50 protein-coding genes and 2 pseudogenes (1 of these 52 running past the window's edge) are annotated in these 57,353 nt (G+C 64.5%); 29 read left to right on the top strand and 23 right to left on the bottom strand.

What is annotated here, in order from left to right; genetic code table 11:
• The 10 genes from E4O92_RS05685 to E4O92_RS05640 form a co-directional block, all read right to left on the bottom strand.
• A protein-coding gene (locus tag E4O92_RS05685) for a sulfite exporter TauE/SafE family protein (protein ID WP_135188784.1) crosses the window boundary here: on the bottom strand, positions 1-304 show its 5' portion. Its footprint begins 434 nt before the window's first position; 304 of the gene's 738 nt are visible here — the first part of the coding sequence; the start codon lies at positions 302-304; its stop codon lies beyond the left edge, outside the window.
• A gap of 288 nt (positions 305-592) precedes the next feature.
• Positions 593-1,468 (bottom strand): ABC transporter permease, encoded by an 876-nt coding sequence (locus E4O92_RS05680; protein ID WP_135188783.1) that lies wholly within the window; start codon positions 1,466-1,468, stop codon positions 593-595.
• Positions 1,461-2,258, bottom strand: coding sequence for an ABC transporter ATP-binding protein (locus E4O92_RS05675; RefSeq protein WP_135188791.1), 798 nt, complete (start codon positions 2,256-2,258; stop codon positions 1,461-1,463). Before E4O92_RS05675 ends, E4O92_RS05680 begins: the two co-directional genes overlap by 8 nt.
• Positions 2,259-2,321: 63 nt before the next feature.
• Positions 2,322-3,329 carry an ABC transporter substrate-binding protein gene (locus E4O92_RS05670; protein ID WP_135188782.1) on the bottom strand — a complete coding sequence of 336 codons (1,008 nt, stop codon included), beginning with the start codon at positions 3,327-3,329 and terminating at the stop codon, positions 2,322-2,324.
• Positions 3,330-3,694: 365 nt separating this feature from the next.
• Positions 3,695-5,434 carry an L-aspartate oxidase gene (locus tag E4O92_RS05665; RefSeq protein WP_135188781.1) on the bottom strand — a complete coding sequence of 580 codons (1,740 nt, stop codon included), beginning with the start codon at positions 5,432-5,434 and terminating at the stop codon, positions 3,695-3,697.
• Positions 5,431-6,042 (bottom strand): FumA C-terminus/TtdB family hydratase beta subunit, encoded by a 612-nt coding sequence (locus E4O92_RS05660; protein WP_135188780.1) that lies wholly within the window; start codon positions 6,040-6,042, stop codon positions 5,431-5,433. The genes E4O92_RS05665 and E4O92_RS05660 overlap by 4 nt, the downstream gene beginning before the upstream one ends.
• Positions 6,043-6,044: 2 nt before the next feature.
• Positions 6,045-6,920 carry a fumarate hydratase gene (locus E4O92_RS05655; RefSeq protein ID WP_135188779.1) on the bottom strand — a complete coding sequence of 292 codons (876 nt, stop codon included), beginning with the start codon at positions 6,918-6,920 and terminating at the stop codon, positions 6,045-6,047.
• A gap of 22 nt (positions 6,921-6,942) precedes the next feature.
• Positions 6,943-7,299 (bottom strand): succinate dehydrogenase, cytochrome b556 subunit, encoded by a 357-nt coding sequence (sdhC, locus tag E4O92_RS05650; RefSeq protein WP_135188778.1) that lies wholly within the window; start codon positions 7,297-7,299, stop codon positions 6,943-6,945.
• Positions 7,296-7,640: a succinate dehydrogenase gene (locus E4O92_RS05645; protein ID WP_135188777.1), complete on the bottom strand. Its 345-nt coding sequence runs from the start codon at positions 7,638-7,640 to the stop codon at positions 7,296-7,298. The genes sdhC and E4O92_RS05645 overlap by 4 nt, the downstream gene beginning before the upstream one ends.
• A complete protein-coding gene (locus E4O92_RS05640; RefSeq protein ID WP_135188776.1) occupies positions 7,637-8,350 on the bottom strand; it encodes a succinate dehydrogenase/fumarate reductase iron-sulfur subunit in 714 nt (237 codons plus the stop codon). Before E4O92_RS05640 ends, E4O92_RS05645 begins: the two co-directional genes overlap by 4 nt.
• 156 nt (positions 8,351-8,506) lie before the next feature.
• Here E4O92_RS05640 and E4O92_RS05635 point away from each other — a divergent pair, with 156 nt between their 5' ends.
• Positions 8,507-9,409, top strand: coding sequence for a LysR family transcriptional regulator (locus tag E4O92_RS05635; protein WP_135188775.1), 903 nt, complete (start codon positions 8,507-8,509; stop codon positions 9,407-9,409).
• A 161-nt stretch (positions 9,410-9,570) separates the two neighbouring features.
• On the opposite strand, the gene E4O92_RS05630 is transcribed toward E4O92_RS05635, so the two are convergent.
• Together E4O92_RS05630 and E4O92_RS05625 are read right to left on the bottom strand one after the other, a co-directional pair.
• Positions 9,571-10,740, bottom strand: coding sequence for a UxaA family hydrolase (locus E4O92_RS05630; RefSeq protein WP_135188774.1), 1,170 nt, complete (start codon positions 10,738-10,740; stop codon positions 9,571-9,573).
• A 36-nt stretch (positions 10,741-10,776) separates the two neighbouring features.
• On the bottom strand, positions 10,777-11,058 hold the full coding sequence (locus E4O92_RS05625; protein ID WP_135088285.1) for a UxaA family hydrolase: 282 nt from the start codon (positions 11,056-11,058) through the stop codon (positions 10,777-10,779).
• A gap of 190 nt (positions 11,059-11,248) precedes the next feature.
• Here E4O92_RS05625 and pyrC point away from each other — a divergent pair, with 190 nt between their 5' ends.
• From pyrC to E4O92_RS05600, 5 genes are all read left to right on the top strand, one after another.
• Positions 11,249-12,301, top strand: a complete 1,053-nt coding sequence (pyrC, locus tag E4O92_RS05620) for a dihydroorotase (protein WP_135188773.1) — start codon at positions 11,249-11,251, stop codon at positions 12,299-12,301.
• Between the two features lie 6 nt (positions 12,302-12,307).
• Positions 12,308-13,099, top strand: a complete 792-nt coding sequence (locus E4O92_RS05615) for a DUF3025 domain-containing protein (RefSeq protein ID WP_135188772.1) — start codon at positions 12,308-12,310, stop codon at positions 13,097-13,099.
• A gap of 11 nt (positions 13,100-13,110) precedes the next feature.
• Positions 13,111-14,109 carry a Gfo/Idh/MocA family protein gene (locus E4O92_RS05610; protein WP_135188771.1) on the top strand — a complete coding sequence of 333 codons (999 nt, stop codon included), beginning with the start codon at positions 13,111-13,113 and terminating at the stop codon, positions 14,107-14,109.
• Between the two features lie 109 nt (positions 14,110-14,218).
• A complete protein-coding gene (locus tag E4O92_RS05605; protein ID WP_206076818.1) occupies positions 14,219-14,584 on the top strand; it encodes a hypothetical protein in 366 nt (121 codons plus the stop codon).
• A 122-nt stretch (positions 14,585-14,706) separates the two neighbouring features.
• On the top strand, positions 14,707-14,973 hold the full coding sequence (locus E4O92_RS05600; protein ID WP_135188770.1) for a hypothetical protein: 267 nt from the start codon (positions 14,707-14,709) through the stop codon (positions 14,971-14,973).
• A 359-nt stretch (positions 14,974-15,332) separates the two neighbouring features.
• On the opposite strand, the gene recG is transcribed toward E4O92_RS05600, so the two are convergent.
• Entirely contained in the window at positions 15,333-17,393 is a 2,061-nt protein-coding gene (recG, locus tag E4O92_RS05595; protein ID WP_135188769.1) for an ATP-dependent DNA helicase RecG, read from the bottom strand.
• 97 nt (positions 17,394-17,490) lie between these two features.
• Here recG and queA point away from each other — a divergent pair, with 97 nt between their 5' ends.
• The 5 genes from queA to secF all read left to right on the top strand — a co-directional run bounded on the left by queA (position 17,491) and on the right by secF (position 23,254).
• Positions 17,491-18,525: a tRNA preQ1(34) S-adenosylmethionine ribosyltransferase-isomerase QueA gene (gene queA / locus E4O92_RS05590; protein ID WP_135188768.1), complete on the top strand. Its 1,035-nt coding sequence runs from the start codon at positions 17,491-17,493 to the stop codon at positions 18,523-18,525.
• 4 nt (positions 18,526-18,529) lie between these two features.
• Positions 18,530-19,669 carry a tRNA guanosine(34) transglycosylase Tgt gene (gene tgt, locus E4O92_RS05585; RefSeq protein WP_135188767.1) on the top strand — a complete coding sequence of 380 codons (1,140 nt, stop codon included), beginning with the start codon at positions 18,530-18,532 and terminating at the stop codon, positions 19,667-19,669.
• Between the two features lie 261 nt (positions 19,670-19,930).
• The gene (gene yajC / locus E4O92_RS05580) at positions 19,931-20,266 is read left to right on the top strand and encodes a preprotein translocase subunit YajC (RefSeq protein WP_135188766.1); all 336 of its coding nucleotides are present in this window, start codon (positions 19,931-19,933) and stop codon (positions 20,264-20,266) included.
• 51 nt (positions 20,267-20,317) lie between these two features.
• Positions 20,318-22,216 carry a protein translocase subunit SecD gene (gene secD / locus E4O92_RS05575; RefSeq protein WP_135188765.1) on the top strand — a complete coding sequence of 633 codons (1,899 nt, stop codon included), beginning with the start codon at positions 20,318-20,320 and terminating at the stop codon, positions 22,214-22,216.
• 18 nt (positions 22,217-22,234) lie between these two features.
• Positions 22,235-23,254 carry a protein translocase subunit SecF gene (gene secF, locus E4O92_RS05570; RefSeq protein WP_135188764.1) on the top strand — a complete coding sequence of 340 codons (1,020 nt, stop codon included), beginning with the start codon at positions 22,235-22,237 and terminating at the stop codon, positions 23,252-23,254.
• A 494-nt stretch (positions 23,255-23,748) separates the two neighbouring features.
• On the opposite strand, the gene E4O92_RS25435 is transcribed toward secF, so the two are convergent.
• The 4 genes and pseudogenes from E4O92_RS25435 to E4O92_RS25425 form a co-directional block, all read right to left on the bottom strand.
• Complete coding sequence (locus E4O92_RS25435; RefSeq protein ID WP_370659994.1) at positions 23,749-23,832, bottom strand: Fic family protein; 84 nt, start codon at positions 23,830-23,832, stop codon at positions 23,749-23,751.
• Positions 23,833-23,905: 73 nt separating this feature from the next.
• A pseudogene (gene rhuM / locus E4O92_RS25430) lies at positions 23,906-24,361 on the bottom strand (RhuM family protein); the annotation flags it as partial.
• The gene (locus tag E4O92_RS24730; RefSeq protein ID WP_167759699.1) at positions 24,252-24,560 is read right to left on the bottom strand and encodes a hypothetical protein; all 309 of its coding nucleotides are present in this window, start codon (positions 24,558-24,560) and stop codon (positions 24,252-24,254) included. The pseudogene rhuM and the gene E4O92_RS24730, both read right to left, overlap by 110 nt.
• A 6-nt stretch (positions 24,561-24,566) precedes the next feature.
• Positions 24,567-24,638 (bottom strand): annotated as a pseudogene (locus E4O92_RS25425) (zinc ribbon domain-containing protein); the annotation flags it as partial.
• A 391-nt stretch (positions 24,639-25,029) separates the two neighbouring features.
• On the opposite strand from E4O92_RS25425, the gene E4O92_RS05560 reads away from it, so the two are divergent.
• Positions 25,030-26,469 carry a hypothetical protein gene (locus E4O92_RS05560; protein WP_135188763.1) on the top strand — a complete coding sequence of 480 codons (1,440 nt, stop codon included), beginning with the start codon at positions 25,030-25,032 and terminating at the stop codon, positions 26,467-26,469.
• Between the two features lie 7 nt (positions 26,470-26,476).
• Positions 26,477-27,379, top strand: coding sequence for a hypothetical protein (locus E4O92_RS05555; protein WP_135188762.1), 903 nt, complete (start codon positions 26,477-26,479; stop codon positions 27,377-27,379).
• 182 nt (positions 27,380-27,561) lie between these two features.
• Here the strand turns inward: E4O92_RS05555 and E4O92_RS05550 are convergent, their stop codons facing one another.
• The 3 genes from E4O92_RS05550 to E4O92_RS05540 form a co-directional block, all read right to left on the bottom strand.
• Positions 27,562-28,395, bottom strand: coding sequence for an HDOD domain-containing protein (locus E4O92_RS05550; protein ID WP_135188761.1), 834 nt, complete (start codon positions 28,393-28,395; stop codon positions 27,562-27,564).
• Positions 28,396-28,458: 63 nt separating this feature from the next.
• Positions 28,459-28,740, bottom strand: coding sequence for a hypothetical protein (locus E4O92_RS05545; RefSeq protein WP_135188760.1), 282 nt, complete (start codon positions 28,738-28,740; stop codon positions 28,459-28,461).
• Entirely contained in the window at positions 28,737-29,216 is a 480-nt protein-coding gene (locus E4O92_RS05540; protein WP_135188759.1) for a MarR family winged helix-turn-helix transcriptional regulator, read from the bottom strand. The genes E4O92_RS05545 and E4O92_RS05540 overlap by 4 nt, the downstream gene beginning before the upstream one ends.
• A 110-nt stretch (positions 29,217-29,326) precedes the next feature.
• Here E4O92_RS05540 and E4O92_RS05535 point away from each other — a divergent pair, with 110 nt between their 5' ends.
• The 12 genes from E4O92_RS05535 to E4O92_RS05480 all read left to right on the top strand — a co-directional run bounded on the left by E4O92_RS05535 (position 29,327) and on the right by E4O92_RS05480 (position 46,255).
• Complete coding sequence (locus tag E4O92_RS05535; protein ID WP_135188758.1) at positions 29,327-30,241, top strand: DMT family transporter; 915 nt, start codon at positions 29,327-29,329, stop codon at positions 30,239-30,241.
• 21 nt (positions 30,242-30,262) lie between these two features.
• A complete protein-coding gene (locus tag E4O92_RS05530) occupies positions 30,263-31,204 on the top strand; it encodes a GlxA family transcriptional regulator (RefSeq protein ID WP_135188757.1) in 942 nt (313 codons plus the stop codon).
• A 29-nt stretch (positions 31,205-31,233) separates the two neighbouring features.
• Complete coding sequence (locus E4O92_RS05525) at positions 31,234-31,638, top strand: DUF1801 domain-containing protein (RefSeq protein ID WP_135188756.1); 405 nt, start codon at positions 31,234-31,236, stop codon at positions 31,636-31,638.
• A gap of 229 nt (positions 31,639-31,867) precedes the next feature.
• On the top strand, positions 31,868-33,112 hold the full coding sequence (locus tag E4O92_RS05520; RefSeq protein ID WP_135188755.1) for an acetylornithine/succinyldiaminopimelate transaminase: 1,245 nt from the start codon (positions 31,868-31,870) through the stop codon (positions 33,110-33,112).
• An 80-nt stretch (positions 33,113-33,192) separates the two neighbouring features.
• Complete coding sequence (locus tag E4O92_RS05515) at positions 33,193-34,224, top strand: arginine N-succinyltransferase (protein ID WP_135188754.1); 1,032 nt, start codon at positions 33,193-33,195, stop codon at positions 34,222-34,224.
• 9 nt (positions 34,225-34,233) lie between these two features.
• A complete protein-coding gene (astA, locus tag E4O92_RS05510) occupies positions 34,234-35,265 on the top strand; it encodes an arginine N-succinyltransferase (RefSeq protein ID WP_135188753.1) in 1,032 nt (343 codons plus the stop codon).
• On the top strand, positions 35,258-36,727 hold the full coding sequence (gene astD, locus E4O92_RS05505; RefSeq protein WP_135188752.1) for a succinylglutamate-semialdehyde dehydrogenase: 1,470 nt from the start codon (positions 35,258-35,260) through the stop codon (positions 36,725-36,727). Before astA ends, astD begins: the two co-directional genes overlap by 8 nt.
• A 1-nt stretch (position 36,728) precedes the next feature.
• Positions 36,729-38,072, top strand: a complete 1,344-nt coding sequence (astB, locus tag E4O92_RS05500) for an N-succinylarginine dihydrolase (protein ID WP_135188751.1) — start codon at positions 36,729-36,731, stop codon at positions 38,070-38,072.
• A 158-nt stretch (positions 38,073-38,230) separates the two neighbouring features.
• Complete coding sequence (locus E4O92_RS05495; RefSeq protein WP_135188750.1) at positions 38,231-42,931, top strand: NAD-glutamate dehydrogenase domain-containing protein; 4,701 nt, start codon at positions 38,231-38,233, stop codon at positions 42,929-42,931.
• Positions 42,932-42,936: 5 nt separating this feature from the next.
• On the top strand, positions 42,937-43,938 hold the full coding sequence (locus tag E4O92_RS05490; RefSeq protein WP_135188749.1) for a succinylglutamate desuccinylase: 1,002 nt from the start codon (positions 42,937-42,939) through the stop codon (positions 43,936-43,938).
• 69 nt (positions 43,939-44,007) lie between these two features.
• Positions 44,008-45,123 carry an NADH:flavin oxidoreductase/NADH oxidase gene (locus tag E4O92_RS05485; RefSeq protein WP_135188748.1) on the top strand — a complete coding sequence of 372 codons (1,116 nt, stop codon included), beginning with the start codon at positions 44,008-44,010 and terminating at the stop codon, positions 45,121-45,123.
• 271 nt (positions 45,124-45,394) lie between these two features.
• Positions 45,395-46,255 (top strand): head GIN domain-containing protein, encoded by an 861-nt coding sequence (locus E4O92_RS05480; protein ID WP_135188747.1) that lies wholly within the window; start codon positions 45,395-45,397, stop codon positions 46,253-46,255.
• A 48-nt stretch (positions 46,256-46,303) separates the two neighbouring features.
• Here the strand turns inward: E4O92_RS05480 and hmpA are convergent, their stop codons facing one another.
• Positions 46,304-47,497, bottom strand: coding sequence for an NO-inducible flavohemoprotein (hmpA, locus tag E4O92_RS05475; RefSeq protein ID WP_135188746.1), 1,194 nt, complete (start codon positions 47,495-47,497; stop codon positions 46,304-46,306).
• A 227-nt stretch (positions 47,498-47,724) separates the two neighbouring features.
• Between hmpA and E4O92_RS05470 the strand changes: the two genes are divergently transcribed.
• From E4O92_RS05470 to E4O92_RS05455, 4 genes are all read left to right on the top strand, one after another.
• Positions 47,725-49,212: an amino acid permease gene (locus E4O92_RS05470; RefSeq protein ID WP_135188745.1), complete on the top strand. Its 1,488-nt coding sequence runs from the start codon at positions 47,725-47,727 to the stop codon at positions 49,210-49,212.
• Between the two features lie 268 nt (positions 49,213-49,480).
• A complete protein-coding gene (locus E4O92_RS05465; protein WP_135188744.1) occupies positions 49,481-50,635 on the top strand; it encodes a GNAT family N-acetyltransferase in 1,155 nt (384 codons plus the stop codon).
• A 285-nt stretch (positions 50,636-50,920) separates the two neighbouring features.
• Positions 50,921-52,090, top strand: a complete 1,170-nt coding sequence (locus E4O92_RS05460) for a glycosyltransferase (RefSeq protein WP_135188743.1) — start codon at positions 50,921-50,923, stop codon at positions 52,088-52,090.
• Positions 52,080-52,850 (top strand): WecB/TagA/CpsF family glycosyltransferase, encoded by a 771-nt coding sequence (locus E4O92_RS05455; RefSeq protein WP_135188789.1) that lies wholly within the window; start codon positions 52,080-52,082, stop codon positions 52,848-52,850. Before E4O92_RS05460 ends, E4O92_RS05455 begins: the two co-directional genes overlap by 11 nt.
• 13 nt (positions 52,851-52,863) lie before the next feature.
• On the opposite strand, the gene E4O92_RS05450 is transcribed toward E4O92_RS05455, so the two are convergent.
• Both E4O92_RS05450 and E4O92_RS05445 read right to left on the bottom strand, forming a co-directional pair.
• On the bottom strand, positions 52,864-54,507 hold the full coding sequence (locus E4O92_RS05450) for a right-handed parallel beta-helix repeat-containing protein (protein WP_135188742.1): 1,644 nt from the start codon (positions 54,505-54,507) through the stop codon (positions 52,864-52,866).
• A gap of 358 nt (positions 54,508-54,865) precedes the next feature.
• Complete coding sequence (locus E4O92_RS05445) at positions 54,866-56,785, bottom strand: right-handed parallel beta-helix repeat-containing protein (RefSeq protein WP_167759700.1); 1,920 nt, start codon at positions 56,783-56,785, stop codon at positions 54,866-54,868.
• Between the last annotated feature and the right edge of the window lie 568 nt (positions 56,786-57,353).

Raw genomic sequence — 57,353 nt, 5'->3', positions numbered from 1 at the left:
GCAGCAGCAGGCGCTCCGGCGCCTTGACCAGCAGGACCACACCCAGCGCCATCCCGGCCAGCATGAACGGCACCAGCCGCAGCATTTCATGGCGGGCGATGACGCGCCGGTTCTTCAGGCCGAGCAGCAGGCCGGAGGTCAGGTCGAAGATAAGCATGAGCGGCACCGCCATCTTCAGCGGAATGACCAGCACCAGCATCGGCATGGCGGTGATCGAGGAGCCGAATCCGGTCAGGCCGAACACCGTGTACGCAAGGATGATGATTAACGCAAGCAGCGCCACCGTCTCCCACCCAAAAGCCATTGCACTACTCCTGTTTCGATTACAGATTGACGATTTGACCGGTTTCGATGGCGGCAAGCGTAGGCGCGTTGCGCGATCGGATTGCCTGCGCTGCTGGCTGCGGCGGGCAGGCGTATCAGGAAGTTGGAAGAACGCGTGGGCCGTCGGGCTTCAAGCCACCAGGCCGCAGCATGCGCCCAGCATAATAGCTCAACTATCAGGGCGCGCATCGCACGCTTGACGCCGCCGGTCGGCGGCAGATGACCTCCAACCCTTGCTTCGGGCCGGAGGTCGGGTTGCCGTTGCCGCTTAAGCCTGCATGCCCCACTTGCGCACGGTGTGGTTCTCCAGGGTGTGGAACACGAGGTTTTCGACGATCAAACCGATCAGGATCACCGCCAGGAGGCCGGCGAACACGTTGGGGATATCGAGCTCGTTCTTGTTCTCGTAGATGAACCAGCCAAGGCCGCCCGAACCGGAGCTCACGCCGAACACCAGTTCCGACGCGATCAGGGTACGCCATGCGAACGCCCAGCCGATCTTCAGGCCCGTGAGGATGCTCGGGAACGCGGCCGGGATCAGGATCCTGGTCACGTACGCGAAGCCGCCCAGGCCGTAGTTCTTGCCCACCATGCGCAGGGTGTTCGAGACCGCGCGGAAGCCCGAATGGGTGTTGAGCGCGACGGCCCACAGCACCGAGTGCACCAGCACGAAAATCAGGCTGCCGTTGCCAAGGCCGAACCAGATCAGCGCGATCGGCAGCAGCGCGATCGCCGGCAGCGGGTTGAACATCGAGGTCATGGTCTCGAGGAAGTCGGTGCCGATGCGCGAGGCGATGCCGATCGCGGTGAGCACGCCGGCCAGCACGATGCCGATCGCGTAACCCCACACCAGCACCTTGAGCGAAGTCCAGATCTTGATCAGGAGGTCGCCGCTGACGATGCCCTTGAAGAGGGCCTCGACGGTCGACACGAAGGTCGGGAACAGCAGCTCGTTGCCGAGCGCGCGGGCGCCCACTTCCCAGGCCACGATCAGCAGCACCAGGATCAGGGCCTTGCGCACCACGCTGAGGTTGTACAGCTTTTCGAACGTGGACAGGGGTTTTTCGACCACGCCGAAATTGGATGAATCGACGGGTTCGCGGTGGATCGGCGGGCGCGACCACAAAACGGCATCCTTAGACATGCTGCACCTCCTTTTCGACTTCGTCTGCAAAAAGCATCTTGTGAATTTCGTGTTCCAGCGCCTTGACGGCGTTCGGGTCGTGTACGTCGCGTGGCACGCTGTCCAGCTCGGCCTTCACCTGACCGGGGTGCGGCGAGAGCAGCAGGATGCGGCTGCCGCACTTGATCGCCTCGGGAATCGAGTGCGTCACGAACAGCACCGTGAAGTGGGTGTCGTCCCACAGCTGCAGCAGCTCGTCCTGCATCTTGCGCCGGGTGAGGGCGTCCAGCGCCGCGTACGGCTCGTCCATCAGCAGCACGTCCGGCTCCATCGCCATGCCGCGCGCGATGGCCACGCGCTGCTTCATGCCGCCGGACAGCGTGTGCGGGAAGTGGTTGGCAAACTTGGCCAGGTTGACCTTCTCGATGTACTGCATCGCTTTTTCTTCGGCCGCCTTGCCGCGCAGCTTGCCGGAGGCGAGCAGCGGGAACATTACGTTCTCCTTGACCGTCTTCCAGGGCAGCAACTGGTCAAACTCCTGGAACACCATCATCCGGTCCGGGCCGGGGCGGCACACCGCCTTGCCCTTGAGCCGGATTTCGCCCTCGGTCGGGTTCAGGTAGCCGCCCACTGCCTTGAGCAGCGTCGACTTGCCGCAGCCCGACGGGCCAAGCAGCACGTAGCGGTCCGATTTGAACACCTGGAAGCTGACCCGGTAGGTCGCTGTCACCAGGTGCGCCTTGGTTTTGTATTGCAGCGTGACGTCCCGCACGTCCAGGAGTGGTGCGGGCTCGAGCTGCTGGTTTGGCATCATGTTCATGTCTCTCTATCCTCTTTACTAGTGCTGCGAAATGCTCGTGGCCGGTAGAAGCAATCAACTGCCCGGCAGGTTGTGCACGTTCGGGAAGAACATGTCCTTCCACGAACTGGGCTTGGCCTTGATCGCACCGGTCCTTTGCATGAAGTCCACGTACTTGGTCACGTTCTGCGGCGTGGTCGTGAACTTCACCTGTGGGTCGCTCAGCATCTTGACGATGTCGTCGACGCTTTCCTTGTCCTTGGAAATGCGCAGGTAGGCTTGGGCGGCCCACTTCTTGTCGCGGTTGATCATCGTCATCGCCTCGTCGAGTGCGCGGGTGAAGGCGAGGTACACCTTGGGGTTGTCGTTGCGGAATTTACTGGTGGCCCACACCAGGTTGAAGGTGGCCGGGCCACCCAACACGTCGTACGAGTTGAGCACCGTATGGATGCCTGGCTGCTTCAGCTCCAGGTACTGGAACGGCGGCGCGGAAAAATGCGCCGTCACTTCACTGGTGCCCGACAGCAGCGCTTCCATGCCGTCCGGGTGGCTCATCGATACCGTCAGGTGGTCGAGCTTGTCCTGCTGGCCGGCGCCGAACGCCTTCTCGGCCGCCATCTGCAGGGTCACCGCCTGGATCGACACCTTGACCGCCGGCAGCGCGATCTTGTCCTTGTCAGTGAAGTCCTTGATCGTCTTGACCTTCGGGTTGCGCGTGTTCAGGAGCAGCGGCATCGAGTTCAGCGCGCCGACCGCCTTGACGTCGTAGTTGCCGCGGGTCTTGGCCCACAGCGTCACCATCGGCGCCACGCCGCCGGACGCGAACTGCAAGCTGTCCGACAACAGCGCGTCGTTCATCACGTTGCCGCCCGCGAACTTGGACCAGGTCACCTTCAGGTCCCCGAGGCCTTCCTCCTTGGCGTACTTCTCGACCAGTTTTTGGTCTTCCATGATCATCAGGGGCAGGTAGCCGATCCCGTACTGCTCCGCGATCTTCACCTCGCTCACTTCCGCATGGCTCGTGACGGCTGCGGAGAGCAGCACGGCGCCGAGGGTGTACGACACGATCGATTTCAGTTGCATGGATGTCTCCTTCAACAGATTGGTCGCTGGGGCCGCCGCTGTTGCAGCTTGTTTGTCTTGCCGGCCCCGGTGGAATGCTTCGTCGATCAGGTAACGCTTGTACGAGACTTCATACTAGTCCAACTAACATCAAAATTCAACTAGATGACTTATATGATTTGAAGGTTTTTTTGATAGCTTTCTCGCCGTTAACTGCGGGCGTAGGGTGGGCAGTGCGTAGGGTGGGCAGGTCAGCGATCATCGGCCATATCCCAGTAGGTTCCGTTTTGTTGAACGGGTGGGCCGTTCGGCTGGCCACTGGCCAGCCTCACCCCGCCCACCCTACGAAACCCACACCTGCCGGTGACGGCGCCTTATTTAGCGGGTCAATGGGTGGACTGGGGCTCGTCGCGCAGGATCGTGTGGCCCGGCCGCACGCGCTTGAAGCGCACCGGCTCGCGGCCGAGCGTGATCCCCTCGGCAGTCTGGCGCGCCACGGTGAAGGTCGAGCTCTCCAGGTCGCCCGTCTGCGGGAAGTCCTCGCGGAAGTGGGCGCCGCGCGAATCCTCGCGCAGCAGCGCGGCGGCGTCGATCACGCGGCTCACCGCGATCAGGTTGCGCAGGTTGATCCAGTCGTGCCAGCTCAGGTTGTACGCACGGTCGCCCGCGGCAATGCCGGTGTGCGCCAGTTGCTCTTCGAGCGCGGCCAGGCGTTGCTGGCCGAGCATCAAGCCTTCTGCCGTGCGCAAAATGCCGACGTCGGTCCACATGCAGTCGAACAGCTCCTCGCGGATCGCTTCCAGGCTGCCCGGCTCGAGCGAGAACGGCGCGTCGTGCTCCTGGATGCTGCGCGCGATGGCCGCCTCGTCCGGCGCCCGGAAGTCAGGATTGGCGGCAACCCACTCCGCCATGCTTTCGCCGGCAATGCCGCCGAACACGGTCGAGTTGGCCACGCCGTTGCCGCCCAGCCGGTTGGCGCCGTGCACGCCACCGGTATCCTCGCCGGCGGCGAACAGCCCGGGCAGGACGGTGGTGCAGTCCGGGTTGAACATCACGCCGCCCATCATGTAGTGGGCGGTCGGCACCACCTCGACGCGCCCCTCGGCCAGGTCGAAGCCGCAGTCGGCGCAGCGCTCGACCATGCCCTTGAACTGCTGGCGCACCTTGTCCGGCCCCAGGTGCGACATCTGGATGTAGACGCCGCCGTTGGGCGTGGCGCGCCCGGCCCGGATTTCCGAATAGATGCCGCGCGAGACGATGTCGCGGGTGGCGCGCTCGGCGCGCGGGTCGTAGTTCTCCATGAAGCGGTCGCCGTTGCCGTTAAGCAGCCAGCCACCGGCGCCGCGCAGGCCTTCCTCCAGCACGGTTCCGGTCATGCGGGTGTGGGCGCCGGCGAGCAAGCCCGTCGGGTGGAACTGCACCATTTCCAGGTCGCGCAGCGGCAACCCGGCGCGCAGCGCCATCGCCAGCCCGTCGCAGCTCTTGTCGCCGGACGGGGTGTGGTACTTGTACATGGTCGGCCCGCCGCCGGTGGCCAGCAGCACCGCCTTGGCCTGCACGAACACATACTCGCCGGTGCGCATGTCGATCATCAGCACACCGGCGAGCGCAGCGCCGTCCGGGGTCTTGATGAGATCGATGGCGCGATGCTCCTCGAGCCGGCCAATGCCGCGCGCCCACACCTGTTCCGACAGGCGGTTGATGATCTCGATCCCGGTCAGGTCGCCCTTGTGCACCGTGCGGTCGAACGTCTGGCCGGCGAACGCCTTCTGGTGCACCGTGCCGTCAGGGTTGCGGTCGAAAAAGCACCCCAGCTCGTTTTCCAGCTCGTGCACGCGCGTGACCGCGGTGGTCACCAGCGTCCAGGCCAGTTCCTGGTTGGCCAGCCACTTGCTGCCCTCGATCGTGTCCATGAAGTGGCGCTCGACCGAGTCGCCCGCGGCCAGCGCCACGTTGTAGCCGCCCTGGACCATCCGCGTGCAGCCGCACTTGCCGAGCAGGCCCTTGACCGCGACCGTGATCGACTGGTTCGGGTTGGCCTGGTGCGCGTGCAGCGCAGCGAACAGGCCAGCCCCGCCGGAACCGAGGATCAGGATGTCGGTCCGGATGCGTTTGATATCGTTCATTTGCGCACTCCCAGGCTGGCCAGTACTTCGGCGCGGCGCTCTTCCACGTCTGTCTTCACTTCGGTGTAGAGGCTGTTGCAGTGGCTGTCCATCCCGACCAGCAGCGGGCCGAAATTCTTGATGCGGAACTTCCACAGCGATTCGGGATTCAGGTCGTCCAGGTCGACGTCCTCGATCTGCTCGATCCAGGTGGTCTCGAGCGCAGCGGTACCGCCGACGATGGCCAGGTACACGCCGCCCAGCTCGTGCAATGCATCGAGCGTCCCTTCGCGCATGCCGCCCTTGCCGATGGTGATGCGTACGCCGTACTGCTCCATCAACGGCCGGGTGAAGCGCTCCATCCGGTCGGAGGTCGTGGTGCCGATGCAGATCGGCTGGTAGCCGGCCGGGTACTGTTCGCTTTTCTCGACCTTGCGTACGTTGGGCGCGGTGTGGATCACGGCGTGCCCGCGCAGGTCGAAGCGGGTGGTGCGCCCACGGTCGAGCATGTGGATCTGGGTTGCGTCGCGGATGCCGAACAGCGTGCCCTGCAGGGTCACGGTGTCGTTCACGCGCAGCTGGCGGACCTGTTCTTCGGTCACCGGGGTAGTCAGTTCGTAGTGTGCCATGATCAGAATCCGTAAGTGACCCCGTCCGGGGTAAAGGTTGCGCTTGCCCTGCGCGCCGAATGGCACTGCATGTTCACCGCAACCGGGTTGAGCGTGATGTGGGTCGAGGCGAGCTCGATGTGCACGGCAAAGGCGGTCGAGTCGCCTCCCAGTCCTTGCGGGCCGATGCCCAGGTGGTTGACGGCCTCGAAGAGTTGCCGCTCGAGCCTGGCCCCTTCCGGGTCGCTGCAGTGGCTGCCCAGCGGGCGCACGGCGGCACGCTTGGCCAGCGCCATGCACAGGTCGGACGTGCCGCCGATCCCGACCCCGACGATCGTCGGCGGGCAGGTCTTGCCGCCGGCGTTGATGGTGCAGTCGATCACGAACTCCTTGATCGCGTCCACGCCCTCGGCCGGGATCGCCATCTTGAGGAACGAGTTGTTTTCCGAGCCGCTGCCCTTGGGGATCATCTGGATCGCCAGTTCCTCCGGATGGTCGGAAAAGTCGATGTGGATCACCGGCACCTCGATGCCGCACGAGGTTTGCTCGTTCTTGCGGGTGAGCGGGTGCACCACCGACGAGCGCAGCGGGTGCTCGCGCGTGGCGCGCTCGCAGCCCTTGCGGATGGCCTGCTTCAGGTCGTAGCCGTCGCCCTCGATGCCGCGCCCGATCGTCACGTTATAGATCGGCACGCCCGTGTCCTGGCACAGCAGGTTCTCGTTCTCTTCGGCGACCGCGATGTTCTTGACCATCGTCGCCAGGATGTTCTGTGCGCGCGGCACGGTCTCGGTTTCGGTCAGGCGCGCGAAGCCGCCTTTGATGTCGGGCGGCAGTACCTTGAGCGCCCGGATGTACAGTTCTTTTGCGGCTTCTTCGACCGCCGCCAAATCGATCTTCATTTCAGTTCCCCATGTATGTAATCTAGAACACCAGCGCGAGCGCGAACGCCAGGCTGGTCATCGCAGCAAATCCGGCGCCGATGGCAATCAGGTTCTTGCGTAGCCCGGTCCAGTGGCCGAACTCGATCAGCAGCAGGCGCACGCCGCCGGCCAGATGCGCCGCGAGCAGCAGCACCAGGGCCCATTCGCCGAACTTGAACAGCGGCTGGTCGGTAAAGCGCAGGAAGGCGTCGAGCGAGGCTTCGCCTTCAATCGCGCGGCCCAGCGCCCAGAAGTGCACCGGCAGGAACAGCGCCAGCACGAAGCCGGACACGCGGTGCACCACGAAGGCCCAGTAGGCCGGATGGTTGCGGGCGCGGTAGTCGTTGATGCGTTTCATGCCAGTACCACTCCATAAACAGCGCGCAGTCCCAGTACCAGGAGGAGCAGCGCGAACAGGATGGCCAGCAGGTTGACGATCTGCTCGCTCCAGCCGAGTTCTTCGCGCACAATGCGCGCCATGCCCAGCGGGGCGTGCACGGCGCAGGCCAGCACGAACACCGTGTAGAACAGCCCGAAGGCGACGCTGCCGTGGGTGCGGGCCAGCACCGCGGCGCCGGTCAGGCCGGCGCGCACTGCATAGATGATGACCGCCAGGTGCACCAGCACGCAGAACGCCAGCACCATCGAGCTGATGCGGCCCCAGTACCAGAGCCTGACCTGGGTGACGGTATCAGTCATTTGTGCCTCCTTAACGTGGTGATGGAGAGGTGCTTGAGGCCAGCGATCGCGGCGGTCGGCGCCAGGTGTTTGGGGCAGCGCTCGGTGCACGAGCCCTGGGTGTGGCAGGCGTGGCAGCCGGCGTCGCCGGAGACGGCCAGCAGGCGTTCGTCCTGGGTCACGTCGCGCACGTCGTTGATCAGGGTCCAGGCCCGGTTCAGCGCCGCCGGGCCGAGGAAGTCGGGGCGCCAGGTCACCACGTCGCACGAGGCGTAGCAGACGGCGCAGCCGATGCACTCGATACCTTCGTCGGCGTTGCGCCGCTCGGGGCTGCCCGGCTCGACCAGCGCGAAATCGTCGTAGCGGGTCTTCGCGCCCTTGAAGCTGCCCCGGGCGCTCGCCCACTTGTCGAAGAACTCGGTCATGTCGACCACCAGGTCCTTGATGACGGGCAGGTTGGAAAGGGGAGCGATCTCAAGCTTGCCGTCCTGTGCGACCTTGCCGACGTGGGTGCGGCAGGTCCAGCGGGCCACGCCGTTGACCGTCATCGCGCACGAGCCGCACATGCCGACCCGGCACGCGTAGCGGTAGGCCAGGCCCGGATCGATATTGCGCTGGATATGGATCACCACGTCCAGCACGGTCTGGTTCTCGAAGCGCGGCACCTCGTACGTGACGAGACCGCCTTCCTCCTTGCCGCGCCAGACCTTCACTTCTAGATTCGTCGTCATGTCGATCTCACCTTGGATATGAGCTGATTGGCATTCAGCGTTGACAAGGTCATTGTGGAGGAATGGTCCTACAAATAAAAGCTAGTCTTTATTTGTATGAGATAAAGCTTTACTTTAGTATTGGTGGTGTCCGGGACTTCGTTATTTCACGCCGCCATGGCTTCGATTCGCACCTTCAAGACTTTTCTTGCCGTCGCAAAATACGGCTCCTTTGCCGCCGCTGGCCAGGAGGTCGGCCTGACCGCCGCGGCGGTCGGCCTGCAGATCCGCGCGCTCGAGGAAGAACTGGACCAGGTTCTATTTGATCGCGGACCGCGCTCGATTGTTCTGAACACCGCGGGCCGCAAGGCGGTGCCGCAGGTGGAGGAGCTGCTGTCCTGCTACGAAGCGCTGGCCAGCCCCCGCGACAGCGACGAGCTGTCGGGCAAGGTGATGATGGGCGCGCTGGTGTCGACGCTGATGGGCGCGTTCGCGGACGCGCTGTGGAGCCTGAAGCAGCAGCACCCGAAGCTGAAGGTGCAGCTGTTCGCCGGACTGTCGAGCGACTTCGCGTACCAGGTCGAGAGCGGCGAGCTGGACGCGGCGATCGTCACGCAGCCGCCGCGGGCGCTGGCATCAAGTCTGCTGTGGACGCCGCTGTACAACGAGCCGATGGTGCTGATCGTGCCGCGCCAGCCGCACTTCGACCTGCCCGCGGCCCCGCTCGACGCGCTGCGCCAGGCGCCGTTCATCCGCTTTGACCGCAGCACGTGGACCGGGCACCTGGTCAAGGGCGTGTTGAACGAAGCGGGCGTGAGCACGCGCGACGAGCTGGAGCTCAATTCGGTGGAGGCCGCCGTGGAGATCGTGCGGCAGGGGTTCGGCATCTCGATCGTGCCGCAGCTGGCGAAAGTGCAGTGGGAGAAGGACAGGGCGCTGCGCGTGATCCGGCTGCCCGGAGTGACGATTGAGCGCTGCGTGGGGCTGCTCGAGCGCAGGTCGCACAGCCGATTGGCGTTCACGGCGGCGATCAAGGAATATTTTGCGGACAGCAGGCCGGCGAGGGGAAAGCGGGCGTGAGCAGCGTCCAACAATAGTTAGCCTCAAGCGTCGTCGTCCCTCCCATTGGTCGGCACGACTCCCCGCGGAGGCGGGGACCCATACGCCGCGTGAAATCACGCTCAGCATGGGTCCCCGCCAAGGGGGGCGCCGAGCCCGGGGACGACGCGCTACCAGACACATCAGGCGCTTTCATACAGCCGGGTCAGCGTGAACTCGCGGTGCCCCAGCGCTTCGGCGGCGGTCAGCCGGCCATTCGCAGTGCGCAGCATGCATTCGAGGAGCTGGTCGCCAGCGGCGTCCAGGTTCAGCTCACGCTGCAGCAGGCCGGTGGTGTCGACGTCGATGTGCTCGGACATGGTGCGCACCGTCCGCGGGTTCGCGCAGATCTTGATCACCGGGAGGATCGGGTTGCCGATCACGTTGCCCTGCCCGGTGGGGAAGAAGTGCACCGCGTAGCCCGCCGCCGCGCTCAGGGTCACCATCTCGGCCGCAGCTGACGACGAGTCCATGAACCACAGCCCCCGCCCGGTCGGCGTTTCAGCCTTGTCCAGCACCCCGTCCACCATGCAGCGCTTGCCGATCTTCTGGATGTTACCCAGCGCCTTTTCCTCGATCGTGGTCAGGCCGCCGGCGATGTTGCCCTTGGTCGGCTGCGAGTCCGACAGGTCGGAGGTCTTATAGCGATTGATCATGTCCTGGTAGCGGTTGAACATGGCCATGAACTTTTCCCTCACTTGCGGATTGGCGCAGCGCGCCTCCACCAGCTGTTCGCCGCCGGTCAGCTCGGAGGTCTCGCCGAACAGCAGCGTGGCGCCCAGCCCGTACAGCTTGTCGAACGCATTGCCCACCGTCGGGTTGGAAGCGACGCCGGAAGTGGTATCCGATTCGCCGCACTTGGTCGACACCCACAGCTCGCTGATGGGGCAAGGTTCGCGCTGCTTTTCAGATGCCCACTGCACCAGCTCCTTTGCTGCCTTTGAAGCGGCGAAGATCGTTTCGTGGTCGCCATGGCGTTCGATGGAAAAGCCCTGCACCGGTTTGCCGGTCTTGGCGATGCCGTCGACAACGAGCTGGGTCCACTCCGGCTCGATGCCGATCACGACCACGGCGGCAACGTTGGGGTTGGAACCGGTGCCGATCAGCGTGCGGAAGTGCAGCTCCAGGTCGGCGCCGAACTGCAGCCGGCCGTACGGGTGGGGCAGGGCCATGGTGCCCTTGATATTGTTGGCCACCGCCTCGGCGGCGGCGTTCGAGATGTCATCCACCGGCAGCACGATGACGTGGTTGCGCACGCCGACGCGGCCGTTTTCACGGCGGTAGCCGAGGAAGGTGGTGTCCTGGTTGATCATGTCTGTCTCCCTTGATTCGTTAGCTGGACTGGTGACTTACCAGCGCTTGGTTTTAACGTTGTGTACATGCAGGTGTTCGCCGGCCGCGATCGGGGCCACCACCTTCCCAATGTCGACGCCGTACTTGATGACGGTGTCGCCTGGCGCGAGGTTTTTCAGGGCGATCTTGTGACCGATCGGGATGTCGCTGGCGGTGCGCATCTCCACCATCTGATCCTGTTCCATGACCCAGCCGTTCAGCGCGGCGCCGGACTTGACGCCTTCGACCACGACCGTTCCTACCGAGTCGCCCTCTTCGTGCACCACAAAATGAATCATCTCTGCCTCCTTGATGTTTCGGTCAGTTGGTTTGGGACCGTGAAATCATGCTACTCCCCTAAATCATTCATGTCAACTGAATCATATAGATGAATTTAGGGAGTCATCCATGCCCGCTTGAAACGGCCGGGGCGCGCCGCTTTTATGGCTGCGGGTAAAATAGGGGCAGTCCGCTCTTCGATAAATTGCCATGTCCACCACCATCGACACCCCGCACACCCTCACCATCACCCGCCCCGACGACTGGCACCTGCACCTGCGCGACGGCGCGGCGATGGCCAGCGTTCTGCCGCACAGCGCACGCCAGTTCGCACGGGCGATCGTGATGCCGAACCTGAAACCGCCGGTCACCACCGCGCTTGATGCCGCCGCCTACCGCGAGCGCATCCTGGCCGCGCTGCCCGAAGGCATGCGCTTCGAGCCGTTGATGACGCTGTACCTGACCGATAACACCGATCCGGACGAGATCCGGCGCGCCCAGGAAACCGGGTTCATCCACGCGGTCAAGCTGTACCCGGCGGGGGCCACCACCAACTCGGCAGCCGGCGTGACCGACCTGGCCAAGTGCTACAAGACGCTCGAAGTGATGCAGGAAGTGGACATGCCGCTGCTGGTGCACGGCGAGGTCACCGACCCCGCGATCGACATCTTCGACCGCGAGGCCGTGTTCATCGAGCGCGTGATGCGCCCGCTGCGCCGCGATTTTCCAGAGCTGAAGATCGTGTTCGAGCACATCACCACCAAGGATGCGGCGCAGTACGTGGCCGAAGCCGAAGGTCCGATCGCGGCGACCATCACCGCGCACCACCTGCTCTATAACCGCAACGAGATCTTCCGTGGCGGGGTGCGTCCGCACTACTACTGCCTGCCGGTACTCAAGCGTGAAGAACACCGGCTGGCGCTGGTGACCGCCGCCACCAGCGGCGACGAGCGCTTCTTCCTGGGCACCGACTCCGCCCCGCACGCGCTCGGCGCCAAGGAAACCAGCTGCGGCTGCGCCGGCTGCTACACCGCACTGCACGCGATCGAGATGTACACCGAAGCGTTCGCGCAGGCGGGCGCGCTCGACAAGCTGGAAGGGTTCGCGAGCCAGCACGGCCCGGCGTTCTACGGCCTGCCGGTCAATGAGGGCACTATCACGCTCCAGCGCGAGGCATGGACCCTGCCTGAGACGGTACCGTTCGGCGAAACGCAGCTGGCGCCGCTGAACGGCGGCGAGCAACTCAACTGGAAGATGCTGTAAGCGGCGATGCTGGCGCAGATCGACTGGACGCGGCCGTGGTACGACTCCGTGCGGCCGGCGTTCGCGCGCCTGCACCACGAAGGCGAGGACTTCATCGACGCCTTCAACGCCAACGCTGCCGATCTCAAGCTGGCCAACCACCACGGCCAGCCGATCCGCTTCGTGCCGCAGTCCGAACTGCCGGAAGGCCGCGCCTACGAGGAATTCATCGGCGCGACCGGCTGCGTGCCGACCAGGGACAACCTGCACGACTTCTTCAACGGCCTGGTGTGGCAGAGCTTCCCGCTCATCAAGCGAGAGCTGAACGCGCTGCAGGCCGCGCAGATCGCGCTGGCCGGCATTGGCAAGGCGCGCGGGCCGGCGCGCGACGCGGCCACCATCTTCGACGAGAACGCGGCGCTGCTGGTGGTGCGCGATTCGCAAGAAGCGCATGCGCTGGTCGCGGCGCTGCGCGCGCACCGTTGGAGCGAAGCGCTGTGCCAGCGCCGCGCGGCATGGGGAGCGCACGCGCAGCCCTGGCTGTTTGGCCACGCGCTGATGGAAAAGCTGGTCGCGCCGCGCAAGGCGATTACCGCGCATGTGCGGGTGGTGGTGGCGAACGACGGATACTTTGCGCTGTCAAATGATGAGCAGCGTGGCTGGATCGACCGCAAGGTGGCGGGGGAACTCGCCGCGCAGGACCTGACGACCCGCTGTTTCACGCCGCTGCCGGTGCTCGGCGTGCCGGGGTGGTGGCCGGGGCAGGACGAGCTGTTTTATGGGGATGTGAGCGTGTTCCGGCCCAGACGGGCCACCTGAGGGGAGCGGCCATGGCGGAGAACGTAAGGTGGGGGATTCTCGGCACCGGCAAGATCGCGCGCGCGTTCGCCACCGCGCTCTGGGACACGCCGGGGGCGCAGCTGGTGGCGGCGGCATCGCGCAGCCTCGATACTGCGCGCGCGTTCGCGGACGAATTCGGCGCCGGCGTCGCCTACGGCTCCTACCAGGAGCTTGCCGACGCCCCCGACGTCGACCTGGTCTACATCGGCACGCCGCACACGCTGCACTTTGAAAACGCGCTGATGGCGCTGCGTGCCGGAAAAGGCGTGCTGTGCGAGAAGCCGTTCATGATGAACCTGCGCCAGGCGGAGCAGGTTATAGCGCTGGCGCGTGAAAAAAAGCTGTTCCTGATGGAGGCGATGTGGACCCGCTTCCTGCCGGCGCTGGCACAAGTGAAGCGCATCATCGAATCGGGCGAGATCGGCACGCCGCAGCAGGTGATGGCCGATTTTGGTTACGCCGCCGATGTGGGGCCGGAGCATCGCCTGGTCAACCCGGCGCTCGGCGGCGGCGTGCTGCTCGATCTGGGCATTTATCCGCTGTCGATCTGCGCCGCGCTGCTGGGACCGATCGAATCGGTGTGCGCGCAGGCGCGGATGGGCCCGACCGGCGTGGACATGGAGACCAGCTTCACACTCAAGCACCGGGGCGGCGGCATGTCGATCGGCATTTGCTCGATGCTGGCGCGCACCCCGTGCGAACTGACGGTATCGGGGACGCGGGGCTACGTACGGATGAATACGCGCTTTCACCAGGCCAAGTCCCTGACCGTGGTGCTGGACGACGGCACCTTGCGCACGATCGACACGCCGTTTATCGGCAACGGCTACGCGCACGAGGCGATGGAGGCGCAGCGCTGCTGGCGCGAGGGACTGATCGAGAGCCCGGGCATGACCCACGACGAGACGCTGGCATTGATGGCCGTGATGGACGAGATGCGCAGCCAGATAGGGCTGGCCTACGCGGCGGATGAATCGCGGGCGCCCTGAGAGTGCCTCCCGCCGTCCGCCAGTGCAATCTTGACAACCTGCAAGGCGTCAGGCGACTATTCAGGAGAAGTCTTCACTTGCCCGCAAGCCACTCCTGAAAGGAAACGTAATGTTTCTCCGCACCCTGCTGCTCGCCGCTTGCTTGTTGACGTCGCAGCCCAGCATTGCCACTCCGCTCCCGGTTCCCGCGGACAAATCGGCTTACATCGGCGAATGGCGCGGCGAAAAGATGCGCTTGAATATTCAGCAGGACGGCAAGGTCGAGTACAAGCGCGAACGGCCCGGGAAAAATAGCAAGGGCCGCAAAATCATCGATCTCAACATCGAGCTGCTGGGTTTTGACGGGAATGATTTCTACGCCGGATACGGCATCGTTAGCACGACCTTCGTCGTCAGCAAGCCGCCGTATCGAGACCAGGGCAAATGGAAGATGGTGGTCGACGGCGTGGAGCTGACCCGGGTCGAGCAGTTGTAAGCATTTGCGTGAATCGTAAGCGTTTGTAATTGCCGTCAACAGCGGGCAGGTGAGCCGCGTTTTTGGCTCAGTAGCATGCAACGCATGCACTACGTGAGACAACCTAACGAGGAATATCTGTCATGAAAAAAGTTATCGCTACCCTGATCGCCGGCCTGTTTGCAACCGCTGCATTCGCCCAAGCCCCCGCCGCGACGGGCCAGGCTGCGCCGGCCAAGGCTGAAACCACCCAGGCCACCAAAGCAGGCGGCGAAACCACGCAAGCGACGGCAACCGGCGAAACCACCAAGGTGGCCAAGGCTCAGCCGAAGCACAAGAAGGCCAAGGCTCACAAGAAAGCGCCGAAGCAGGAATCGGCAAGCACCGAGCCGGCTGGCGAAACCAAGTAAGCGTTCGACGCTTTCAATACAAGGCCCGCAAAAACGCGGGCTTTTTCTTTTGGGCTGCCAGCGGTAAGTTGTTTTTTGTAGGGTGGGCGGGGTAAAGTTGGCCAGTGGCCGACTTTACGAACGCCCACGCGTTCAACTGACGTGGAAACTGTTCGAAATGGCCCGTTATCGCTGGGCGCGTGGGCAGGAGAACCTGCCCACCCTACGCTCCCGAGCTAGCGGCGACATAGGCGTAGGGTGCGCACCTGTGCGCACGCGGTTCGCGAAGGCAGCGTGGTGATCCAGCAGCCGCAAGCCAGCATACGATGACCGCGTGCGCACAGGTGCGCACCCTACGGTTGGTGATGCGCGCCGTCTTTCTAGACCTTCAGGAATTCTTCCCGTCCGCCCAGCCAGCGCGCCAGGTGCGCGTCAACGGTCGCCACGTTCTCCGCATGTTCTTCCTGTAGCAGGTGCTGCGCCACGTCGCGTGCCTGCTCTACAATCCACTGGTCGGTCTCCAGGTTCGCAAAGCGCAGCATTGCCTGGCCCGACTGTCGCGCGCCGAGGAATTCGCCAGGCCCGCGAATCTCGAGATCGCGCCGTGCGATCTCGAAGCCGTCGGTGGTCTCGCGCATCGTCATCAGGCGCTGCTTGGCCACATGGCCGAGCGGGCTCTGGTACAGCAGCAGGCACACGCTCGCCGCCGAGCCGCGTCCGACCCGTCCGCGCAGCTGGTGCAGTTGCGACAGTCCGAAGCGCTCGGCGTGCTCGATCACCATCAACGAGGCGTTGGGCACGTCCACGCCGACTTCGATCACCGTGGTCGCCACCAGCACGTGCACTTCGCCCGCCGCGAAGGCGTCCATCACCACCTGTTTTTCGGCCGGCTTGAGGCGCCCGTGCACCAGGCCCACCTTCAGGTCGGGCAGGGCGGCGGCCAGCGTTTCGTAGGTTTCGGTCGCGGTCTGCAGTTGCAGCGCTTCCGATTCTTCGATCAGCGGGCAGACCCAGTACACCTGGCGCCCTTCGAGCGCGGCCGCGTGCACGCGCTCGATCACTTCGTCGCGCCGGTTCTGGTCGACCGCCCGCGTGACGATCGGACTGCGGCCCGGCGGCAGTTCGTCGATCACCGACACTTCGAGGTCGGCGTAGTAGGTCATCGCCAGCGTGCGCGGGATGGGCGTGGCGGACATCATCAGCTGGTGCGGCACCAGGTTGTCGCTGCCCTTGTTGCGCAGCTGGAGCCGCTGGCCGACGCCGAAGCGGTGCTGCTCGTCGACGATCACCAGGCCCAGTTTGGCGAACTGCACCGTGTCCTGGATCAGCGCGTGGGTGCCGATCACGAGCTGCGCCTGGCCCGATTCGACCAGCTCCACGGCCGCCGTCTTTTCCTTTTTCTTCAGGCTGCCGGTCAGCCAGGCGACTTTCACGCCCAGCGGTTCCATCCAGGCCGCGATCTTGCGGAAGTGCTGTTCGGCCAGGATCTCGGTCGGCGCCATCAGGGCGGCCTGGTAGCCGCTGTCGATCGCCTGTGCGGCGGCGAGCGCGGCCACCACCGTCTTGCCGCTACCGACGTCGCCCTGCAGCAGCCGCTGCATCGGATAGCCCTCGCGCAGGTCGGCGCGGATTTCGCGCACCACGCGCTGCTGGGCGCCGGTGAGCTTGAACGGCAGCTGGTTCAGGAACGCTTCGGACAGCGCGCCGACCGCGCGTAGCATCGGCGCGCCTTTTTCGCGCCGCGCGCGCTGGGCGCGTTTGAGCGAAAGCTGCTGGGCCAGCAGTTCGTCGAACTTCATCCGCACCCAGGCCGGATGGGTGCGCTCGGTCAGCTCATGCTCGTCGACGTCAACCGGCGGGTAGTGCAGCAGCTTGATTGATGGTTCAAAGTCGGCCAGCCGCATCTTCGCGCGCACGCCCTGGGGCACGGTGTCCTGCCAGTCGACGCGCTTCATCGCGTCCGCGATCGCGCGCCGCAGCACGGTCTGCGACAGGCCTTCCCCCGACGGATAGACCGGCGTGAGCGAAGTGGGCAGCGGGGCGCCCTGGTTGATGACCTTGTAATTGGGGTGGACGATCTCGGCGCCGAAAAAGCCGTGCCGCACCTCGCCGCGTGCGCGCACCCGCGTGCCCTCGGCCAGCTGCTTGACCTGGCTGCCGTAGAAGTTCATAAAGCGCAGCAGCAGCTCGCCACCGTCGTCGGCGATCGTCACCTGCAGCTGGCGGCGTGGCTTGTAGCTGATCTCGTTCTTGGTGACCACGCCTTCCACCTGCCACGTCTGGCCGCCGCGCGTGCAGGCCTCGCGGATCGATACGATCCGGGTCTCGTCCTCGTAGCGCATCGGCAGGTGCAGCACCAGGTCCATGTCGGTGCGCAGGCCGAGCTTGGCGAGCTTGCTTTCGATGTTTTTTGGCGCGGCTTTAGGTGTCGTTGCTGGCATATTACGGGCGTTGTGCGTGATATCAGCGTAAAATAATGGGTTCGCCTCACGCGCTCGAGCCGCTATTGTACGGCTGTCAGCATAGATTTTCCCACTCATGAACAGAACCTACACGCTCTCCGATTTCGATTTCGACCTGCCGCCCGAGCGCATCGCGCAGTTGCCGCTGCTTGAGCGCACCGCGTCGCGCCTGCTGCAGCTGGACGGGGCGCAGATCACCGACCGTCATTTCGCGGACATCGTCGACCAGCTGCAGCCGGGCGACGTGCTGGTCATGAACAATACGCGGGTGCTCAAGGCGCGCTTTTTCGGTGTGAAGGAAACCGGCGGCCAGGTCGAGGTGCTGGTCGAGCGCGTGCTCGACACCCGCACGGTGCTGGCGCAGGTGCGCGCATCGAAGTCGCCCAAGCCGGGCACACGCATCCGCCTGGCCGATGCGTTCGAGGTGACGGCGGGCGAGCGCGCCGGCGAATTCTTCACGCTGCATTTCGAGGGCGACGTGTTCGAGCTGATCGAGGCGCACGGCCGCCTGCCGCTGCCGCCATACATCGAGCACGCCGCCGACGAGTTCGACGAACAGCGTTACCAGACCGTCTACTCGAAAGAGCCGGGCGCGGTGGCCGCGCCCACCGCCGGCCTGCACTTCGACCAGCCGCTGCTCGAGAAAATCGCGGCCAAGGGCGTGAAGATCGCGTACGTGACGCTGCACGTGGGTGCGGGCACCTTCCAGCCGGTGCGGGTGGAGGACCTGCGCGAACACAAAATGCACAGCGAGTGGTATACGATCCCATCGGCGACCGTGGACGCGGTCCGGAACGCCCGGGCGGCCGGGCGCGACGTGGTGGCGGTGGGCACCACCAGCCTGCGCGCGCTCGAATCGGCTTCGCAGAGCGGCGAGCTGGCCGCAGGCAGTAACGATACGGCCCTGTTCATCACGCCCGGCTACCGGTTCAAGACCGTCACGCGCCTGATCACCAACTTCCACCTGCCCAAGTCGACCCTGATGATGCTGGTGTCGGCGTTCGCCGGTTACGACGAGATCCGCAACGCCTACGCGCACGCGATCGCCAACGAATACCGCTTCTTCAGCTACGGCGACGCCATGCTGCTGACTACCCAATCACGCCAATAACAGAATGCTCGAATTTACCCTGCTTAAAAAAGACACCAGCGGCCTGTCGCACGCACGCCGCGGGCGCCTCACGCTCAACCACGGCACCATCGAAACCCCGATCTTCATGCCGGTCGGGACCTACGGCTCGGTCAAGGCGATGTCGCCGACCGAACTGAAAGAGGTGGGCTCGCAGATCATCCTCGGGAACACCTTCCACCTGTGGCTGCGCCCGGGCACCGAGGTGATGGACAAGTTCGGCGGCCTGCACGGCTTCATGGGCTGGGACAAGCCGATCCTGACCGACTCCGGCGGCTTCCAGGTGTTCTCGCTGGGCGCGATGCGCAAGATCACCGAGGAGGGCGTCAAGTTCGCTTCGCCCATCGACGGTTCGCGCCAGTTCCTCTCGCCCGAGGTGTCGATGCAGATCCAGCGCTCGCTCAATTCGGACATCGTGATGCAGTTCGACGAGTGCACGCCGTACGAGATCGACGGACGCCCCGCCACGGCGGACGAAGCGGCCAAGTCGATGCGCATGTCGCTGCGCTGGGCGCAGCGCTCGATGAACGAGTTCAAGCGCGGCGAGAACCCGAACGCTCTGTTCGGCATCGTCCAGGGCGGCATGTACGAGCGCCTGCGCGACGAGTCGCTGGCCGGGCTGGAAGACATCAACTTCCCGGGCCTGGCGATCGGCGGGCTGTCGGTGGGCGAGCCGAAGGAGGACATGCAGCGCATCCTGGCGCACGTCGGCCCGCGCCTGCCCGAAAACAAGCCGCATTACCTGATGGGCGTGGGCACGCCGGAAGACCTGGTCGACGGGGTCGCCAATGGCGTGGACATGTTCGACTGCGTGATGCCGACCCGGAATGCGCGCAACGGCTGGCTGTTCACGCGCTTTGGCGACCTCAAGATCAAGAACGCGCGCTACAAGGACGATCCGGCGCCGCTGGACGAGTCCTGCGACTGCTACACCTGCAAGAATTTTTCGCGGGCTTACCTGCATCACCTGCACCGGTCCAAGGAGATCCTGGGCGCGCGGCTCAATACGATCCACAACCTGCATTACTACCTGAAGCTGATGCAGGAGATCCGCGATTCGATCGACGAGGACCGGTTCCACGCGTTCCGGCTGCAGTTCAACGCGGATCGCGCCCGCGGCGTGTGAAGGGGCGTAGGGTGCGCACCTGTGCGCACGCGGTGCAAAGTGTACCGACAGCCGGCATTGCCGCGAGCCAGGACACGGTGACCGCGTGCGCACAGGTCCTCGGCGGCCCCGCGCCCCCAACGATCCTCCGCCTGCCGAATTAATTCACCAGCAACATCTTGTAATTCTTGATTGCAATCCCACCTGACACCGGCTTGGCCTGCGCCAGTGGGCCAATGCTAGAATACAGCGCTATTTTTATAACTCACAATCGGAGTCCTTGTGTTCATTTCCAACGCTTACGCGCAAACCACGGCCGCAGCACCTGAAGCTGGCCTGATGGGTAACCTGACGACCTTCCTGCCGCTGATCCTGATGTTCGTGGTCATGTATTTCCTGATGATCCGTCCGCAGCAGAAGCGTCAAAAGGAACTGAAAGCGATGATGGATGCATTGGCCAAGGGCGATGAAGTGGTCACGGCCGGTGGCATCGTCGGCAAGGTCAGCAAGGTCAGCGACACCTACGTGACCCTGGAAGTCGCGCCTGGTACGGAAGTGGCGGTGCAGAAGAACGCCATCACCACGCTGCTGCCGAAAGGTACCCTGAAGTCCCTGTAAGCCGTGCGGCCCGCGTGGCCGCATGCTGCTCAACTAGATTGCTGGAACACTATGAATCGCTATCCCGTCTGGAAATATATACTGATCGTGGTCACGGTCCTGCTCGGCCTGCTGTACACGGCGCCCAACTACTTTGGCGAGTCGCCGGCGCTGCTGGTCACATCTGGCAAGTCGACGGTCAAGGTCAACAGCGACACCGCCACCCAGGTTGAGGAGGCGCTCAAGCGTGACGGCGTTCCCGCCACTACTGTTGCCATGGAAGGCAACGAGAACAGCACATCGGTGCAGGCACGCTTCGCCACGACCGACGAACAGTTCAAGGCCAAGCTGGCGCTGGAGCGCGACCTGAACCGCGACCCCACCGACCCGGATTACATCGTCACCGTCAACCTGGCGACGAACATCCCGAGGTGGATGGAGGTGCTGCGCGCGTTGCCGATGAACCTGGGCCTGGACCTGCGCGGCGGCGTGCACTTCCTGCTGCAGGTCGACGCCAAGGCCACGCTGGATACCAAGATCAAGGGCATCCTGTCCAGCGCACGCTCGATCCTGCGCGACAAGAACGTGCGCCACGCCGGCATCGAGCGCGTGGGCGACGCCGTGGAAATCAAGTTCCGCGACGCGCAAACCCGCGATCAGGCGCGCAGCGTGCTGGCCAACCAGTATGCCGACCTGGCGTTCGCGGACGCCCCCGCCGAAGACAACGAACTGAAGCTGATCGTCACCCTCAAGCCGGATGCGCTCAAGCGCACGGTGGAGGACGGCGTCAAGCAGAACATCGCCACCCTGTCCAAGCGCATCAACGAACTGGGCGTGTCCGAGCCGATCATCCAGCAGCAGGGCGCTGACCGCATCGTGGTCGAGCTGCCGGGCGTGCAGGACGTGGCGCGCGCCAAGGACATCATCGGCCGCACCGCGACGCTGGAGCTGCGCATGGTCGACCCGACGGTCGTGCCGGGCACCGAGACGACGGCCCAGATCCCGTACAACTCCGAGCTGATGACCAATGGCCCGGGCGCGCCGGTGGTCGTGTCCAAGGACGTGATCCTGACCGGCGACTACATCTCGAGCGCGGTGGCCGCCTTCGACCAGAACCAGCAGCCGGCCGTGTCCATCGACCTGAACGGTGACGGCGGCCGCAAGATGCGCCAGGCGACCCGCGACAACGTCGGCAAGCGCATGGCGATCCTGCTCAAGGAAAAGGGCAAGTACCAGGTGCTGTCGGCGCCGGTGATCCAGAGCGAGCTGGGTTCGACCTTCCAGATCACTAACATGGGCGCGATCGACCGCGCCAACGAGCTGGCGCTGCTGCTGCGCTCGGGCGCGCTGTCGGCGCCGATGGAGTTCGTCGAGGAGCGCGTGGTCGGTCCGCAGCTGGGCGCTGAGAACATCGCGCGCGGCCTGCACTCGACCGTGTACGGCTTCATCGCGATCGCGGTCTTCATGATCATCTACTACCATCTGTTCGGTTTCTTCAGCGTGCTCGCGCTGGCCTGCAACCTGCTGTTCCTGCTGGCGCTGCTGTCGCGGCTGCAGGCGACGCTGACGCTGCCGGGTATTGCCGCAATCGCGCTGGCGCTGGGTATGGCGATCGATGCGAACGTGCTGATCAACGAGCGGATCCGCGAGGAGTTGCGTGCCGGCCATGCGCCGCAAGCGGCGATCGCCGCCGGTTTCGAGCGCGCGTGGGCCACCATTCTCGACTCGAACGTCACCACCCTGATCGTCGGCCTGGCCCTCTTGGTGTTTGGCTCCGGTCCGGTGCGTGGCTTTGCGATTGTGCACTGCCTGGGCATCCTCACCTCGATGTTCTCGGCCGTCTTCGTTTCGCGCGGTGTGGTCAACCTGTGGTACGGCCGCAAGAAGAAGCTGAGCAAGATCTCCATCGGTACCGTCTGGACGCAGGGTCTCACCCCGCCCGGCGGCAAGTCGGCGGTTGCGAAGAAATAACCTGAATCGGGAATAGAGATGGAATTTTTCAAGATCAAGCGGGACATCCCGTTCATGCGCTACGCGTTGGTGTTCAACGTGATTTCGGCGCTGACCTTCGTGGCCGCGGTGTTCTTCCTGGTGACCAAGGGCCTGCATTACTCGGTCGAGTTCACCGGCGGCACTGTGATGGAGCTGCGCTATCCGCACGCGGCCGATCAGGAAAAGATTCGCCACTCGCTGGAAAAGCTCGGCTTCGAGCAGCCTGAGGTGTCGAGCTTCGGCACCGCGCAGGACGTGATGCTGCGCCTGCCGACGCGCCACGACCTGGGCGCGAACAGCTCGGCGACCGTGTTTAACGCGCTGTGCGCGGCCGAGAACGGCACGCCCAAGCAGGTCCACGAGACCAACGCCAAGGGCGAGGATGTGGCGCACGCCAGTTGCGTGAACGCGGCCGGCGCCGAGCTGGTGGGGCTGCAGCGGGTGGAATTCGTCGGGCCGCAGGTGGGCGAGGAACTGGCGCAGAACGGCTTGAACGCGCTGCTCATGGTGGTGGTGGGCGTGATGATCTACCTGGCCGTGCGCTTCGAATGGAAGTTCGCGGTCGCGGCCATCTTCGCCAACATGCACGACGTGGTGATCATCCTTGGCTTTTTCGCGTTCTTCCAGTGGGAGTTCTCGCTGACCGTGCTGGCCGCGGTGCTGGCGGTGCTGGGCTATTCGGTCAACGAATCGGTCGTGATCTTCGACCGGATCCGCGAAACCTTCCGCAAGCAGCGCAAGATGAGCGTGACCGAAGTCATCGACCATGCGATCACGAGCACGATGTCGCGTACCATCATCACCCACGGCTGTACCGAGATGATGGTGCTGTCGATGCTGTTCTTCGGCGGCATGACGCTGCACTACTTCGCGATTGCGCTGACCATCGGCATTCTGTTCGGTATCTACTCGTCGGTGTTCGTGGCGGCGGCGATCGCGATGTGGCTGGGCGTCAAGCGTGAAGACCTGGTCAAGCCGGCCAAGGAGCGTGACGAAACGGACGGCGCCGTCGTCTGATCCCCAGATCGCCTGGCGATGCGCAGCCGTGAAGCGGTTGGGCTCGCCAAGCGTAAAGTTCAACTCAGGCAATCACCCTTGGCATTGCGCAATATTTTCGAAGAAACTTTGAAAAATATTGTCTTATGTGAGTTAACGCACAGAGCGCCGGGAGGCCGGGGCCGTATAGTGGAACTGTCTCTTTCAGGACATCCCTAGTTTTGGACTTTGCCCGTTCCCCAGAGCGGGCATTTTTTTTGGTCGGGGGGTGTTAATAAGCAGGTGGCCCAAATCTAGCGAAATCAATCAGTTGTGCCAGTTGCATTGCGCGGCGGCTTGAGAATTTACACAGGCTCTGAGAGCATGTTCATAGTGAGCCGGATTACAGTTTCCTTTGCAGAGGGAGCGGACTCTGCCACCAGCAGCGCAAGCGCCGCCATCCCGACATCGTTGAGCTTAGGCGTTCCGTCCGCGTGCAGGAGTGCGCGATTCTGTTCCAGAAAGTAGAGAAACAGTCAGGAGCCTGCGCGCTTGTTTCCATCTGACAGCGGGTGGTCCTTGATGACGAAATACAGCAGATGCGCCGCCTTGGATTTCACAGTCGGCTAGGCCGGAGCGCCAACCACCCATTGCTCCAGGTTTCCCAGCAGCGCTGCAAGCGCGTCTTTCGGCCAGTCGTCGCTGGTTGATTGTGTACCCCTTGACAAGGTGCTCTTTGAGCGTCCTTGTCGCCCAGATACGAAATCGAGTGCCTTGCTGCGACTTGACGCGATATCCGACAGAAATAATGACGTCGAGACTACAATGCTCAACGTCGCGAGTCACTTGTCTTGCTCCCTCCTGACGAACTATCCGGAAATTCCGGATAGTTGCTTTTTCGTCTAGCTCTTTTTCAGCAAAAACGTTCTGGACATGCTCGTGATGGTCTTGACGGACTTGCCAAAAAGATCGCTCAAACACCCTTGGTCGGCAAATAATTCCACTGCCGCCAAAAGTGTCGGGGGGCCAGGTTATGCGGTTACCTCTCAAGCCCGGCCGCTTTGCAATCCTCACTCTCGATTTGCTTCCACTTCGCGTAGTTTCCTTGGTCTTGGGCTTGGATAAATGCTGCGCTAACCATGCCTGCATGAACGCATCTGTCCATCATCGTTCCACTCTCTTTGGCAATCCGATACTGTTTCACTGAATCGTCCGCAACTTGGTTCTCAATCTTTCGCATGTCTATTGCAGCTTGCTTTTCCAGTCCCCCGCCGATGTAGAACCAGCCGAAATAGCCTGCAGCAATCACTCCGATGATGGCAGCTATAGTGTTCTGTTTGGATTTCACGATTGCACCACACTGGGGGCACTTGTTCGAATCAGTGCTGACGCTTGCGCCACATTCGTGACATTTCGTAAGAGCCAACTCTATCTCCTTAAAGATTGTTCAACGCTCTTAAGTTAGCATTTTTTATTAACCATTAGCAACAATCTATATAAATTTTCCATCTCCTTCCTTTCGATTACGTCGTAGCCCTATCGTTGGGGCAGCGGCGAAGTCGCACCGGTCTTACGCTCGCCTTGCAATGTCACCAACTGAAGGGGATCTTGCGCGCTTTGGGTCAACTGCTTATTAACACCTTTGCGCTGCCAAATGTGATGCGGCTTGAGGTGGCGCAAGCGGCAGGTGATAGTCAAGAGTCCCCGCGGCGTTACCTTGTCATCTTTTAGGACCTGTGCCGCCGGTCCCCGATCACGCGGCATGCCTGCTCATCAACATGGAGCCCCGGATCACGTTTCGCTGCGCTTGCTTCTTGATGGCGCTGGTCGTTGTGGTCGCGCTGGCCGGATGCGCAAGCGCCGGGCTGCCGGAATGGAGCAAGCGGCTCGATGCGGTCGATCTTGGCAATCCCGACACCGCGCTACGCCAGATCGACAGCATTTACCCGGCGTCCGATTGCGACGCCAGTTGCCGTACCCAACTGGACAACGTCAAGGGAACGTTCTACTTCAGGCGCGAGCAGTTTGCCGAGGCGGGCGACGCATACCGCGCCGCGTATAAATCTTGTCTGAGCGAAAAGCCGGAGAAGCGCGCCTCGCCGTGCGACATCTACTTGGACCAGTACCGCGGCGCCGCCGCGTTGAACGATCCCGACGCGCCGCACAGCCTGCCGATTCTGCGCCAGCAATACGATCACTTTCCCTACGGCGCGATCGCGCGCATTTACCTGGGGCAGCTCAAGCGGCGTGGCATGGATGAGGCGTACGTGAAGGAGGCGGCGTTCCAGGAGCGGGTGATGAATCCATTCGCGCTCGCCCATTCGCAATGGGAGGCCGGCTTGAAGAATGCTCCGCCCCCTGCCTCCTTTGAAGGAAAGCAATGGCGCATCCAGCAGTTTTACGCGGAGGCCGATATCTACGCCAAGGCCCTCGAGCTGTCGAGGACGACCGGGCTGGTCCAGCACGATGACTTTTTCAAGCGGGGAATGGTGTCCGCCAGGGAGTCCGCCAGGTTCTACGCCAGCAGGCTGCAGGAGCCGGCAAAGGGAAAGGAACAGTCGCACGCCTCTCATGAGGGGCTGGGCATGCTGGCCGGCGTATTGCTGTCCGGCCTGACGGCTGCGGCCGGGGTGCCCAATCCCGCACCGATCTTCTCGTTCGGTGCCTCCTTGTGGCCGCATCCCGAAAAGCCGGCCGGGCCTGCCACCACTGCTCACGAGCGCAGCGGCGACATCTTCGCTGAGGCGCCGCCATCCGACCAAGCCGGCGCGGCCGGGAAAGCGGGCAGGGGGCAGGCTGTTGTCGCGGTCCCGTCCGCCGTCAAGGTCCAGCCGAGCGCGCCGGGGCAGCAGGCGCCAACGGCGGGGCAATGCCCGGTGTCGCTCGCCTATCTCAAGGACAAGCTGCCCCAATATAACAACCCGGTCCTGCAGGGTGCGCGCGACAAGGTACTACTGGAAGACTTGCGCGCGGATTTCGACGCGGCGACCCAGTCGGGTGTCGACCCGGCCCGGATCGTGGACGATGCGCTGACGCTGGCGCGACAGGCGGAAACCGAGCGCAACGATGCGACAGGCTGCATCCGCCAGGCTTCCGGCGACCCCGGCAAGATCATTGCCGAGCTGGAAAGCGGCAGCTATGACATGGCCACCGGCGGTGTGCCGCAAGAGTGCGCGAGCGGATATGTGCTGAGCTACTACAAGGCTGTCGGCACGGCCGAATCGGCGGTGGCGTTCGCTTGCATGGCGGATAAGTGAGGCAGGCATGGGCCACAGGATTTCCTGGCTGCTGCCGCTGGTGTTGCTGGCTTGGGAAGCGTACGCGCAGGAGCCAGGCAAGCTGGCCGAGCCGCCAGACAACCCAACAGCGCGCGATTGCATTGCCATTAACCGCCAGAATGCCCGCTTACTGAAGGATCTGTCGGACCAGCACGCGCAATGCCTGCATGAGGGAACGACGAGCGCAATCGACTATCTCGCTGCCAGGCCCTGCAGCCGGCTGGCATGCCGTGACCTGCACCTGAACATCGCGGCACTGATCCCGGCCATCGGCCCCATTGCCGATGCCTGCAAGGCGCGCGTCAAGCCGCCGCTGCTCGGATTTCTGCAAGGGAAGGCGGAGGACGCGCAGCTGATGGCAGGCAAGCTTGCCGATTCCGGGAAGCTGATCGCACAGGTGACGAGACTGGAGCAGCAACGCCAGCTGGCGAACGAGCAGCCGTGGCAAGTTGCACAAGCGGCCTGGGGCGACAGCGCCACGTTCCTGCGCAATCTGCTGACCCGCAGCGCCGCCAACGGGCGGCCACAGGACGACCCGGACTGGCTGATGTACGACTTGCTGTTCAACAAGAAAGGCGAACCGGCAGGACGGCTTGCGACCAACCCGATCGGCAAGCTGGTGACCGACAACATGCTGGCCCGGCTGCGCGCCACTGAAGCGGGGCTGCAGCAGGCGGCGGCGACTACTGCGGATCAGGTTGTCAACCTGTTCGAGGCGACCAGGTTGCCGCCTGCGCTGGTGGTGCCGGGTCCGGGCGCTAGCGTGCCAGCGGGGCAGCAGCCGGTGGCGCCGGAGTGCGCGCTGTTCGAGGACATGGACAAGAGCCGCGCGCTGCTGGCGAGCGATCCGGGGGAGTGGGAACGGCTGAACATGAAATGCCATCCGTGAGTCGTACGGCGTATCGGAGGCGTCGTAGGGTGCGCACCTGTGCGCACGCGGTCATCGCTTGCTGACTTGCGGCTTCGGCGCCACTACGCTGCTTTCGCGAACCGCGTGCGCACAGGTCCTCGCCGGCCGCGCGCCCTACGATTAATTGCAAATTGTAGGGCTCGCGGGGACGAAAAAGCGGCTTACAGCAGCGCGCTGGTCAGGCTGCGCACCTCTTCCGCCGAGTCCGCAAGCAGGCGCGAAAGTGTGCCGTCGCCCACCGCGAAATCGATCGTGGCGGCGCTCTGGATGTCGGTCGCGCCCGGCCGCTCGTGCAGCGGCGAGCGTTCCGGCGCCAGGTCGTCGGCCAGTTGCAGCGTGTCGCCCAGGGTTTCCGGCGGCAGCGCGCGCATGCCGTTCCACAGCGCCTCGATCGCCGCCGCCACCGGCACCGGCACGTCCAGCTTGCGCAGCACCGCGCGCCCGATCGCCACTTCGCCGTGCTCGATCCAGTCGGCCGGGTCCCCGTCGAGCAGGCCCGGGTATTCCTCGGCGCGCGAGAGCAGGTAAAAGCCGCCGACCTCGTGCACGATGCCGGCGAACATGGCCGTTTCCGGGTCCACGTGCGAGACCCGGCGCGCGATCAGCTGCGCCAGCGCCGCCACGTGCGCCGAGTGCTGCCACAACTGGTCGGCCTTGGCGCGCAAATCCGGATCGGTGATTCCGCTGTCGAGCTGGCGCACGATCACGGCCGCGGCCAGCGCTCCCAGCGTGCGAAAGCCGACGCGCTGGACGGCGGCCGGCACGTTGGTGACGTCGATGCCGGCACGGTTGAAGGTGACCGAATTGGCGATCGCGACGGTGCGCGCCGCCAGCAGCGGTTCGGCCTGCACCAGCCGGGCCGCGGCTTCGAGGTGGCAGCCGGGATCGGTCAGCGCACGCTGCAGCTTGAGCGTGGCGTCGACGCTGGTCGGGAAGGTGAGTTCGCCCCGATTCGCCTGGGCGGCAATGCGCTTGAGAGCTTCGAGTCTGTCCATGGAAAAATTATACCCCCGACAGACCAGCGGGAAGCTTTCCCAAAAGCATTTTTACAACAGGGCTCAGGGCGCGCTGAAGATGGCGTCGCAGCCTTCCTTCGGCTCCTCGATGTGTTGCAGTTCGTCCACCAGGCCCAGGTCGAACAATTCCTCGACCGCGTTCATGAAGCTGTTCAGCTTGCTAGCGCCGATCAGGCGGTAGATTTCGCCGGCTTCGTTGCGCACACCGATCAGCATCTTCTCCTCGCGCACCTCGTCGGCCGGGGCGGCGTCGAGCAGCAGGTTGCCGATGATGTGCTTGTCAAACTTCGCAGGCTTTTTGCCTTCAAGCAGGGCAGTTTTCAAAGTTTTTCCTTCGATGGTGAGGTTGCGTTCGAAACACCTGCAATCCGGTCGGAATCGAGGATCGACTGGCGCAGTTTTTTCAGCGCCTGGTCGATCTCGTCGAAATCGGCCTCGCTATAGGCCGCGAACAGCTGCTTGCCGTGCGCGACCACCTTGGGGAACACTTCGCGAAACGCCGCCTCGCCGCATGGCGTCAGGCGCACGAAATACGAGCGCTTGTCGTCCTCGCTGCGCTCGCGCAGCACCAGCCCTTTCTGCTCGAGCCGCTCGATCACGCCGGTCAAGGTGCCCTTGGTGATCAGGGTGCGCTCGCCCAGTTCCTTGTAGCTCATGCCGGGCGTGTTGCCGAGCGTGGCAATGATGTCGAACTGGGCATGCGTCAGCCCCGACCGGCGGACCGACTCGCCCGAAAAGCGTTCGAAACCCTGCATGCATTCGGCCAGCAGACGGATGCTCTTTAAATATCGTTCCCCCATGGACTGATTATAGCCGCCCGTCGCCGCTTTGCCGGGACGTCGTTCGCGTTTTACAGCAGAGGCGGGTACCATAAACGTTTTGCCAGGCCGGCAACCATCAAGAAGTCCACATGAACCATCAGTTTCGCGGCGTTCTCGCCCTGCTCGTCGTCACGCTCGTCTGGGGCACGACCTTCCCCGCGATGAAGGGGCTGACCGTCTATTTTTCGCCGGTCTGGATCATCTTTTCGCGTTTCGCGCTGGCGGCAGTGCTGCTCGCGCCCTTCCTGTGGCGCGCCCGCCGCGACGACCTGCGCGCAGGCGCCGTGCTGGGGCTGTTGTTGTTCTTCTGTTTCCTGTTCCAGGTCGAGGGGCTGGCCCTGACCAGTTCCAACCGCAATGCCTTCATCTGCGGCCTGAACGTGCTGATCGTGCCGCTGCTGGGCGTGATGGGTGGGCGCCTGCCGGAACGCAAGCTGGTGCTGGCGCTGCTGCTCGCCGTGGGCGGCCTGGCGGCGCTGTGCTGGGATGACGGCTCCTGGGGCCGCGGCGACTGGCTGGCCCTGATGTCGGCGCTGTGCTTCGCGGTTTACGTGCGGACCATGGAAGTGCGCCTGCGGCAGGCCTCGCGCCTGTTGAGTGTGACCGCCGCCCAGATCGGCACGGTGGCACTGTGCGCCGCGCTGTGGCTGCTGGCGCGCGAAGTGCCGCGCGGCAGCATCGACGTGGCCCAGGACGCGGCCAACTACTGGGCCTATATCGGCCACGGCCTGCAGCAATACTGGTGGAACGTGGGCTACCTGGGCGTGGTGGCGACCGCCGCCATCATTTCGCTGCAGAGCTGGGGCCAGGCGCGCACCACCGCCAACGAGGCCGCCGTCATCTATTCGTTCGAGCCGGGCGCGGCGGCGTTCTTCGCGTTCTTCTGGCTGGGCGAAGCGTTGAGCCCGCGAGCCTGGCTCGGCGCGACTTTGTTGATCTCCGGTATGATAGTCAGTCAATGGAACACCGCGAGCCGCCCGCCCGCGGCGCTGGCCCCCGAGTGATGACTTTGCCGACCCCCACCCATGCAGCACTTTGACCTGCCCGGCCTGGCCCAGGAGCGGCCGCTGCGCGTCCTTTTGGTCAACGCAGGCGAGCCGGACACCCTGAGCTGGTCGGGCCTGTACCAGCCGCTGCGGATGGCGGCGAAGATCGTCGGTCCGGATCGGTTGCACGTGGACGTGCGCAGCCCCGACAAGTTCGCCGGCGACGTGCAGCGCCCCTGGCACCTGGTGCTGCTGGTGGCCGACGAGGCACATGCGGGGTTAAGGCCAGCCTACATGCGCAACCTGGTCGAGCGCTGCCGCGCGGCGCCGTTCTGGGGCGGGGTGGGCGCCGGCGTGCTGTGGCTGGCCGATGCGGGGGCCCTGAACGGCGTGCGCACCGCCTTGCCGTGGTCGCTGTACGCGGAGGCCGACAGCCTGGCCGACCAGGCCTTGTTCACCCCTAATCTGTACGAGATCGATGGCCGGCGCCTGACGTGTTGCGGCGGCGCGGCCAGCATCGACTTTGCGCTGACGCTGGTCGAGATGGTGTTCGGCGCCGGCGTACAGGCGCAGGTCAAGGAACTGCTGTGCGTGGATCGCGTGCGCGGCGCGCATGAGCGCCAGCGGGTGGCGCTGCAGGCGCGCTTTGGGGCGCTGCAGCCCAAGCTGTCCGAAGCGGTGGCGCTGATGGAAGCGAATATCGAAGAGCCACTCTCGACCGACGAGATCGCGCAGCTGGTCAGCATATCGCGGCGCCAGCTCGAGCGCCTGTTCAAGCAGTACCTGGGCAGCCTGCCGTCGCGCTACTACCTCGAGCTGCGCCTGCAGCGCGCGCGCCAGTTGCTGGGAGACACCAACTATTCGATCGTGCAGGTCGGGCTGATGTGCGGCTTTTCCTCGGGCTCGCATTTCTCGACCGCGTTTGGCGCGCTGTTTGGCAAGACGCCGCGCGAAGAGCGCCAGCGCAAGCTGGGCCAGTAAGCAAAGGACTGAACTGACACGGAGGTTTTATGTCGCAAGGCAAAAGCACCGCAGGCAAGGGCAGCGCGCGGGTCGAGGCTTTTCTCGACCAGCTGGACCATCCCCACAAACCGGCGATCGTCGCGCTGCGCCAGCTGATCCTTTCGCTTGATCCGCGCATCGGCGAGGACATCAAGTGGAACGGCCCCAGTTTCCTCCTCGACGATCACTTTGCCACCTTCAAGCTGCACCCGCCCACTGCGGTCCAATTGGTGCTGCACCGGGGCGCCAGGCCTGCGCCCCAGCAGAAGCGGTTCGACATCCCCGACCCGGAGGGCCTGCTCAAGTGGGCCGCGAGCGACCGCTGCGTGCTCACCCTGCGCGACTTTGATGAGCTCGATTCCCGCCAGGCAGCCATCGCGACTATCCTCTCCGCCTGGATCGGACAACTGTAAGCATCCCGCGTGTTGAACGCGGTTTCGGTCCGAAAGGCCGGGGATGCGCGGCCGTTTGACAAACTTCACGAACGCAGCGGTCCGTTTCCGTTTTTCACTGTCCGACCAAAAATGAAAATGTCTGTCGCAGATTGAAAAGATGTTGTTACGTTGCGTTCCTATAATGGATTGTCTCGGCGCGGCGATGGGACGTCCGCGCCCAACTCTAATTTTGGATGAGGAAGAAGCCATGAACGCAAAGCTTGATTCGGGTGTCACGACGCGGCCTGTCACGCGGCAGACCTATGATGAGGTCCTCGTCCCGACGTATGCCCCGGCCGCGATGGTGCCGGTGCGCGCGGCGGGCCTGGACGTGTGGGACCAGGACGGCAAGCACTATCTGGACTTCACCTCCGGCATCGCCGTCTCCGCCCTGGGCCACTGCAACCCGGTGCTGGTCGAGGCGCTGACCAAACAGGCAAATACCGTCTGGCACCTGGGCAACGGCTACACCAACGAGCCGGTCCTGCGTCTGGGCCTGGCGCTGACCGAGGCGACCTTCGCCGATCGCGCCTTCTTCTGCAATTCCGGCGCCGAAGCCAACGAGGGCGCGCTGAAGCTGGCCCGCAAATACGCGCACACCAAGTTCGGCCCGCACAAGTCGCGCATCGTGTCCTGCCTGTCGTCGTTCCATGGCCGCACCCTGTTCACCGTCTCGGTTGGCGGCCAGCCGAAGTACACCGAAGGCTACGAGCCGCTGCCGCCGGACATCAGCCACATCCCGTACAACGACATCGAGGCGGCGCGCGCTGCCATTGGCGATGACGTGGCGGCCGTGATCGTCGAGCCGATCCAGGGCGAGGGCGGCGTGATCCCGGGCGACGTGGCGTACCTGAAGGCGCTGCGCGAATTGTGCGACAAGACCGGCGCGCTGCTGGTGTTCGACGAGGTGCAGTCGGGCGTGGGCCGTACCGGCTCGCTGTACGCCTACATGCAGGTCGGCGTGACCCCGGACATCCTGACCTCGGCCAAGGCGCTGGGCAACGGCTACCCGGTCGCCGCCATGCTGACGACCGAAGAGATCGGCCAGCACTTCAACGTCGGCTCGCACGGCACCACCTATGGCGGCAACCCGCTGGCCTCGGCCGTGGCGCTCAAGGTCGTCGAGACCATCAACGATCCGGCCTTCCTGGCGCGGGTGCAGGAAGCGTCAAGCAAGATCTTCGCCAACCTGGAACAACTCTCCGCCGACTATCCTGAGCTGTTCGGCAAGCCGCGTGGCATGGGACTGTTGATCGGCCTGCCGATGGCACAAGGCTACAAGGGCCGCTCCAAGGACTATACCAAGATCGCCGAAAAGCTCGGCCTGATGCTGCTGATCGCGGGCGCCGACGTGGTGCGCCTGGCGCCGGCGCTGGTGGTGTCCGACGAGCAGATCGCTGAGGCGGACCGCATCATGCGCGAGGCGGTCAAGGCCTTCCTCGCCCAGGCCTGACACCCGACACCGGCACGCCAGCCCGCGTTCAGCTGCGCGCGGGCCGGCCTGCCCGCGCACTGACTTCTTTGGGAGTTCCCATGTATGTAGTCCGTCCGGTAGAACTTGCGGACCTCGACGCCCTCGAGGACATGGCCGCGGTGACCATGCCGGGAGTGCACACCCTGCCGCGCACACGCGACAAGATCGCCATGTCGATCAAGCGCTCGATCGCCTCGTTCAGCGCCCACGTCGACATCCCGAGCGAGGAATCCTATGTGTTCGTGCTCGAGGAATTCGCCTCGGGCCGGATCGCCGGCACCGCGGCGATCCACGCCTCCGCCGGTTGCAACGGCACCTACTTCGCGTTTCGCAACGACGTGATCCAGCAGGTTTCGCGCGACCTGAACATCAGCCACAGCGTGCATGCGCTGACCTTGTGCTCGGAGCTGACCGCCTATTCGCAGCTGTCGGGCTTTTACATCCGCCATCGCGACACCGCGGGTCCGGAGGCGGCGCTGCTGTCGCGTTCGCGCCTGCTGTACGCGGTGCTGGCGCCGCACCGCTTCGGCGACCGCTTCTTCGTGCCGCTGGCCGGCGTGACTGATCCCGAAGGCCAGTCGCCGTTCTGGAACGCGGTCGGCCGCAAGTTCTTCAAGATGGACTTCCTCGACGCCGAGCGGGTGATCGGCGGCGCGCGCAACCGCACCCTGATCGTCGAGCTCATGCCGCACTACCCGGTGTACGTACCGCTGCTGCCGGGCGACGCCCAGGCCGCGATGGGCCAGATCCACCCCAGCCGCCAGCTTGCGTTCAGCCTGCTGACCGAGGAAGGCTTCGAGGCCGACGAGTACATCGACATCTTCGACGGTGGGCCGATTTTGCAGGCGCACCGGCATTCGCTGCGCTCGTTCTGCGGCTCGCACCTGCGGCAGGTGGCTAATTCCGAGCCGGTCCCGGGCGCGCCCGAGACGCTGGTGCAGTACGCGGTGGCCAGCAATGAGCGCAACTTCCGCGCCGTCGTCGTCGCCTGCCCGCCGGTCGAGATCGGCGAAACGGTGTGCCTGCCGCGCCAGGTGCAGCGCGCGCTGCAGGTGGCGCCGGGCGATAACGTGATCTGCGTACGGATCTGAGAGGGACACATGCTCGTCATTCGTGCAATTAAGACCGAAGACCTCGACGCGCTGATCGAGATGGCGCACCAGGTCGGCAGCGGCATGACCACCCTGAAGCCGGACCGCCAGATGCTCGGCGACCGGGTCGCCACCGCGGTGGCCTCGTTCAACGAAACGATCCCGCCGGAACAGCGCGATTACATGTTCGTGCTCGAAGACACCGAGGCGAACAGCATCGTCGGCGTGTGTGCGATCAAGGGCGCGGTTGGCCTGACCGAGCCGTTCTACAACTACCGCATCGGCACCCTGGTGCATTCGAGCCGCGAGCTCTCCGTGTTCACGCGGATGGACACGCTGTACCTGTCCAACGACCTGACCGGCGCCACCGAACTGTGCTCGCTGTTCCTGCTGCCGCAATACCGCGCGGGCCACAACGGCAAATGGCTGTCCAAGAGCCGGTTCCTGTTCATCGCGCAGTTCCCGCACCTGTTCACCGAGAAGATCATTGCCGAGATGCGCGGCTTCCAGGCGCAGGACGGCACCTCGCCGTTCTACGAGGGCCTGGGGCGGCACTTCTTCAAGATGGACTTCAACCACGTCGACAACCTGACCGCGCTCGGCAAGAAGTCCTTCATCGCCGAGCTGATGCCGCGCCAGCCGCTGTACGTGGCTTACCTGCCCGAGGACGCGCAGGCCGTGATCGGCCAGGTGCACACGTCCACCCAGCCGGCACGAAAGCTGCTCGAACAGGAGGGCATGCATTTCGAAGGCTACGTCGACATTTTCGATGCCGGCCCGGTGCTGCAGGGGCGGGTGTCGGAGCTGCGCGCGGTGCGCAGCAGCACGCTGGCGGAGGTCGAGGAGGGCGTGCCCGAGGCCGAAACCGACCACGTGCTGGTATCGAACACCAAGCTGTCCGATTTCCGGATGATCCTGACCCAGGCCGTTGCGGGCGCATCGAAGGTGCATTTGAGCGCCCGCGAGCTGGCCGAATTGCACTGCCAGCCGGGCGACCAGGTGCGCTCGCTGGCGCTGAACGTGAGGAAGAACAATGGCTAACCTGTCGAACTACATCAACGGCGAATGGCAAGCCGGCGGCGGCGCGTTGCTGGCCACGGTCGACCCGGCCACCGGGCGCCAGACCTGGACCAGCAACGAGTCCACGGCGGACGATGTGCAGCGCGCGGTAGAGGCGGCGCGCGCGCATTTCGAAGCGTGGGCGACGGCGCCGCTCGAGCAGCGGATCGCCATCTGCACGCGCTTTCGCGATCTTCTGCGCGAGCACGCCGAGGAGCTGGCGGCGGTGATCGCCGAGGAAGTGGGCAAGCCCCTGTGGGAGGCGCGCACCGAAGTGGCGACGATGGCGGCCAAGGTGGACATCTCGGTCCAGTCGTACAACACGCGCACCGGCGAGACGGCGGCCAAGGTCGCGGACGGCAATGCTGTGCTGCGCCACCGCCCGCATGGCGTGTTCGCCGTGTTCGGGCCCTACAACTTCCCCGGCCATCTGCCGAACGGGCACATCGTCCCGGCGCTCATCGCCGGCAACACGATCGTGTTCAAGCCGAGCGAGTACGCGCCGCGCACCGCGGTGAAGACCGTGCAGCTGTGGGAGCAGGCCGGCCTGCCGGGCGGCGTGCTCAATCTGGTCAACGGCGCTCGCGAGACCGGCGTGGCGCTCAGCCAGGACCCGCGGATCGACGGCCTGCTGTTTACCGGCAGCAGCCAGACCGGCATCGCGCTGCACAAGCAGTTCGGCGGCCAGCCGGGCAAGATGCTGGCGCTGGAAATGGGCGGGAACAATCCGCTGGTGGTGTGGGACGTGCAGGACGTGGACGCGGCCGTGCACCACACGATCATGTCGGCCTTTATCTCGGCCGGCCAGCGCTGCACCTGCGCGCGCCGCCTGATCGTGCAGGACACCCCGGAAGGCCAGGCGTTCATCGACCGCCTGGTGCAGGTGGCGGGCAGGCTCGCGGTCGGCCCGTCCGACGCCGACCCGCAGCCGTTCATGGGGCCGGTGGTGTCCGCCGCGGTCGCCGCGCGCCTGCTCAAGGCGCAGCAGATGATGGTGGAGCAGGGCGGCAAGCTGCTGCTTCAGATGCGCCAGCTGCAGCCGGACACAGGTTTCGTCAGTGCCGGCATCGTCGACGTGACCGATGCCGCGGCAATTCCCGACGAGGAGTGGTTTGGCCCGCTGCTGCAGGTGATCCGCGTGCCCGATTTCGACAGCGCGCTGATTGTGGCCAACGCCACCGAATACGGCCTGGCCGCCGCGCTGCTGTCGCCGTCGGAACAGCTGTGGAAGATCTTCGCGGTCAAGGCGCGTGCCGGCATCGTCAACTGGAACCGGCCCACCACCGGCGCGGCCAGCTCGGCGCCGTTCGGCGGCGTCGGCAAGTCCGGCAACCACCGCCCGAGCGCGTATTACGCCGCCGACTACTGCGCCTATCCGGTCGCGTCGATCGAAACCGCCAGCATCGAAATGCCGGCCAAGCTGTCGCCGGGACTGGCCTTCTGACATGAAGAGCGCACGCGAATTCAACTTCGACGGACTGGTTGGCCCGTCGCACAACTACGCCGGCCTCTCGTTCGGCAACGTCGCCTCGTTCAACAACGTGAGGAGCGTGTCGAACCCGCGCCAGGCCGCGCTGCAGGGGCTGGCCAAGATGCGCGCGCTGGCCAGCCGCGGCTTCGCCCAGGCCGTGCTGCCGCCGCAGGCGCGCCCCGACCTGCGGCTGCTGCGCCGGATCGGCTTTTCCGGCACCGACGCGGACGTGCTGGCGCGCGCCTGGCGCGACGCGCCGGTGATCCTGGCGTGCGCCTGGTCGGCTTCGCCCATGTGGACCGCGAACGCCGCCACCGTGAGCCCGTCCGCCGACACCTTTGATCGCCGCGTGCACTTCACCCCGGCCAACCTGAACAACAAGCTGCATCGCTCGCAAGAGCATGTGCAGGCCGGCCGCTCCCTGCGTGCGCTGTTCGCCGACCAGCAGCACTTCGTGGTGCACGACGCGCTGCCGGCCACGCCGGCGTTCGGCGACGAGGGCGCGGCCAACCACACGCGGCTGGCGCTGGCGCACGGCGCGGCGGGGGTCGAGTTCTTCGTCTATGGCCGGGTCGAGTTCGATCCGTCCGCGCCCGCCCCGAAAAAATACCCGGCGCGCCAGACGCTGGAAGCCTCGCAGGCGGTCGCGCGCCTGCACGCGCTGGACCCGGCGCGCACCGTGTTCGCGCAACAGAACCCGGACATCATCGACCAGGGCGTGTTCCACAACGACGTGATCGCGGTCGGCAACGGCAACGTGCTGTTCTACCACGAGCAGGCGTTTGCCGACGAAGCGGCCACCCTGGACACGCTGCGGCGCGCGCTGGCGGTGGCCGACGTCGATCTCAAGCCGGTGCGGGTCGCGGCCGGGCAGGTCGGCGTGGCCGACGCGGTGGCGAGCTACCTGTTCAACAGCCAGCTGCTGTCCAAGCCGGACGGGCGCATGGCGCTGGTGGTGCCGCACGAATGCCGCGAGAACCCGGCAGTGGCGAGCTACCTCGCGCAGCTGGCCGCGAGCGGCGGGCCGATCGACGAGCTGGTGGAATTCGACCTGCGCCAGAGCATGCGCAACGGCGGCGGCCCCGCCTGCCTGCGGCTGCGTGTGGTGCTGACCGACGAAGAGGCGCAGGCCATGCACCAGGGCGTGATCATGAACGAGAGCCTGTACGCGCGGCTGGTGGCCTGGGTGGAGCGGCATTACCGCGACCGGATCGAGCCGCGCGACCTGGCCGACCCGCAGCTGGCGCTCGAATGCGCGGCCGCGCTGGAAGAACTGGAACGCATCCTCGGCTTGCCGGGGCTGTACCAGCTGGACTGACAAGTTTGATCGTGACACGGCAAGCTGGTCTAATACGAGAAAAAACGCCTCCGCAAAGGGGACACACGGAATCGGGCGGGACATCCCCGTCCTTTGAGACCCTGCGGCGCGCGGCCAAAAGCTGCTGCGCCCACGGTGTATAACATTGGAGAAGCAGAATGAATAAAGACATGCCCAACGACCTGCGCACACGGACCCTCGCGCTGGTCACCGCAAACAAGCCCGCGGGCGCCTTTGATGAAGTCGGGGCCCTGATCAGCGCCTGGCTCGGATCGCTCGACGAAGAGGACCTGGCCGGCACCGCGCCCGACAGCCTGGCGCCGGTGTTGTGGGAGGGTTTTACCCAGGTCGCGCAGCGCGCGGGAGAAGGCTGCCAGATCGCGCAGATGCGCTATTCCGACGGGCGCGGCGGCATGGCGACTGCCCTGCTGATCCTCAATGACGACATGCCTTACCTCGTCGATTCGATCGTCATGGCCCTGCGCAAGCAGCGTGTATCGGCCGCCGGCGTGATGAACGCCGTGCTGCCGGTGCGGCGCGATGCGAGCGGCATGGTGGATGCGGTCGGCGAAGCCGGCGCGGCCTGCGAATCGTATGTGCTGTGCCTGCTGTCCGAGGACCTGCCGCAGGCCGAACTGGCTGCGCTGGTCGCGCGCCTGCAGATGGTCGCGCGCGACGCCGCCGTGGTGCACCGCGACGCCGTCGCCATGGCTGACCGCATGACCTCTGTGGCCGCAGCGGCCGCCCTTGATGGCACCCCGGCCGGCCAGGAAGTGGCCGCCTTCCTCGAATGGGCCAAGAACGAAGGCTTCGAGCCGTTCGGCTACGCCCATTACGTGGTCAAGCCGGGCGAGCGCGAACTGGAGCGCGACATCCCGAGCCGGATCGGCGTGCTGCAGGATACTTCGCACCCGGTCTACGGCACGTGCCTGGCCAACATCCCGGGCGACTTCGAAACCCTGTCGCGCCGCGCCGACACGCTGTCGATCGTGAAGGCAGACGTCGAGGGCACGCTGCACCGCGACCAGGCGCTGGACTTCATCGGCGTTCGCGACACCGACGCGCAAGGGCGCGTGCTGGGCGAACACTGCTTCGTGGGCCTGTTCACCCGCGCCGCCACCTCGACTCCGCTGGCGCGCCTGCCGTTCGCGCGCGGCCGCGTGGCCAAGGTGCTGTCGATCGCCGGCGTGCGCCAGGAAGGCTTCCGCGCCGAGAAGTTCCTGGAGATCCTCGAATCGCTGCCGCGCACCGAAGCGCTGGAAGCCGACCCCGAATGGCTGGCCCAGGTGTGCAGCTCGGTGGTGTCGCTGTACAAGCAGCCGCGCGCCAAGGTGTTCGCGCGCCGTGACGTGTATGCGCGCCACCTGAACGTGCTGGTCTACCTGCCGCGCGAGCGCTACAGCGCCGCGGTGGCGGCCGCGCTGGCACAGGCACTGAAGGAAAGCTCGGGCGCGGTCGAAGTGCGCTCGCAGACGCTGGTGGCCGACGGCCCGCTGGCGCGCGTGTACCTGATCGCGCACGCCGCGCGCTACCCGCTCGACCTCGAATCGGATATCCAGCAGCCGCTCTTGGGCGTGCTGGACGGCTGGCACGACCATTTCTCGGGCCTGCTGGACGGCGTCGCCGACCTGCCGACCCGCCATGCCCTGCGCAAGCTGGTGCCCACGCTGCCGGTCAACTACGTCACCTCGACCGCGCCGGCCACCGCGCTGGAAGACCTGCTGGCTGTGCTGTCGAACGGCCAGGCTGGCCACGTCTCGGTGCGCATCGAAGCCGACCCCGAGTCGGGCGCCTCGATCCGCCTGTATTCGGGCGATTCCGTGCCTTCGCTGTCGCGCATCCTGCCGGCGCTGCATAACGCCGGCGTGATGATCGACCGCGAGCAGACCCACGCGATCACCACCCTGGACGGCAAGCGCCACTACGTGAGCGCGCTGGCGACCGACCTGGAAACCGCGGCCAAGCTGGCGCGCCCGGGCGTGGCACGCCTGGCCGAAGAGCTGTTCGCGGCGCTGTTCAACAACGAAGCCGAAGATGGTCGCCTGAACGGCCTGACGATCGAAGGCGGCCTGTCGATGCGCGAAGTGCAGCTGGTACGCGCCTACATCAGCTACTGGCGCCAGGCCGGCAGCAAGTTCACCGTGCGCTACATGGCGGAGACCCTGCGCGACCGTCCGCTGCTGGTCAAGCAGCTGGTCGAAGGCTTCACGCAGCGCTTCAACCCGGCGCTCAGCCAGGAGGAGCGCGAGGCTGGCACCGCCAAGCTGGCCGAACTGAAGGCCGGGGTGGCAGCGGTCAACCATGCGGACACTGAGGAAATCATCGGCGCGCTGGTCGACCTGGTGATGGCGACCATGCGCACCAACTACTTCCAGAACAACGGCGAGAAGATCATCTTCAAGTTCGACACCAGCAACCTGATGCTGGTACCGGAACCGCGTCCGTTCCGCGAGATCTACGTGTTCTCGCGCCGCTTCGAAGGAGTGCACCTGCGCGGCGGCCCGGTGGCGCGCGGCGGCCTGCGCTGGTCGGACCGGATGGAGGACTACCGCACCGAGGTGCTGGGCCTGGTGAAGGCGCAGATGGTCAAGAACGCGGTCATCGTGCCGGCCGGCTCCAAAGGCGGCTTCGTGTGCAAGCAGATGCCCAAGGACGCGGCGCGTGAAGTGGTGGCGGCCGAAGGCCAGGCATGCTACCGCATGTTCATCTCGAGTCTGCTGGAATTGACCGACAACCGCGTGCGCGGCGAGATCGTGCCGCCGGCTGACACCGTCCGCTATGACCAGGACGACCCGTACCTGGTGGTGGCCGCAGACAAGGGCACCGCGACCTTCTCCGACCTGGCCAACAGTATCGCTGTTGAGCGCGGTTTCTGGCTGGGCGACGCGTTCGCCTCGGGCGGCTCGAACGGCTACGACCACAAGAAGATGGGCATCACCGCCAAGGGCGCGTTCGAGGCCGTCAAGCGCCACTTCTTCGAGATGGGCCACGACATCAACACCACCCCGTTCACCGTGGTTGGCGTGGGCGACATGTCGGGCGACGTGTTCGGCAACGGCGTGCTGCTGTCGCGCCAGATCAAGCTGGTGGCGGCGTTTGACCACCGCCACATCTTCCTCGACCCGACTCCGGACGTCGAAGTCTCGTTCAAGGAACGCCAGCGGCTGTTCGCGCTGCCGCGTTCGTCGTGGGACGACTACAACAAGGAGCTGATCTCGGAAGGCGGCGGCGTGTTCGCGCGCAGCAGCCGCTCGATCGAGCTGACCCCGCAGGTGCGCGCCGCGCTGGCGATCGAGGAGACCTCGCTCACGCCGGAAGAGCTGATGCACCGCATCCTGATGGCGCCGGTGGACCTGTTCTACAACGGCGGCATCGGCACCTACATCAAGGCTTCCACCGAGACCCATGCGCAGGTCAAGGACCGCGCCAATGACAACATCCGCGTCAACGGCGGCGAGATGCGCTGCAAGGTGGTGGGCGAGGGCGGCAACCTGGGCGCGACCCAGGCCGGCCGCATCGAATTCGCATTGGCTGGCGGGCGCATCTTCACCGATGCGATCGACAACTCGGCCGGCGTGGACTGCTCGGACCATGAGGTGAACGTGAAGATCTGGCTCGAGACCGAAGTCAAAGCTGGCCAGCTGACCGCGCCCGAGCGCAACGAGCTCTTGACCGAGATGACCGGCGAAATCGAGCGGCTGGTCCTGCGCGACAACAAGCTGCAGACTCACCTGCTGGTGCGTGAAGTGCAGGCGCAGGCCAACGCGTCGGTGGTCGATGGCTACGCCTCGCTGATTGCCAGCCTGGAGGCGGAAGGCGCAGTCTCGCGCGAACTGGAGCAGTTGCCGACGGACGCCGAACTGGCGCGCCGCAAGACGCTGGGCCTGGGCCTGACGACGTCCGAACTGGCGGTGGTGATCGCGAACGTGAAGAACCGCTTCAAGCGCATCCTTGGCAGCCTGCCGCTCACCGAGCAGCCGTGGGCGCGTTCGGTGCTGCTGCCGTACTTCCCGACGCAGCTGATCGCGACCCGCGATCCGCTGGCGCACCCGCTGGCGAACGCGATCCTGGCGACGGTGCTGGCCAACGAGTCGGTCAACCGCTGCGGCCCGCTGATGCTGCGCGACCTGGCGCTCGAGCACCGCGTCGACGATGCGGAAGTGGTCAAGGCGTTCGGCAGCGCCTGGTCGGCGCTGCACCTGGGTCCGGTGTTCGATGCGCTGGACGCCGACGCACTGAACGTGCCGCGTGAAGTCTCGGTCGCGGTCGATGCCCGCACCCGCGTGCTGATGCGCTCCGTGATCGAAGGCGTGCTGTCGCTGCCGGCCGGCGTGGACGCGATGCAGGAGCTGTCGAACCTGTTCGCCGAGGGCGAGCAGCTGCGCCAGTTGATGCCGTCGAAGCTGGAAGCCGACGCTCATGCCGGTCTGCCGTCCGGTTTTGCGCAGGCCTGGAAGTCGGTCGACACCATCGAGTCGCTGGCGGCCTTCCTGTTTGCGGCGGTGTCGGTGCAGCGTCCGGCTGGCATGTCGCTGGCAGGGTTCCTGCAGGTGGGCATGGCGCTGCGCGAGAAGGCTGGCCTGGACAACCTCGAACGCGGGCTGAAGCTGCCGGCGCAGAGCAAGTCGCAGGAACAGCTGCGCAACTACGCGATGCAGGCGCTGCGCCGCACTCAACAGCGGCTGCTGATGCAGGTGCTCGAGCGTGCTGGCAGCAACGGCAACGTGCAGGCCGCGCTGGAGGAAGTGACCAGCGCGATGGGCCTGACCGGCTACGCGTTGGCCACCGACCTGGAGCAGGCGATGCTCGAGGTGTGGGCGCTGTCGGAAGGCTCCAGCCCGGAACGGCTGGCGGCCTGATTGCCATGACCGCGCAGTCCGGCATTACGCTGCCTGAGGCAGTGCGCGCACTGGCCGAAGGTGACTTCGGCGCGGTCGCGCAGCGCTTCAACGATGCCGGCTACGCGGTTGCGTTGCCTGCCAAGGGCATCCTGACCATCAGGTCGGCGATGCCCGATCCGGCACGCGCGAGCGTGCTGGTGTCAGTCGGCGTGCATGGCGACGAGACCGGGCCGATCGAAATGGTCGCGCACGCGGTCGAGGCGCTGTCGCGCGAGCCGCAGCAGCTCGCGGTGGACCTGATGCTATGCGTTGGGAATATCGACGCGATCGGCGCCGGCAAACGCTTTATCGACGCTGACCTGAACCGGATGTTCCGTGCCGAGCGCGGTGCGCTGGCCAGTGCCTTTGAAGCGGCGCGGGCCGACGCGATGATCGCCGCGACCGGCGGCTTTTTCGCTGGCGCTGGTCCGCAGCGCTGGCATCTTGATCTGCATACTGCGATCCGCGCTTCGCATTACCCGACCTTCGCGGTTGTGCCGGACCTGATCGCGCAAGAGGGCAAGCGCGCCTTGATCGACTGGCTGGGAGAGGCCGGGATCGGGGCGATCATCATGAACCCGAAGTCGTCCGGGACCTATAGCTACCACTCGGCAGAGAACCACGGCGCCTTTGGTGCCACCGTCGAGCTGGGGCGGGTGGGCAAGCTGGGGCAGAACGACCTGTCCCAGTTCATGGATGTGGCGGCGGCGCTGAACCGTCTGCTGCGCGGACAGGCGCCGGGCACGCCCAGGGCCAAGCCGCACGTGTTCAAGCTGGCGCAGGAGATCGTCAAGCTGTCGGATGATTTCCGCATGGGTTTTGGACGCGAGACGCAGAACTTCACGGCGCTTAAGAAGGGCGCGGTGATCGCGACCGATGGCGACACGGTGTACACGGTACGCCATGACGAGGAGCTGGTGGTGTTCCCGAACCCAGACGTGCGGGTCGGGCTGCGCGCCGGCCTGATGGTCGTGCGGATCGAATAACGCCTATCCAAAGCGCAATCCAAGCGTGCGCGCTAGACTACCGTTCCTGGCAAGAACGGAGTCTTTCTCATGAGCATGCTTTTCTCCCCAATCAAACTCGGCCCCCTGCAGCTTCCCAACCGGATCGCGATTGCCCCGATGTGCCAGTATTCCGCTGACGGCAACGGCATGGCGACCGACTGGCACATGATCCACCTGGGCCACATGGCCCTGTCCGGCGCCGGCCTCCTGATCCTGGAAGCGACCGCCGTTACGCCTGAAGGCCGAATTTCGCCCGACGACCTGGGCCTGTGGTCCGACGAGCACATGGCCGCGCTTGCCCCAACCATCCAGGCGATTCGCCGCTATTCCCCGATCGCGCTGGGGGTGCAGCTGGCGCACGCGGGCCGCAAGGCGTCGAGCGAGGTGCCATGGAAGGGCGGCGCGCAGATTCCTCCGGACCAGCCGCGCGGCTGGCAGACCGTGGCGCCGTCGCCGCTGCCGTTTGCCGAAGGCACGAACGCGCCGCTTGAGCTGGACGGCGCAGGCATGCAGCGCATCCTCGACGGCTTCGTCGACGCGGCCCGGCGCGCGCACCAACTGGGCCTGGACGCGATCGAGCTGCACGCTGCGCACGGCTACCTGCTGCACGAGTTCCTGTCGCCGCTGTCGAACCACCGCACCGACGAATATGGCGGCTCGCTGGAAAACCGCATGCGCTATCCACTCGAGGTGTTCAAGGCGCTGCGCGCGGCGGTGCCGGCGGAGATGGCGGTCGGCGTGCGCATCTCGGCCAGCGACTGGGTCGAGGGCGGCTGGGACATCGGGCAGAGCGTGGTGTTCGCGAGGGAGCTGGAAAAGCTGGGCTGCGACTTTATCCATGTGTCCAGCGGTGGGCTGTCGCCGCTGCAGAAGATTCCGGTTGTTCCTGGCTACCAGATCGAGTTCGCCGAGCGTATCAAGCGCGAGGCCGGCATGCCGACCATTGGCGTGGGCTTGATCACTGAGGCCGGCCAGGCCGAGCGCATCCTCGAACAAGGGCAGGCGGACATGGTGGCGCTGGCGCGCGCCATGCTGTTCGATCCGCGCTGGCCATGGCACGCCGCGGCCGAGCTGGGCGCGCAGGTGAGCGCGCCGCCGCAGTACTGGCGTTCGCAGCCGCGCGAATACAAGGACCTGTTCGACACGCGTCAGGTCCAGCGTTAAGCGGTCGTTTCATGGCGGCGTTGCGTGCTTGGCGTAGGGTGCGCACCTGTGCGCACGCTGTACAGTAGCGTCAAGTTTGCGTCCGCGTGCGACCTATACCTCTGCTCTGAGTTCGCGAACCGCGTGCGCACAGGTGCGCACCCTACGATCCTTCGCTGTTCGTGCCGGATAATTGCGCTTCATCCGGCATTTTTTGCAGCCTGTCGCACTGCAAAGGCGATCCGGCTGGAGCGTTGGTAGAGTAGCCTTTCACAACAACAAAGGCTCAATCATGCGCATACTCTCCACCTTCGCCTGCCTGGCTGCCCTCGGCGGCTGCGCCATCGTGGTCACCCCGAATGACGGCGACTTCCAGGTCTACACTCCTTTCAGCAGCAACGCCGTCGAAGGCAACGGCGTGGCGGCGCGCGACGTGCGGGCGGTCGGCAGTCTGCAGGGGCTGGAGGTGCGTGGCAACATGGTGGTCGATGTGCGCGTCGGCCCTGCGCCTTCGCTGACGGTGGAGGCGGACAGCAACCTGCTGCCGCTGATCCGGACCGAAACGGTTGGCGATACGCTGCGCGTTTCGAGCGAGCGCCCCCTGCGCAGCCGCACCCCGATCCGCATCACTTACACTGTGCCGAGACTGGCCGACTTGCAGTCAAGCGGCTCGGGACGGGTGATGGTGGCAGGCCTGAATGGCGGCGCGCTGACGGTGCGCAGCAGCGGCTCCGGCGTGACCTCGCTTGGCGGACGGGTAGCGCGTCTGGATGCTCGCGTCAGCGGTTCCGGCGGCGTGGACGCGCTGGGACTGGAAAGCGGGAGCATCAGCCTGCACGGCAGCGGTTCCGGCCATATGACGGTCGGCAGGGCCAACGGCGACTACGCGGACATCGAGCTCACCGGCTCGGGACGCGCGCGGGCGAGCGGCGCGGTGCGGACATTGATGGTGCGCGTGAGCGGCTCGGGGAGCGTGGATCTGGCGGGGCTGTCCAGCCAGCAGGCGGACCTGGCTGCCAGCGGATCGGGTGGCATTACCGCCAACGTCACGCAATCGCTGGTCGCGCAGACCAGTGGTTCGGGCGGTGTGCGGGTGTACGGCAATCCGGCGCAGCGCACGATCACCGGCAAGTCGGTGCATATCCTGAACTGACGGGCCTTGCGGCCCGCAGCGCGGCCCCGGCCGGGGCCGCATCGGGCATTACAGCAGGTTGTCCAGCAAGTCCGGCCCGAACACTTCGCGATGCAGGAGCGCTGCGGGCGCGCCTGCTTCCAGCAGCGCATTCCACTGCGCCTGCATGAACGGCAGCGGGCCGCAGATGTAGACATCGGTCTCGGTGAGCGGCCACGAGGGCAGGCGCGACTTGTCCATCAAGCCTTCCAGCACGTTCTGCTCGCCATTTGCGCGCTCATAAAAGGTCACCACGTTCAGGTACGGCATGCGCGCCTTGGCGGCGGCGATGTCGCCCTGATGGGCGTGGTGGCCGGCGTCACGCGCGGCGTGCGCGAAGATCACGCGGCGCTGCGGGTTCACCTGCGCGATGCGATTGAGCGCCGCGATCATCGGGGTGATGCCGACGCCGGCCGACAGCAGCACTACCGGCTGGTCCGACTCGGTGTCCGGGGTGAAGTCGCCGAACGGGTGGCTGACCTGCAGGATCGCACCGACCTTGGCGTTCGCGTGCAGCCAGTTCGACACTTCGCCCTGGGGCGCGTCCGGCTTGGCGTCCTCGCGCTTGACGGAGATGCGCAGGTCGTTCGCGCCCGGCGCGTCGGACAGGCTGTACTGGCGCAGCTGGCGGCGGCCGCCCGGCAGGTCGACCGCGACGCTGACGTACTGGCCGGCGACGAACGGCGGCAGCGCGCCGCCATCGATCGGCGCCAGGCGGATCGACAGCACGTTCTCGCATTGCCTGATCACTTCGGTTACTCGCATCGGCTGGGTTGCGCCAGGTTCGATGCCGGCTTGCCCGTACATGTCGCGCTCGGCCTTGATCAGCAGATCGGCCAGCGAGGTGTAGGCTTCGGCCCAGGCGGCAATCAGTTCCGGCGTGGCGGCCTCGCCCAGCACTTCCTTGATCGCCCCCAGCAGGTGGTGGCCGACGATGGGGTAATGTTCGGCGCGGATGCCGACCGAGGCGTGCTTGTGGATGATGCGGTTGATGACGGGGCCAAGCGCTTGCGCGTTGTCGATATTGGCGGCGTAGGCGAACACGGCCGAGGCCAGCGATTGCTGCTGCGAACCATTGGCCTGGTTGCCCATGTTGAACAGGTTGGTCAGTTCGGGGTGGGCCGCGAACATGTTGCGGTAGAAGACAGTGGTGACGGCCAGGCCATGCTCGCGAAGGACCGGAACGCTGGCGTCGATGTAGGGACGGGAAACGGCGGAGATCATTGCAATTCCTAATACATGCACAAAAAATACATCTTTTGCATCGAAAAAAAGACTCGCGGAGGAGCCTGGCTTTGTCGAGCACAGCTATTCTATCAAATCAGGCATTTAAAATACATTTTTTTTGAGAACAAATTTCTTCAACAGACTGCGATGCCCACTATAATCGCAAGCTTTGGCGGGCGCACCGCCGGGGCCCTAGTGAAGCGCGATTCAATAAGGACACGCACGTGACTCAGACATTCAGCCAGAAGCTGTTTCGCACCAAACCTGTAGAGCGGGAACTTGACGATGGGCATGGCCGCAGCAAGAGCGGCCTCGGGCGAACGCTCGGCCTGTTCCCGCTGACCATGATCGGCGTCGGCGCCACGATTGGTACCGGCATCTTCTTTACCATGGTCGAGGCGGTGCCCAAGGCGGGTCCTGCCGTGATTTTGTCGTTCCTGATGGCTGCAGTCACCGCCGGGCTGACGGCGCTGTGTTACGCCGAACTGGCGGACCGGGTGCCGGCGTCCGGCTCGTCCTACTCGTTCGCCTATGCAACGGTCGGCGAGTTCGCGGCCTTTGTGGTGGCGGCCTGCCTGTTGCTCGAATACGGCCTGGCCGCGAGCGCGACCGCCATCGGCTGGTCCGACTACCTGAACAAATTCCTGCACACTGCGCTCGGCTGGGACATCCCGGCGGCGTTGCGTTCGCCGATGATCGTGGCCGGCAAGCACGGGACTGAATTCCATCCGGACCACCTGAACCTGCCGCCGATACTGCTGGTGACGCTGTGCTGCATTCTCTTGATCCGCGGCACGCGCGAATCGGCCACGACCAACGCGATCATGGTGCTGATCAAGCTGGCGATCCTGGCGTTTTTCGCGGCGGTCGCGCTGACCGGCTTCGATTCCTCCAACTTCCATCCCTTCTTTGACAACGGCAAGGGCGTGGTCAGCATGGTCGGTGTGACCGCCGCGGCCGGCACCGTGTTTTTCTCGTTCATTGGCCTGGATACGATTGCGACCGCGGGCGAGGAGGTGAAGAACCCGCGCCGCAACGTGCCGATCGGCATCCTTTGCGCGCTGGCGATCGTGACCGTGTTCTACATGGTGGTCGCCGTGGCTGCCATGGGAGCGCAGCCGGCGCACATGTTCGAAGGCCAGGAGGCCGGCCTGGCGGTGATCCTGCAAAACGTCACCGGCAAGTCCTGGCCGGCGCTGGTGCTGTCGGCCGGCGCCGTCATTTCGGTGTTTTCGGTCACGCTGGTGACGATCTACGGCCAGACCCGGATCCTGTTCGCGATCAGCCGCGATGGGCTGGTCCCGAAGGTCTTCCAGCGCGTCCATCCGCGCACGCTGGCGCCGGTGGGCAATACGCTGATCGTGTCGCTCGTGGTTGGCGTGGTCGCGGGCCTGGTCGATTCATCCTTCCTGTGGGACACGGTCAGCATGGGCACGCTGACCGCCTTCATGGTGGTGTCGGTCGCGGTGCCGGTGATTCGCCGCAAGCAGGGCAATACCGGCTCCGGTGGCTTTCGGGTGCCGTTCGGTCCCTACGTGGTGCCGGGCCTGTCGATCTTTGCCTGCCTGTACCTCATGACGTACTTGTCGGACACCACATTCCGCGTGTTCGCGGTATGGATGGCCGTCGCCGTCACCACCTATTTCGTCTACGGCATCCGCAACAGCCGCCTGAACAAGCAGGCTTCCTCCACCGCCGTGCTGACCGACTAGCCGGGCGCGCCTGCCCGGCGCGCGCCGCGTGGCCTTCATCCGCGCGGCGCGAACCGCCCTCGAAACAACGCCTTCGCCGGCCGTATGGCCGCGGCTCGCCTTTCCTGATTCCGTGCTGAGCGCCCTCATGGCCGGGCGTTCCCGCGCTTGTTAGTATCGATCAGGAAGTGGTTAAAAATTCAATGTCTTTTATCCAAGAGGCAATTGGTCTGAAAGGGCGTGGCACTCGGTAGTGCAGCGTGACAGGCGCAATAGCGGAGAGAAGGCGATGAAAAACATGAAGCCAAGCGTAATGGTGGGTCACAAGGACGTGTGGCCGATGCGGGTATCGAGTCAAGCCGCAGCCGGTGGAGAGGTTTCCACGATTTGCTACGAGGACGATATCCCGACGTTCGTGGAGGCCGAGCTGGTGCGGCTCTACGGCCACATGAATTCGTCCCTGACTTATCTGATGGCAAGCAGCAAGGCGAACGGGGCCAGTACCTATGTCGCGCGCAACACGGACCGAATGCTCGCAGTATTGCTGTTCAAGCGGAACGCAATTGAAGTGCAGGTTATCAACGAGATGTGCAAGATCGACGCGGTGGAAATCGCCCGGTTTGCCGACTTCGTTTTTTCGACCTATGCGTCGGTCACGCGGATTTCGTTCTCGATGCTCGAAAACGGGTTCGGGCGATTGCCTTACCCATCCCAGCGCTACAACTTTTCGGAAGATATCGTGCTCGACATGCCGTCCTGCACTGACGCGTACCTGGAAAGTCTCAGTTCGAAAACCAGGAGGGGTATCCGGGGAAATCTCACCAAGATAAAGCGCGATCACCCCTCATTCCAGTTCCAGGTATTCGAAAAGGACCAGATCACGGTCCAGCAGATTCGCGACATCATTGAGCTCAGCAAGGCCAGGATAGGCGCCAAGCATCTCAGGTACGGCACCACGGAGGACGACATCCAGTGCCTGCTGCAGGTCGTGCGCGCATGCGGACTGGCGGGCATCGTCTTTATTGACGGGAAAATATGCGCCGGTATCGTCAATTCGCATTTGGGCAACGGTTATTTTGGCCACGTCGTCGCCCACGATCCCCATTACAACAAATACGGCCTGGGCATCCTGTGCTGTTATCTGACGATTTGTGCGGAAATCGAACGGGGCGGCGCCACGCACCATTTTTGCTGGGGACGGTACAACTACAAATACCGGCTCGGCGGCGTGCAGAAGGACATGATTTGCCTGGACGTGTATCGGTCGCGCGCCTGGTATTTCCGTAACGTCCAGGGGGTCGCGAAAAATGCGCTGCAGACCAGCGTGGCCCGCATCAAGACCCGGCTGCTCGATATCGAACGGGAAGAAACCGGGCATCCGGGGCTTGTCAGCCGGGCGGTGAGAATTTTGCGCAAGCTGAAGCGTTCCCGCTTTTCCGAATAAACCCTGACGGCATGCCCTGCCTCTCGCGCGTGGCGCTGCCGCCGTCCCGCGCGCTTTTTTCCTGTAAAAGAAAGAACCAATCCGCCTACTGCATTCCATGCGTGGATTGGCAGTTTCCCGCGCCTTCGCCACGCTTTTATTTTCCGCAATTAATTGCCTTCAAAATATATTCGGCAAGGGCACTCGAGCATAAATCATCGCCTGATTGCGCTCAATATCACCACGGTTCGCGCTGCTATTCTCGATATTGCTCAATTATTATGTGGCCGGAATAGCCTGATTCTAATGAAAATCTTGTTCGTCCATAATGCGTATCAGCATTTCGGCGGCGAGGATGCCGTGGTAAATGCCGAAATGGATTTGCTGCGGGCACATGGCCACGCTGTGGATTTGTATCTGCGCAATAACGACGAGCTGAAACAGCTGTCATCGGCAGTTGCCGCGACGACGGTAATCTGGTCGCGGCAGGCGGCACGCCATATTCGTTCGCTTTGCGATTCATTTCGGCCTGACCTGATTCATGTCCACAACACATTCGCCCTGATTTCGCCATCCGTTTATTGGGTGGCGGCTCAGAAAAATATTCCGGTGGTGCAGACTTTGCACAATTACCGGTTGCTATGCCCCCAAGGTACGTTTTTGAGAAAGGGGAGCATTTGCCAGGATTGCCTGGGAAAAGCGCCGTGGCGCGCCGTGGGGCGCAAGTGCTATCGGCAATCGGCGCCGCAATCGGCAGTCATGGCAGGGATGCTGGGCGCGCACCGGGCGGCGGGCACGTATCGCGACCGGGTCACGCGCTATATCGCGCTGACCGCGTTCGCGCGTGACCGCTTCATCCAGGGCGGGTTGCCAGCGGAGAAATTGCGCGTCAAGCCGAACTTTGTGGATGTTCCCGTGCAGCCGGCTTGGGAAGCGCGGCGCGGGGGCCTGTTCGTTGGCCGGCTGTCGGAGGAAAAGGGAACCGGGACGCTGGCCGGGGCGGCACGCCTGCTTGCCAACGCTGATATCGACGTCATCGGGAGCGGCCCGGACGAGGCGGCCGTGCGTGCGCAGTTTGGCCCGCGCTGCCACGGCTTCCTGCCGCGCGAGGCGATTCTGGCGCGGATGCGCGCGGCGTCCTTCCTGATCGTGCCGAGCATCTGTCACGAGCAGTTGCCGACCACCTTAATCGAAGCGTTCTCTTGCGGCCTGCCGGTCATCGCGAGCCGGCTCGGCGCGCTGGCGGACCTGGTGGAGGACGGTGTCACTGGCCTGTTGTTCGAGCCCGGCGACGCGGCGGGCCTGGCGTCCAAGATCGCCTGGGCCCAGACGCATGGTGCAGAGCTCGAGCGCATGGGACGCGCGGCCCGCGCGCGGTACGAGGCCACCTACACCCCGTCGATCAACTACAACATGTTGGTGAGAATCTATGAAGACGCTATGGCAGAGCGAGATGGACGTCGTCATGCCCCGTAAAGGCCACTCCGTGCTGGGTACCTGGATCGATGCGCTGTTCTGGGAGGATGCGATCGACCAGCTCATCAAATGGGGAACGGCACGGGAGTCGCGCTATGTCTGCATCTGCAACGTGCATTCGGTGGTGACCGCAACGCGCGACGCGCAGTTCCGCAGCGCCCTCTCGGGGGCGGACATGACCACGTCGGACGGCGCGCCCATTGCGTGGGCCTTGCGCCGCCTGGGATTTCCCGCGCAGGAGCGGATCGCGGGGCCGGACCTGATGTGGCGTTACCTGCGCGAGGCGGAGCGCCTGCGCCTGAAGGTTTTCCTGTACGGCAGCAAGCCGGAAACCCTCGCCAAGCTGCGCGCCAGCATCGACGAGACGTTCCCCGGCCTCATGCTGGCCGGCATGCGCTCGCCCCCGTTCAATGCGGTCACGCTCGGCCAGGACGAGGCGGACGTGGACGAGATCAACGCTTCTGGTGCGAACGTCGTGTTTGTCGGGCTGGGTTGCCCCAAGCAGGAAAAATGGATGGCCGCGCACCGCGGACGAATCAACGCGGTGATGGTCGGGGTGGGGGCGGCGTTCGATTTCCACTCCGGCACCCTCAAGCGCGCGCCCTTGTGGTGGCAACATCATGGACTGGAGTGGCTGCACCGGCTGGCTTCGGAACCGCGCCGGCTGGCGCCGCGCTACCTGGTCACGAACACCCTGTTCGTCATCGGCTTTTCGTGGCAATTGATAGTTGAAAAGTTTTTGAGAAGGCGGGGGCACTGAGGCCGCCCTGTCTCTAGTCGGCCGGGCGCGTGGATGGCTCGCGACCGGCTGCGCCGCGCTTCATGACCGAGTTCGCATCCTGGCGCATCGCGCGGCGCCAGGCGCCATAGCCGGCGCTCACTCCCGGCGAGCTGCCGTCCCAGGTGCGCGCGAAGGTGTCCGCATCGGCGCTGTGGTAGGTGTTGAAGTCGAAACGGGCAAAGCTGGCAAGGTTGCCACCGCCTTCGAGGTTAAAGGTCTGCTCGCCATGCGCGGACAGGAAGGTGTTGTGGGTCACTTCGTTGCCGCGGATGGTGCCGGTGTCCTGCGCAAAGGCCAGGTGGGTGATGGCGCTGCCGCTGAAGGTGTTGTGGGTGATCCGGTTGTCGAAGCCATCGTGCACCACCATGCCCTTGGTGTTGTTGGAAAGTACGTTCCTCGACACCGTGACCCCGTTGGCCGAATCGTCCAGGTAGATTCCATATCCTTCGGGGCCTTGCACGTTGGTCACCGTGTTGCCTTCGATCCGCAGGCGCAAGGGCTGCTTGTCCCTGGCGCCCGTGTAGATGCCGCCGCAGTCGGTCAGGCGCACGCAGGCGACGTCCACCGCGCTGTTGGTCACCGAGGTGTTCCGGTTATGCAGCACGCTGATGCCGTGGTAGGCCGAGTTGATCACCCGGACGTGGTCGATGCGGTTGTCCGCGCCATCGCCGAAGAAGATGCCGGCATCGGTCGGGCTCGGCATGCCGGTCATCCCGGTGTTGCTTACCGTTGAGTTGGTCACCGTTGCGCCGGTTATCGAATACCAGCCGTCGATGCCGTTGCGGCGGGCATTGCTCACGCTGGTATGGTCGACCACCAGGCCGTTGCTGCCGCTGGCCCAGATGCCGTCTTGAAAACTGTTGACGATGTCCGAATTGAGCACCTTGAGCCGGGTGGCCGTGTTGGCGCTGATGCCGTGAGATGCCAGGAATATCCTGACGCCGTCGATCGTGATTCCGCTCGATTGGTCGGCGTTGATGCCATTGCTTTCCGGCGCTGCCCAGACCCGGCCGTCGGGCGACTTGCCGTCTGGCGTCCACAGGTAGAGCCTGCCCTGGTGCAACGCCCATGCGCCCGGGCCGTCGAGCATCCACAGCTTGCCTTCGACATAGAACGGCTTATCGGTGGGAATGCTGTTGCTGGTGAGCCGTTCTGACTTGATTACCGACCGGCTGTCCAGGTAGACCAGAGTCGCGCCGGCCAGGTCCTTGCCGGCGAGCTTGCCGGCGCTGCTGGCCCAGGTTTGCGGCAGCCTGGGCCAGTGGGCGGCGGCGACCGGATTGCCGTCGACGGCAACCTGCACAGGAATGAAGTTTACCGGCGCCGAGTAGATATTGCCCTGGTACTTGGTCCAGTGCGGGATCGGGCGGCCAGGAGAAATCGTGGCCTTGCCGCAGTTGCCGACGGTTTTTACCGTGATGTTCGCTTTGCCATTAAGTTCGAGCGTGCCCAGGTAGGTGGCGCCGCACCGGAGCTTGACGGTGCTGCCATTGGCGACCTGGGCGGGGATGGGCAGCGTTGCCGGCCGCGCAGACGGACGATGCTCCCCGGCCGCTGCGCCCGCCATCGCAATCATTGCCAATGGCAGGCAGAGCGGCAGGTGGCGGAAAGGGAAGGACCAGGCCTTACGTAGCATGTCGCGCCTCCACGCATGTGTTTTTGCCAGTACAGTCGAAACATACCGCGGGACTGCGTCGCCCGGCCTGAGCTATCTAAACCAGGTCATCATGGCCTCAAAAAAAGCTCTGTCACCGGTAAGTTTGGGGTTCGTAGCGTGGGCGTTCGGCCGGCCACTGGGCAGTACGTGTGCGTACCGGAGCCAACGGTATTCAACCGTACCGCGTGCGCACTGGTGCGCACCCTACGGCGTGCGTGAGCCCTAGCCAAAAAAAATCCGCGTTGCCGCGGATTTTTTGTCGATGAAAGCAGCCCTTTGGCCGGGCTGGCCGGCATGGGAGAAGCTTGACACTTCTCCCCGCCGTCCAGGCCTTGCCTTAGCGCGAGCCGTTCATCGTCGAGCTACCGTCCTGACCGGACCAGCTCTTCCAGCTGCTCCAGCTGAGCGTCTGGCCGGCCGAGCTACCGTCCCAGATCCGTGCGAACACGTTCGTATTGGTGCTGGTGTAGGTGTTGTTGTTCCAGGTAGCAAAGGTCTTCAGGTTGCTGCCGGTTTGCATGTTGTAGGTCTGCTCACCGTTGGTCGACTTGAAGGTGTTGCCGGTCACCTGGTTGTTGCGGATCTGCCCGCTGATGTCTTGCCCGAAGCCCATGTGGACGGTTCCGCTCGAGGTCACCGTGTTATTGGTGATCACATTGTTGAACGCGTTGTGCAGGTTGATCGCGATCGTGGTGTTCGAGACCTTGTTGTTGTTGACGGTGACGCCGTTCGCCGAATCGTCCAGGTAGATGCCGATGCCTTCGCTGGCCTTGATGTTGGTCACGGTATTGCCGTCAATTTTCAGGGTCAGCACCGCCTTGTCCGGCGAACCGGTGTAGATACCGGCGCAGTCGTTCAGGTACACGCAAGCCGTGTCGATCGTGCTGTTGGTGACCGAGGTGTTACGGTTGTGCAGCACGCTGATGCCGTGGTAGCCCGAGTTGGTCACGCTCACGTTGTTGATGGTGTTGTTCGCACCGTCGCCAAACATGATGCCCGCGTCGCTGGTGCTCGGCATGCCGACCGTGCCCGTGTTGCTGACGGTCGTGTTGGAGATGTTCGCACCGTTGACCGAGTACCAGCCGTCGATGCCGTTGCGGCGCGTGTTGGTCACGCTGCTGTTGCTCACGGTCAGGCCGTTGCTGCCGCTGGCCCAAATGCCGTCCTGCGCGCTGTTGCTGATTTCCGTGTTCAGCACCTTCAGGTTGCTCGAGGTGTTGGCGCTGATGCCGTTGAAGGCCGAGAAAATCTTCACGCTGTCGATCGTGATGCCGCTCGAGTTGTCGGCATTGATGCCGTTGGCGTTCGCGGCTGCCCAGACGCGGCCTTCCGGCGATTGGCCGTCCGGCGCCCACACGTACAGGCGGCCGCCCGACACGGCCCATTCGCCTGCGGTGTCGAGCATCCACAGCTTGCCTTCAACATAGAACGGCTTGGAGGTGTCGACGCTGTTGCTGGTGAGCGTGTTGGTCTTGATCACCGACTGGTTGTCCAGGTAGACGCGGGTCGCGCCATTCAGGTCGGTGCTCGGCATGCCGCTGGTGCTGGTCGCCCACGGCTTGTTCGGCCAGTGTGCGGCTGCGACCGGGGTGCCGGCGACGGAAACCTGGATCGGCGTGAAGCTGATCGGTGCCGAGTAGATGTTGCCCGAGTACTTGGTCCACCCCGTGATGGCGCTGCCCGGCGAGATCGAGGCCTTGCCGCAGGTGCCGACGGTCTTGACGGTGACGTTCTGCTTGCCGTTCAGTTGCAGCGTGCCCTGGTAGGTCACGCCGCATTGCAGGCTGACCGTTGTGCCATTGGCGATATTGGTCGGCACCGGTTGGACGCTGGTCGGCGTCGGGGTCGGCGTCGGAGTCGGAGTCGGGGTCGGATCGGGCGACGTCGGGCTGGTCGTGCTGGTGCTGGAATAGGCGCAGACCTTGTCCAGGCCCGGCGCGGGGTCGCCGAACGCGTCATTGGTGCACGGGATCGAAGTGGTCGCGGTTTTGTATGCGTACAGGCCGTTGGCGCCGTAGCGGACCTGCTGGGTGCCGGTGAACTTACAGGTGCCACCTTCGTTGGCGCAGTTGGTCCAGGTCGGAGGCGGCGGTGCTGCCGCTGCCACGGAACAGGTCTTGTCGACGCCCGGCGCCGGGTCGCCGAATACATCGTTGGTGCACGCTACCGGACCGGTCACGGTCTTGTAGGCATACAGGCCATTGCCACCATAGCGGACTTGCTGGGAGCCGGAGAACGAGCATGTGCCGCCTTCCACTGCACACTGTGTCCAGGAAGTGGTTGTCGACACGGTTGTGGTCGCTGCGAGCGCAGGGGTCTGAGGATTGCCCGACGTCGAGGTGTTGCCACCGCACGAAATCAGCGAGGTAATGAGACCTGCGCCGATCAGGGTGCGGGTCAACAAACCAACGGGGGTCAGTGCATTATTTCTTTGCATAAAAATTCTCAAGGATTACAGCAAGCCAAAGTGATGAATTCATCACACGTTTCCTGCCAGAAAAGCCAGCAAGGTGGACGTGGCAATTAATTGCAAAAAAGTCAGTTCATTTCGAAAGGACATTGATCGCAATCAAGCCAAGCACGGTCTCAGACAGGCTGATGAATGGAAAGTTTCCGAAAATCGATAGATTCTGCGAAAAATTTTCTGCGTTCAATTAACTAATTTCCTACCGTAAATTGGATTGGTCGAGCGGAAAGTTCTTTATGGAAAAAACTATTTAAATAAGGAAAATGAATTGGAAGGAAAGGCAAGGACTTGGGGGGGTGGGGCGGGGAGGTGCGCGCGCCCGGACGGACGGGGCAGGGTGGCTGCCAGGGCCGGGGAC

The sequence above is a fragment of the Massilia horti genome (assembly GCF_004614195.1).
GTDB lineage: Bacteria > Pseudomonadota > Gammaproteobacteria > Burkholderiales > Burkholderiaceae_D > Telluria > Telluria horti.
Note: the sequence above shows the minus strand (reverse complement) of the source record. Positions and strands in the feature narration are given on the sequence as shown.

Bases quoted from the DNA above. Each gene is read 5' to 3' on its own strand.
- E4O92_RS05680 (WP_135188783.1), bottom strand. From the start codon at position 1,468: ATGTCTAAGGATGCCGTTTTGTGGTCGCGCCCGCCGATCCACCGCGAA.
- E4O92_RS05675 (WP_135188791.1), bottom strand. From the start codon at position 2,258: ATGCCAAACCAGCAGCTCGAGCCCGCACCACTCCTGGACGTGCGGGAC.
- E4O92_RS05670 (WP_135188782.1), bottom strand. From the start codon at position 3,329: ATGCAACTGAAATCGATCGTGTCGTACACCCTCGGCGCCGTGCTGCTC.
- E4O92_RS05665 (WP_135188781.1), bottom strand. From the start codon at position 5,434: ATGAACGATATCAAACGCATCCGGACCGACATCCTGATCCTCGGTTCC.
- E4O92_RS05660 (WP_135188780.1), bottom strand. From the start codon at position 6,042: ATGGCACACTACGAACTGACTACCCCGGTGACCGAAGAACAGGTCCGC.
- E4O92_RS05655 (WP_135188779.1), bottom strand. From the start codon at position 6,920: ATGAAGATCGATTTGGCGGCGGTCGAAGAAGCCGCAAAAGAACTGTAC.
- sdhC (WP_135188778.1), bottom strand. From the start codon at position 7,299: ATGAAACGCATCAACGACTACCGCGCCCGCAACCATCCGGCCTACTGG.
- E4O92_RS05645 (WP_135188777.1), bottom strand. From the start codon at position 7,640: ATGACTGATACCGTCACCCAGGTCAGGCTCTGGTACTGGGGCCGCATC.
- E4O92_RS05640 (WP_135188776.1), bottom strand. From the start codon at position 8,350: ATGACGACGAATCTAGAAGTGAAGGTCTGGCGCGGCAAGGAGGAAGGC.
- E4O92_RS05635 (WP_135188775.1), top strand. From the start codon at position 8,507: ATGGCTTCGATTCGCACCTTCAAGACTTTTCTTGCCGTCGCAAAATAC.
- E4O92_RS05630 (WP_135188774.1), bottom strand. From the start codon at position 10,740: ATGATCAACCAGGACACCACCTTCCTCGGCTACCGCCGTGAAAACGGC.
- E4O92_RS05625 (WP_135088285.1), bottom strand. From the start codon at position 11,058: ATGATTCATTTTGTGGTGCACGAAGAGGGCGACTCGGTAGGAACGGTC.
- pyrC (WP_135188773.1), top strand. From the start codon at position 11,249: ATGTCCACCACCATCGACACCCCGCACACCCTCACCATCACCCGCCCC.
- E4O92_RS05615 (WP_135188772.1), top strand. From the start codon at position 12,308: ATGCTGGCGCAGATCGACTGGACGCGGCCGTGGTACGACTCCGTGCGG.
- E4O92_RS05610 (WP_135188771.1), top strand. From the start codon at position 13,111: ATGGCGGAGAACGTAAGGTGGGGGATTCTCGGCACCGGCAAGATCGCG.
- E4O92_RS05605 (WP_206076818.1), top strand. From the start codon at position 14,219: ATGTTTCTCCGCACCCTGCTGCTCGCCGCTTGCTTGTTGACGTCGCAG.
- E4O92_RS05600 (WP_135188770.1), top strand. From the start codon at position 14,707: ATGAAAAAAGTTATCGCTACCCTGATCGCCGGCCTGTTTGCAACCGCT.
- recG (WP_135188769.1), bottom strand. From the start codon at position 17,393: ATGCCAGCAACGACACCTAAAGCCGCGCCAAAAAACATCGAAAGCAAG.
- queA (WP_135188768.1), top strand. From the start codon at position 17,491: ATGAACAGAACCTACACGCTCTCCGATTTCGATTTCGACCTGCCGCCC.
- tgt (WP_135188767.1), top strand. From the start codon at position 18,530: ATGCTCGAATTTACCCTGCTTAAAAAAGACACCAGCGGCCTGTCGCAC.
- secD (WP_135188765.1), top strand. From the start codon at position 20,318: ATGAATCGCTATCCCGTCTGGAAATATATACTGATCGTGGTCACGGTC.
- secF (WP_135188764.1), top strand. From the start codon at position 22,235: ATGGAATTTTTCAAGATCAAGCGGGACATCCCGTTCATGCGCTACGCG.
- E4O92_RS05560 (WP_135188763.1), top strand. From the start codon at position 25,030: ATGGCGCTGGTCGTTGTGGTCGCGCTGGCCGGATGCGCAAGCGCCGGG.
- E4O92_RS05555 (WP_135188762.1), top strand. From the start codon at position 26,477: ATGGGCCACAGGATTTCCTGGCTGCTGCCGCTGGTGTTGCTGGCTTGG.
- E4O92_RS05550 (WP_135188761.1), bottom strand. From the start codon at position 28,395: ATGGACAGACTCGAAGCTCTCAAGCGCATTGCCGCCCAGGCGAATCGG.
- E4O92_RS05540 (WP_135188759.1), bottom strand. From the start codon at position 29,216: ATGGGGGAACGATATTTAAAGAGCATCCGTCTGCTGGCCGAATGCATG.
- E4O92_RS05535 (WP_135188758.1), top strand. From the start codon at position 29,327: ATGAACCATCAGTTTCGCGGCGTTCTCGCCCTGCTCGTCGTCACGCTC.
- E4O92_RS05530 (WP_135188757.1), top strand. From the start codon at position 30,263: ATGCAGCACTTTGACCTGCCCGGCCTGGCCCAGGAGCGGCCGCTGCGC.
- E4O92_RS05525 (WP_135188756.1), top strand. From the start codon at position 31,234: ATGTCGCAAGGCAAAAGCACCGCAGGCAAGGGCAGCGCGCGGGTCGAG.
- E4O92_RS05520 (WP_135188755.1), top strand. From the start codon at position 31,868: ATGAACGCAAAGCTTGATTCGGGTGTCACGACGCGGCCTGTCACGCGG.
- E4O92_RS05515 (WP_135188754.1), top strand. From the start codon at position 33,193: ATGTATGTAGTCCGTCCGGTAGAACTTGCGGACCTCGACGCCCTCGAG.
- astA (WP_135188753.1), top strand. From the start codon at position 34,234: ATGCTCGTCATTCGTGCAATTAAGACCGAAGACCTCGACGCGCTGATC.
- astD (WP_135188752.1), top strand. From the start codon at position 35,258: ATGGCTAACCTGTCGAACTACATCAACGGCGAATGGCAAGCCGGCGGC.
- astB (WP_135188751.1), top strand. From the start codon at position 36,729: ATGAAGAGCGCACGCGAATTCAACTTCGACGGACTGGTTGGCCCGTCG.
- E4O92_RS05495 (WP_135188750.1), top strand. From the start codon at position 38,231: ATGAATAAAGACATGCCCAACGACCTGCGCACACGGACCCTCGCGCTG.
- E4O92_RS05490 (WP_135188749.1), top strand. From the start codon at position 42,937: ATGACCGCGCAGTCCGGCATTACGCTGCCTGAGGCAGTGCGCGCACTG.
- E4O92_RS05485 (WP_135188748.1), top strand. From the start codon at position 44,008: ATGAGCATGCTTTTCTCCCCAATCAAACTCGGCCCCCTGCAGCTTCCC.
- E4O92_RS05480 (WP_135188747.1), top strand. From the start codon at position 45,395: ATGCGCATACTCTCCACCTTCGCCTGCCTGGCTGCCCTCGGCGGCTGC.
- hmpA (WP_135188746.1), bottom strand. From the start codon at position 47,497: ATGATCTCCGCCGTTTCCCGTCCCTACATCGACGCCAGCGTTCCGGTC.
- E4O92_RS05465 (WP_135188744.1), top strand. From the start codon at position 49,481: ATGAAAAACATGAAGCCAAGCGTAATGGTGGGTCACAAGGACGTGTGG.
- E4O92_RS05460 (WP_135188743.1), top strand. From the start codon at position 50,921: ATGAAAATCTTGTTCGTCCATAATGCGTATCAGCATTTCGGCGGCGAG.
- E4O92_RS05455 (WP_135188789.1), top strand. From the start codon at position 52,080: ATGCCCCGTAAAGGCCACTCCGTGCTGGGTACCTGGATCGATGCGCTG.
- E4O92_RS05450 (WP_135188742.1), bottom strand. From the start codon at position 54,507: ATGCTACGTAAGGCCTGGTCCTTCCCTTTCCGCCACCTGCCGCTCTGC.